43 protein-coding genes, 1 tRNA gene and 1 rRNA gene (1 of these 45 running past the window's edge) are annotated in these 51,101 nt (G+C 50.1%); 24 read left to right on the top strand and 21 right to left on the bottom strand.

Annotated features, from left to right (window positions below):
* The 4 genes from KD147_RS07235 to rph form a co-directional block, all read right to left on the bottom strand.
* Positions 1-114 (bottom strand): 16S ribosomal RNA (locus KD147_RS07235); the annotation flags it as partial.
* Positions 115-667: 553 nt separating this feature from the next.
* Positions 668-1,060, bottom strand: a complete 393-nt coding sequence (locus KD147_RS07230) for a diacylglycerol kinase (RefSeq protein ID WP_212547345.1) — start codon at positions 1,058-1,060, stop codon at positions 668-670.
* Positions 1,061-1,117: 57 nt separating this feature from the next.
* Positions 1,118-1,762: an orotate phosphoribosyltransferase gene (pyrE, locus tag KD147_RS07225; protein ID WP_105187767.1), complete on the bottom strand. Its 645-nt coding sequence runs from the start codon at positions 1,760-1,762 to the stop codon at positions 1,118-1,120.
* A gap of 26 nt (positions 1,763-1,788) precedes the next feature.
* Complete coding sequence (gene rph, locus KD147_RS07220) at positions 1,789-2,502, bottom strand: ribonuclease PH (RefSeq protein WP_105187768.1); 714 nt, start codon at positions 2,500-2,502, stop codon at positions 1,789-1,791.
* Between the two features lie 168 nt (positions 2,503-2,670).
* Here rph and KD147_RS07215 point away from each other — a divergent pair, with 168 nt between their 5' ends.
* From KD147_RS07215 to KD147_RS07195, 5 genes are all read left to right on the top strand, one after another.
* Positions 2,671-3,531 (top strand): YicC/YloC family endoribonuclease, encoded by an 861-nt coding sequence (locus KD147_RS07215; protein ID WP_212547344.1) that lies wholly within the window; start codon positions 2,671-2,673, stop codon positions 3,529-3,531.
* A 566-nt stretch (positions 3,532-4,097) separates the two neighbouring features.
* Positions 4,098-4,619: a hypothetical protein gene (locus KD147_RS07210; RefSeq protein WP_234399084.1), complete on the top strand. Its 522-nt coding sequence runs from the start codon at positions 4,098-4,100 to the stop codon at positions 4,617-4,619.
* On the top strand, positions 4,619-7,234 hold the full coding sequence (locus KD147_RS07205; protein WP_105187771.1) for a zinc metalloprotease: 2,616 nt from the start codon (positions 4,619-4,621) through the stop codon (positions 7,232-7,234). The genes KD147_RS07210 and KD147_RS07205 overlap by 1 nt, the downstream gene beginning before the upstream one ends.
* 559 nt (positions 7,235-7,793) lie before the next feature.
* A complete protein-coding gene (locus KD147_RS07200) occupies positions 7,794-8,315 on the top strand; it encodes a hypothetical protein (protein WP_233998314.1) in 522 nt (173 codons plus the stop codon).
* A complete protein-coding gene (locus KD147_RS07195; RefSeq protein WP_212547343.1) occupies positions 8,315-10,954 on the top strand; it encodes a zinc metalloprotease in 2,640 nt (879 codons plus the stop codon). Before KD147_RS07200 ends, KD147_RS07195 begins: the two co-directional genes overlap by 1 nt.
* Before the next feature lie 100 nt (positions 10,955-11,054).
* Here the strand turns inward: KD147_RS07195 and KD147_RS07190 are convergent, their stop codons facing one another.
* Positions 11,055-11,981: a cation diffusion facilitator family transporter gene (locus KD147_RS07190; RefSeq protein ID WP_502710218.1), complete on the bottom strand. Its 927-nt coding sequence runs from the start codon at positions 11,979-11,981 to the stop codon at positions 11,055-11,057.
* A gap of 227 nt (positions 11,982-12,208) precedes the next feature.
* Here KD147_RS07190 and gmk point away from each other — a divergent pair, with 227 nt between their 5' ends.
* The 6 genes from gmk (at position 12,209) to KD147_RS07160 (ending at position 18,058) form a co-directional block, all read left to right on the top strand.
* A complete protein-coding gene (gene gmk / locus KD147_RS07185; protein WP_105253833.1) occupies positions 12,209-12,829 on the top strand; it encodes a guanylate kinase in 621 nt (206 codons plus the stop codon).
* A 76-nt stretch (positions 12,830-12,905) separates the two neighbouring features.
* Positions 12,906-13,181, top strand: a complete 276-nt coding sequence (gene rpoZ, locus KD147_RS07180; RefSeq protein ID WP_105187776.1) for a DNA-directed RNA polymerase subunit omega — start codon at positions 12,906-12,908, stop codon at positions 13,179-13,181.
* 114 nt (positions 13,182-13,295) lie between these two features.
* Positions 13,296-15,401 (top strand): bifunctional GTP diphosphokinase/guanosine-3',5'-bis pyrophosphate 3'-pyrophosphohydrolase, encoded by a 2,106-nt coding sequence (spoT, locus tag KD147_RS07175; protein WP_212547341.1) that lies wholly within the window; start codon positions 13,296-13,298, stop codon positions 15,399-15,401.
* Positions 15,402-15,410: 9 nt separating this feature from the next.
* Complete coding sequence (ridA, locus tag KD147_RS07170) at positions 15,411-15,803, top strand: deaminase RidA (RefSeq protein WP_105187778.1); 393 nt, start codon at positions 15,411-15,413, stop codon at positions 15,801-15,803.
* Positions 15,804-15,932: 129 nt separating this feature from the next.
* Entirely contained in the window at positions 15,933-17,552 is a 1,620-nt protein-coding gene (locus KD147_RS07165; RefSeq protein ID WP_212547340.1) for a flagellar assembly protein A, read from the top strand.
* A gap of 68 nt (positions 17,553-17,620) precedes the next feature.
* Positions 17,621-18,058, top strand: a complete 438-nt coding sequence (locus tag KD147_RS07160; RefSeq protein ID WP_199774837.1) for a hypothetical protein — start codon at positions 17,621-17,623, stop codon at positions 18,056-18,058.
* A 53-nt stretch (positions 18,059-18,111) separates the two neighbouring features.
* Here the strand turns inward: KD147_RS07160 and asnA are convergent, their stop codons facing one another.
* Positions 18,112-19,104, bottom strand: a complete 993-nt coding sequence (gene asnA, locus KD147_RS07155; protein WP_105187781.1) for an aspartate--ammonia ligase — start codon at positions 19,102-19,104, stop codon at positions 18,112-18,114.
* Between the two features lie 158 nt (positions 19,105-19,262).
* Here asnA and asnC point away from each other — a divergent pair, with 158 nt between their 5' ends.
* The 3 genes from asnC to recG all read left to right on the top strand — a co-directional run bounded on the left by asnC (position 19,263) and on the right by recG (position 22,637).
* Positions 19,263-19,721 (top strand): transcriptional regulator AsnC, encoded by a 459-nt coding sequence (asnC, locus tag KD147_RS07150; protein ID WP_105187782.1) that lies wholly within the window; start codon positions 19,263-19,265, stop codon positions 19,719-19,721.
* Positions 19,722-19,801: 80 nt separating this feature from the next.
* Positions 19,802-20,497 (top strand): tRNA (guanosine(18)-2'-O)-methyltransferase TrmH, encoded by a 696-nt coding sequence (gene trmH, locus KD147_RS07145; protein WP_105187783.1) that lies wholly within the window; start codon positions 19,802-19,804, stop codon positions 20,495-20,497.
* A gap of 64 nt (positions 20,498-20,561) precedes the next feature.
* The gene (recG, locus tag KD147_RS07140) at positions 20,562-22,637 is read left to right on the top strand and encodes an ATP-dependent DNA helicase RecG (RefSeq protein ID WP_105187784.1); all 2,076 of its coding nucleotides are present in this window, start codon (positions 20,562-20,564) and stop codon (positions 22,635-22,637) included.
* A 50-nt stretch (positions 22,638-22,687) separates the two neighbouring features.
* Here the strand turns inward: recG and KD147_RS07135 are convergent, their stop codons facing one another.
* Together KD147_RS07135 and KD147_RS07130 are read right to left on the bottom strand one after the other, a co-directional pair.
* On the bottom strand, positions 22,688-23,617 hold the full coding sequence (locus KD147_RS07135) for a porin (protein WP_212547339.1): 930 nt from the start codon (positions 23,615-23,617) through the stop codon (positions 22,688-22,690).
* Positions 23,618-23,772: 155 nt separating this feature from the next.
* Positions 23,773-24,630, bottom strand: coding sequence for a LysR family transcriptional regulator (locus tag KD147_RS07130; RefSeq protein ID WP_105187786.1), 858 nt, complete (start codon positions 24,628-24,630; stop codon positions 23,773-23,775).
* Between the two features lie 94 nt (positions 24,631-24,724).
* Between KD147_RS07130 and maoP the strand changes: the two genes are divergently transcribed.
* Positions 24,725-25,099, top strand: coding sequence for a DUF413 domain-containing protein (maoP, locus tag KD147_RS07125; protein ID WP_105187787.1), 375 nt, complete (start codon positions 24,725-24,727; stop codon positions 25,097-25,099).
* A 98-nt stretch (positions 25,100-25,197) separates the two neighbouring features.
* On the opposite strand, the gene rarD is transcribed toward maoP, so the two are convergent.
* Positions 25,198-26,094 carry an EamA family transporter RarD gene (gene rarD / locus KD147_RS07120; RefSeq protein WP_105187788.1) on the bottom strand — a complete coding sequence of 299 codons (897 nt, stop codon included), beginning with the start codon at positions 26,092-26,094 and terminating at the stop codon, positions 25,198-25,200.
* 59 nt (positions 26,095-26,153) lie between these two features.
* On the bottom strand, positions 26,154-26,606 hold the full coding sequence (locus KD147_RS07115) for a thioesterase family protein (protein WP_105187789.1): 453 nt from the start codon (positions 26,604-26,606) through the stop codon (positions 26,154-26,156).
* Between the two features lie 130 nt (positions 26,607-26,736).
* Here KD147_RS07115 and recQ point away from each other — a divergent pair, with 130 nt between their 5' ends.
* Positions 26,737-28,554: a DNA helicase RecQ gene (gene recQ, locus KD147_RS07110; RefSeq protein WP_105187790.1), complete on the top strand. Its 1,818-nt coding sequence runs from the start codon at positions 26,737-26,739 to the stop codon at positions 28,552-28,554.
* Here recQ and KD147_RS07105 read toward each other — a convergent pair.
* The gene (locus tag KD147_RS07105) at positions 28,536-28,850 is read right to left on the bottom strand and encodes a c-type cytochrome (protein WP_158684621.1); all 315 of its coding nucleotides are present in this window, start codon (positions 28,848-28,850) and stop codon (positions 28,536-28,538) included. The two genes, recQ and KD147_RS07105, sit on opposite strands and share 19 nt — an antisense overlap.
* A 19-nt stretch (positions 28,851-28,869) precedes the next feature.
* Between KD147_RS07105 and KD147_RS07100 the strand changes: the two genes are divergently transcribed.
* The 3 genes from KD147_RS07100 (at position 28,870) to KD147_RS07090 (ending at position 31,500) form a co-directional block, all read left to right on the top strand.
* Complete coding sequence (locus KD147_RS07100) at positions 28,870-29,160, top strand: DUF3630 family protein (protein ID WP_105187792.1); 291 nt, start codon at positions 28,870-28,872, stop codon at positions 29,158-29,160.
* A 50-nt stretch (positions 29,161-29,210) separates the two neighbouring features.
* Positions 29,211-30,872 (top strand): BamA/TamA family outer membrane protein, encoded by a 1,662-nt coding sequence (locus tag KD147_RS07095; protein ID WP_105187793.1) that lies wholly within the window; start codon positions 29,211-29,213, stop codon positions 30,870-30,872.
* 73 nt (positions 30,873-30,945) lie between these two features.
* Complete coding sequence (locus KD147_RS07090; RefSeq protein WP_212547338.1) at positions 30,946-31,500, top strand: mechanosensitive ion channel domain-containing protein; 555 nt, start codon at positions 30,946-30,948, stop codon at positions 31,498-31,500.
* Positions 31,501-31,531: 31 nt separating this feature from the next.
* Here KD147_RS07090 and KD147_RS07085 read toward each other — a convergent pair whose 3' ends face one another.
* The 3 genes from KD147_RS07085 to KD147_RS07075 are packed head-to-tail and all read right to left on the bottom strand — an operon-like array spanning position 31,532 to position 33,919.
* Positions 31,532-32,590, bottom strand: a complete 1,059-nt coding sequence (locus KD147_RS07085; protein WP_212547337.1) for a succinylglutamate desuccinylase/aspartoacylase family protein — start codon at positions 32,588-32,590, stop codon at positions 31,532-31,534.
* Positions 32,577-33,482, bottom strand: a complete 906-nt coding sequence (rimK, locus tag KD147_RS07080; protein WP_212547336.1) for a 30S ribosomal protein S6--L-glutamate ligase — start codon at positions 33,480-33,482, stop codon at positions 32,577-32,579. Before rimK ends, KD147_RS07085 begins: the two co-directional genes overlap by 14 nt.
* 8 nt (positions 33,483-33,490) lie before the next feature.
* A complete protein-coding gene (locus tag KD147_RS07075; protein ID WP_105187796.1) occupies positions 33,491-33,919 on the bottom strand; it encodes an ATP-dependent zinc protease family protein in 429 nt (142 codons plus the stop codon).
* Between the two features lie 151 nt (positions 33,920-34,070).
* Between KD147_RS07075 and zntB the strand changes: the two genes are divergently transcribed.
* Positions 34,071-35,063, top strand: coding sequence for a zinc transporter ZntB (zntB, locus tag KD147_RS07070; protein ID WP_105187797.1), 993 nt, complete (start codon positions 34,071-34,073; stop codon positions 35,061-35,063).
* On the opposite strand, the gene KD147_RS07065 is transcribed toward zntB, so the two are convergent.
* The 3 genes from KD147_RS07065 to KD147_RS07055 form a co-directional block, all read right to left on the bottom strand.
* A complete protein-coding gene (locus KD147_RS07065; protein ID WP_105187798.1) occupies positions 35,041-35,253 on the bottom strand; it encodes a Rho-binding antiterminator in 213 nt (70 codons plus the stop codon). The two genes, zntB and KD147_RS07065, sit on opposite strands and share 23 nt — an antisense overlap.
* An 87-nt stretch (positions 35,254-35,340) precedes the next feature.
* Complete coding sequence (locus tag KD147_RS07060; protein WP_212547335.1) at positions 35,341-37,863, bottom strand: TonB-dependent receptor plug domain-containing protein; 2,523 nt, start codon at positions 37,861-37,863, stop codon at positions 35,341-35,343.
* 369 nt (positions 37,864-38,232) lie between these two features.
* Positions 38,233-38,307, bottom strand: a tRNA-Arg gene (locus KD147_RS07055).
* A 673-nt stretch (positions 38,308-38,980) separates the two neighbouring features.
* Between KD147_RS07055 and KD147_RS07050 the strand changes: the two genes are divergently transcribed.
* Complete coding sequence (locus tag KD147_RS07050; protein WP_105187800.1) at positions 38,981-41,416, top strand: TonB-dependent receptor; 2,436 nt, start codon at positions 38,981-38,983, stop codon at positions 41,414-41,416.
* Positions 41,417-41,437: 21 nt separating this feature from the next.
* Positions 41,438-42,994 (top strand): tetratricopeptide repeat-containing sulfotransferase family protein, encoded by a 1,557-nt coding sequence (locus KD147_RS07045; protein ID WP_212547334.1) that lies wholly within the window; start codon positions 41,438-41,440, stop codon positions 42,992-42,994.
* Here KD147_RS07045 and KD147_RS07040 read toward each other — a convergent pair.
* The 4 genes from KD147_RS07040 to KD147_RS07025 form a co-directional block, all read right to left on the bottom strand.
* Positions 42,991-43,776 (bottom strand): phosphotransferase, encoded by a 786-nt coding sequence (locus tag KD147_RS07040; RefSeq protein WP_212547333.1) that lies wholly within the window; start codon positions 43,774-43,776, stop codon positions 42,991-42,993. The genes KD147_RS07045 and KD147_RS07040 overlap by 4 nt on opposite strands.
* A complete protein-coding gene (pnuC, locus tag KD147_RS07035; RefSeq protein ID WP_212547332.1) occupies positions 43,769-44,392 on the bottom strand; it encodes a nicotinamide riboside transporter PnuC in 624 nt (207 codons plus the stop codon). The genes KD147_RS07040 and pnuC overlap by 8 nt, the downstream gene beginning before the upstream one ends.
* Before the next feature lie 16 nt (positions 44,393-44,408).
* Positions 44,409-44,663, bottom strand: coding sequence for a YkoF family thiamine/hydroxymethylpyrimidine-binding protein (locus KD147_RS07030; protein ID WP_105188085.1), 255 nt, complete (start codon positions 44,661-44,663; stop codon positions 44,409-44,411).
* Positions 44,664-44,867: 204 nt separating this feature from the next.
* On the bottom strand, positions 44,868-49,997 hold the full coding sequence (locus tag KD147_RS07025; RefSeq protein ID WP_212547331.1) for a S8 family serine peptidase: 5,130 nt from the start codon (positions 49,995-49,997) through the stop codon (positions 44,868-44,870).
* Positions 49,998-50,374: 377 nt separating this feature from the next.
* Here KD147_RS07025 and pdsR point away from each other — a divergent pair, with 377 nt between their 5' ends.
* Both pdsR and pdsS read left to right on the top strand, forming a co-directional pair.
* Positions 50,375-51,064 carry a proteobacterial dedicated sortase system response regulator gene (gene pdsR, locus KD147_RS07020; RefSeq protein WP_212547330.1) on the top strand — a complete coding sequence of 230 codons (690 nt, stop codon included), beginning with the start codon at positions 50,375-50,377 and terminating at the stop codon, positions 51,062-51,064.
* Positions 51,065-51,101, top strand: the beginning of a protein-coding gene (pdsS, locus tag KD147_RS07015) for a proteobacterial dedicated sortase system histidine kinase (RefSeq protein WP_212547329.1). 2,096 nt of this gene lie beyond the right edge of the window; only the first 37 of its 2,133 coding nucleotides appear in the window; it begins with the start codon at positions 51,065-51,067; the stop codon falls past the right edge of the window.

The raw sequence follows: 51,101 nt of genomic DNA, 5'->3' as shown, positions 1-51,101 counted from the left end.
TCACCCGTCCGCCGCTCGTCATCTTCTAGCAAGCTAGAAATGTTACCGCTCGACTTGCATGTGTTAGGCCTGCCGCCAGAGTTCAATCTGAGCCATGATCAAACTCTTCAATTAAAAGTTTTTTGAATCCGAAGATTCGGCGCTCATTGAATTCTGATTTTGATTCTTTCGAATCGAATTGACTGTGCTGAAACAAGTAAACTTGTTTCCGTTGGTCACTCAGTTCAATTGAGACTCTAAATTTCTTTGCGTCATCTAGCGAACTAGAATCTGCTGTTAGAACTCAACCTGTACGAGTGCCCACACAGATGATTGCTTCATATTTTTAAAGAACGTTGCGACCCGTTGTCGCTGCGGCTTTCACCGCGTTAGGGCTGCGCATTCTACGCTTTCCTAATTTGTTGTCAACACTTAATTTTGAGAAAGTTTAAAGTTTCTTAAAACCCAGTTTTACTTGACTCCCTGAGTCGCTAGCGCCTCGCTATGCGTTGCTGCCTGCCGTCTCAGTGGGGTCGCATTATAGGGAGATTCGATTTCGACGCAAGCCCTTTTTTGAAGAAAATTGCAAAAAATAGATCGTTTGCGCAAATTACACACAAAAGGCATTAAAAAAGGCCATTAAATATCCTTTAAATGGCCTTTTATGCTGTTTTAAGTGTTTTTGTGCTTATAAAACACCCACTACATATTGATAGATACTGACGCCCCAAACCAAAGCTGCGATTAATAAAGTCAAAGACACTGCGGCAGAACCCATGTCCTTGGCTCGCCCGGATAGTATATGCATATCTGTAGAGACTCTATCCGTTAGGGCCTCTATCGCCGAGTTGATTAACTCAACGACCAATACCAGTAATAGCACTGCAACCAGTGCCACCCAATGTAAGGGGTCGTTGGCAATAGCAAAGGATAAAGGAAATAAGATCAGAACCAGGGCCAGTTCTTGACGAAAAGCGGCTTCTTCTTTTATAGCAGCGCTTAAACCGAGATAAGTACAACGTAACGCTTTAAATAGTCGCCCTATGCCCTGACCATTAGGTTTATTGGAGTTTACTTGCATTGCATACTCTTTTCTTCAGCCAAAAAAAAGCCCCAATGAAGGGGCTCTTAATATATGTTAGGCAACACCGTACTGGTCGCGGTACGCTTTTACCGCCTGCAGGTGCTCGTCCATATCACCTTGCTGTTCCAAATAGGTAATCAGGTCGGCCAGCTTTACGATAGAGACAACCTGAGTATTAAAGTCACGTTCTACTTCTTGAATCGCCGACAATTCAGCCTTGCCCTTTTCCTGACGGTCTAAAGCAATTAGCACGCCGGACAGATCTGCACCATTAGCCGCAATGATTTCCATGGACTCACGAATCGCGGTACCCGCGGTAATCACATCGTCCACCAGCATTACTTTACCTTTAAGCTCAGAGCCGACCAAGCTACCGCCTTCACCGTGGTCTTTCTTCTCTTTGCGATTAAAGCAATAAGGCACGTCTTTATCGTAATGATCCGCCAAAGCAACCGCCGTGGTAGTCGCAATTGGAATACCTTTATAGGCAGGACCAAATAATAAGTCGTACTCGATACCCGCATCTTCCAGGGCTGCGGCATAAAAACGGCCTAATTTGGCCAGGTCTTTGCCCGTATTAAATAAGCCAGCATTAAAGAAATACGGGCTCGTGCGTCCAGACTTCAAGGTGAACTCACCAAACTTAAGGACCTGTTTGGCTAGTGCGAATTCAATAAACTGCTTTTGATATTCTTTCATTACTCTACTCGTCAAGCTGTTAGGGGTTAAGCCAAGGTTTGCTTTTGGATATCGATGATTTCACGAATAGAATGCTTCGCCAGGCTTAGCATTTGCTCAAGCTCATCGAATGAGAATGGTTCACCCTCTGCGGTGCCCTGTACTTCGATGATTTTACCGGTTTCGGTCAGAATCACGTTCATATCGGTTTCCGCCGCAGAATCTTCTAAGTATTCCAAGTCACTGATTGGCTCACCGTTATAGATACCCACGGAAATAGCCGCAATCATGTGCTTGAGCGGATTGGTGTTGATCATACCCTTGCTACGCATATAAGTTAGGGCATCAACAAGCGCAACACAGGCACCGCTAATTGACGCGGTACGCGTACCGCCATCGGCTTGAATCACGTCGCAATCTATGGTGATAGTGTTTTCACCCAAGGCTTTCAAATCAACCGCCGCACGTAACGCGCGCGCGATCAGGCGTTGAATTTCCATGGTACGTCCACCTTGTTTACCACGCGCCGCTTCACGGTTATTACGAGTATGGGTAGAACGTGGCAACATACCGTATTCTGCGGTAACCCAACCCTTACCCTGGCCCTTCATAAAGCGCGGTACACCAGCTTCAACACTCGCCGTACATAAAACCTTGGTATTACCAAACTCAACCAACACCGAACCTTCGGCATGCATGGTGTATTGGCGTGTAAAGGTCACTGGGCGAATTTGATTAGGTGTTCTTTCACTTGGACGCATTCACTATCCCCTTCAATAAAAAATTTCGTTCATTATATGTGTTCACCCGCGGCTATGCCACGGCACTTTTATGAAAATGACCATTTTTGCCTGAAAATTCTGCTAGAGCTCACATTTTGTTAAGGTATAATCATAGCGATACTGCTATTCAAAATTAGGAAATCATTCATGATCCACAGCATGACTGCGTATGCTCGCCAAGAAGTGAAAGGCGAATGGGGTACCGGAACTTGGGAAATCCGCTCCGTAAACCAACGTTACTTGGAAACTTTTATTCGCGCCCCAGAGCAATTTCGTGGTTTAGAGCCTGTGATCCGTGAACGCCTGCGAAAGAACCTGCAAAGGGGCAAGGTAGAGGTCTTCCTAAAATTTGCCGCCAACCCAGCCCATGTCGGTGAGCTCAACATCAATGAATCATTGGCCTCACAACTGGTAAAGAGTGCTCAATGGGTACAAGCGCAAAGTAAAGGCGATATTAACCCAGTGGATATTCTACGCTGGCCCGGTGTAATGGAAGCCGAAGAAATGGATATGGATGTGGTGCAAGGTGAATTAGTTGCCGGCCTAGACAGCGCCATCGAAGAATTTAAAGCCGCCCGTGGCAGCGAAGGCGGAAATCTTGAGCAGATGATCAGCACCCGCTTAGATGCCATCCTTGAGCAAGTGGCCATAGTTGAAACGCACATGCCGGAAGTGATCAAATGGCAACGCGAGAAGCTGTCGCAAAAGCTTGAAGAACTGCAGGCCGAGATCGATGAAAACCGCCTAGAGCAAGAACTTATCTACTTAGCACAAAAGCAAGACGTAGCCGAAGAGCTCGACCGCCTGAAATCACACGTAAAGGAAACCCATAAGATTCTGAAAAAAGGCGGTGCCTGTGGTCGACGTCTTGATTTTATGATGCAAGAGTTTAACCGTGAAGCGAACACCCTTGCTTCAAAGTCGATTAACACCGAAGTCACCAACGCCGCCGTTGAATTAAAGGTCTTAATTGAGCAAATGCGTGAGCAAATTCAGAATATTGAATAAGCCCTCCGCTCGAAATTAAACGTTTTAACCAGCCTCGCATCATGCGGGGTTTTTTTTTGCCTGTTTTGCTCAAGCAAACGAGTTTTTACAAGCACATGTTTTTAATGCTTATTTATCTTCATTATCTCGTTAATTCATATTAAAAACAAAAAATATAATTAAATGAAATATAAAACTTTAGAATTAAAAACAGCCTTAAAAATTAAATGAAAATAAATATCTAAAAACCAAAAAAACTGAACAAATACTCTATCATTAATTTACCCAGGTCAAAGACCAAATCGTAACCCACTGTTTAAAAAGAAAATAAAACAAAAAATAACAATCAAAAAAAACAACCAACACAATTCAACACAATTTAAACACAAAATGGTACACATAATAAATTGACCATCAACGCCGATTATTAAATAACTAAAAGCCACCGAAAATATAATAACAATCTCGGTGAATAATAAAAAATCATCAACGGAGAATGTCCAATGAGAGCCAAATCCATGCTCAAGAAGGCTTCAGTTGCGCTAACAGTTGCGGCGGGTTTATCGCTTGCTACTTCGGCTAATGCTATGAAGCTGAAAAAACAAAACCTAGAAGAACTCACTTCCGCGTCACAAAACATCATCGCCGGCGAAGTCATTAAAGTCACCGATGGCTTCGATAACAAACGCCCTTATACCGAGGTCACCATCGCGGTCAACAGTGATGCCAAAGGCAAACTAAAGGACGACTCAACCTACACTTTTCGCCAGTTTGGCTTGCTAAAGCCACGCTCAATGGGCAACGGCAAGGTGTATTTAGGCGTTACACCGGACGGTTTCGCCAAATGGAACGAAGGTGAAAACGTGATTGCCTTTATGTACAAACCGGCTTCTATTACCGGCTTCCAAACGACCGCGGGCATGGCACAAGGTAAGTTTGTTGTGCGCGATGGCAAAGTTGTAAACCAATTTGCGAACACGGGCTTATTTGAAGACATGGATACATCAAAATTTTCTGATGAAGAGCGTAATATGCTCACTAATCCTGGCGCCGTGAAAGTTGATGTCTTTATGAATTTGATCGGTAAATTAGCGGGAGGACAGCAGTAATGAAATTTTCAAAACTTGCAGCAGGTATTGCTTTAGCCACACTGTCTGCCGGAGCACTTGCCGGTGGCCCTCTATATATCCACGAAAAGACAATGCAACCATACAAGTGGAATACCGCAAACGGAACCATCCCTGTATGGACCGACGGTGGTCAACTCATTAAAGACAAAGATGGTAACGATGTTCAAGCATTCACCATTTTAGAGAAAGGCACTAAGTTCAACGTTGATATCACGCTGCCTGATGGTGAGGTCCTGCCTAAGAACATAACCCTAGATCGCGATTACACCTTCCTGACGATTGCTCAAGCTAACGCCGTAACTGCCGACGCCGTTGCCCAATGGTCAAATGTTGAAACGTCAACCTTGGATATGGCCGTTGCAGGCACCATTGAAAGCCAAACTGGCATCAGTGACGTTAATGCATCTAATGTAGACCAGATCTATGGTGCGGAAAATGGTTATGGCTTCTGGGTTAACTACGACAGTGATGGCGCAATTCTGGAAGAATATTTTGGTATCCCTCGTAACCAGGTACTGGGGATTGCCTTCCCTGAGTGGGCCGATGAAGAAACCGGTGAAATCACCGAAGCAACGGCACTGATGAATGGTTGGTACATAGATATCAACGACACCGAAGGCAAGATGGTTCAGGGTGTATTTACCCATGAATTCGGTCACGCTATGAATATGTCTCACTCGCAAGCAAATGGCCATTTAACCTATATAGCCTCCCCTTGGAGCCCTCAGTACGATGGTGTACCTGGCTGCAGCACGACTAACGAATACACACGTCGAGGCCAAGCTCCAGCCGATGGCATTGAAACCATGTTCCCATTTATCAACGTGCGCAGCGCTGAAGGTGCGGAGCAAGGTACTGTCAACGTACGTGATGACATTGTTAATATTTCCGACCTCTACCCAACTGCGGATTACAAAACCAAATACGGTACCATCAAGGGTAAACTGCTTACCAAAGATGGGGTTGAGTACTCGGGCATGAACATGATCGCCCGTAACCTGGATAACCCCATGTACGACGTGATCACTCAGCAAACGGGTAACATGACACAAGGTCGTATCGGCCCCGATGGCTCGTTCACCATCAATGGCTTAACACCTGGCGGCCGTTATGCGCTATATATGGAGCCAATTCGTGCCGGTGGCTACCCAACCACCCCATCCGCGCTTATTTCCGAGTCTGAGTATTGGAACAGCAACGAAAACTCATCACCAGCAACAGACAATGCCTGTGATATGACTGAGATCGTTGTTGCCGGCGGTGAGACTAAAGAAATTGAAATGCATTTCAACGGCTACAATGACGGTATTCAGTACACCCCTCTCGTACAAGCCTTTGTTACCGAGCACGCCAAAAATGGTAAAAAGGCGCTCGGCACCACGTATGGTGGCGTGCCTTTCGTATACGATAGCGTTCACAATACCTTTGACCTGATGTTTGCTGAAAACGGCGCGCCACTGCTGAGCTCAACAACCGCGGCAATGAACAAAACTGCCACCAAGGCAGCGGTGGTTGCAGATCTCGATGGCAATGGCATTGGCCAGGGCGCGGTGTGGGACATTCGCTCCGGCAAGTTAACTGTATTGGAAGACCTAACTAACAACACTTGTTACCTTTCAAGCCAGCAAGGTGTCAGCTCTCATTCTATCTGGGACATTGATGATGAAGGCAAGCAGATAGTTGGTGTTACACGTAAGCCCAATTCAGGTGGAGACGAGTGTGCAACAGGACAAGGCGCCAGCTCATACGCAGTCCCTACGGTATGGGATGTCAACACAGGCAAAGCGACCCTGCTGCTTAATGGTCTAGAGTTTGTAAAAGCTTCTTATGGCTCGCGCATGTACGCGCAAATCAATGGCGGTCGCACAGAAGCGTGGATCCGCGCCGATGCCATTTCGGGCAATGGTGAAGTGATCACCGGTACTGGCAACAGCCAGGGCCTAGTGGCCTGGGTTGACGGTGAACTGCATGATATCAACACCATGTATGGTGCCCGTGACACAGCCGTAATGAGTACCGATGGCGAGCAAGTTGCCTTTAATACGCTGATTGGTGAAGGCCGAAATCGTAAATATGATGGCATCAAAGTCTGGAACACCAAAACTGATGAAATTAAGAGCTTAGGCAGCTTACGCTGGTGTGACGATATTCCCTATATTCAACGCTGGACCAACTACTGCGAAGCGCCGTATAACCTAGATCATGAGTACATCTCATCGGTATTGGGTGTACCTAGCATGCTTCCGCTCGACGCCAATGAGGATCTGTCCGTGATCACTGCCCGCTACAATGGCGGCAGCGCCATCTACATGGAAGGTCTGGGCTGGATGAAAGCATCTGAGTTTTTTGCTCGTCAGGGTGTGGTAGAAGCCAAGAACCTACTAACCGACAACTGGTTTGCGATGAGCGCCAACGGCTCGGAGATGATGGCTGGCTTGGCGGGTGTGCCAATGAGTATTGAAATCGATGCAAACAAAGCCTTTGTTTGTAAAGATGGCACTAACCAGGAGCTGAGCTTCCCTAAGCAGGTGATAGCCGCAGTTAAAAGTGGCGCTGAATTCGGTCGCTGTGAGCACCTAGACGACACCTATTAATCTTTATGTTGTGACCCCAAGTAATGGCCCTTAACCGGGCCATTTTTCTATTCCACCTTAGACTTTTCGATCTTGTTTTTTTATCGTGATTAGCTGCATAAATATAAAAATACAGTTATACAAACTTACTTATTAATAACCATATGTTATTAAAAACCCTCCCCCCAAGATTTCCACTAAATAGAAACAATTAAGTTAACAAAATCTTCTACTTACCTCGTCTCGAAATAAGGTAAGGACACAGTTATAGACAGGCCTCAAAACCGGGATAGAAACAACATCAAGCAATTGATATTTATATCAATTTAAACATAAAACCGAATTACATCAGGCACAGCTAAAAAGTTTACACCTGTACAAAAGTGTACATAAATTGCGTTGAATACTCACCCACAATGTTCAATAAATGTTCACCACCGAAACATGTTATTAACAGCTCGATGATTACTACACATTCATCAATGGAGAGTGTCCAATGAAAACAAAATCATTACTTAAAAAGGCTTCGATCGCATTGACTGTCGCTGCAGGTTTATCACTTGCTACGTCAGCTAATGCAATGAAGCTTAAGAAGCAAAACTTGCAAGAGCTCACCGTGGCTTCGCAAAACATCATCGCTGGCGAGGTTATCAAAGTAACCGATGGCTTTGATAATAAGCGCCCCTACACCGAAGTCACCATTGCGGTAAACAGTGACGCCAAGGGTAAGTTGCAGGACGACTCAACCTATACCTTCCGCCAATTCGGTCTGCTTAAGCCGCGCTCTTTGGGCAATGGCAAGGTGTACCTGGGTGTGACTCCTGAAGGCTTTGCAAAATGGCATGAAGGCGAAACCGTCATTGCCTTTATGTACAAACCAGCCTCTATCACCGGCTTCCAAACCACCGCAGGCATGGCTCAAGGTAAGTTTGTGGTCACTAATGGCAAAGCCGTTAATCAGTTCGCAAACAGCGGCTTGTTTGAAGATATGGACACATCCAAATTTACCGATGAAGAGCGCAACCTTATTACCACCCCAGGGGCGCTAGACGTAGATACCTTTATGGGCCTAGTTGGTCGACTTGCAGGAGTACAGCAGTAATGAAATTCTCAAAAATTGCAGCAGGCATCGCCCTTGCTACCATCTCGATGGGCTCAATTGCAGGCGGCCCACTTTATGTTCATGAAAAAACCATGCAGCCTTATAAGTGGGATACCTCTAAAGGCACAATCCCAGTGTGGACAGATGGCGGTCAACTTATCAAAGATAAAGACGGTAACGACGTCGAAAGCTTTACCGTGCTTGAAAAGGGCTCTACCTTCAACGTAGATATCACCCTGCCCGATGGCACAGTGCTGGAAAAAAACGTCCCGCTTGACCGCGATTATACTTTTCTTACCATCGCCCAGGCCAATGCCGTAACCGCCGATGCGGTTGCTCAATGGTCCAACGTTGAAACCTCAACCCTGTCAATGGCCATCGCCGGAACAATTGAGAGTAAAACGGGTATTAGCGATGTGAATGCCAGCAATGTAGATCAGATTTACAGCGCGGAAAATGGCTACGGCTTTTGGGTTAACTATGACACCGATGGCGCTATTTTAGAGAATTACTTTGGTATTCCTCGTGACCAGGTATTGGGTATCGCCTTTCCAGAAATCGCCAACGAAGAAACCGGTGAGATTCTCGAAGCGACGGCGCTGATGAATGGCTGGTATATCGATATCAATGACACCGAGGGCAAAATGGTACAAGGCGTATTCACGCATGAGTTTGGTCATGCCATGAACATGTCACACTCTCAAGCAAACGGCCATTTTACCTACGTAGCTAAACCTTGGTTCCCGCTCCATGATGGTGTTGCCGGTTGTGCAGGTACAACGACTTACACGAATCGTGGTCAAGCACCAACCGATAGCATCGAAACCATGTACCCCTTCATTAACGTACGTGGAGTCGAAGGCCTAGAGCAAGGCACGGTCAATGTGCGTGATGATATCGTCAATATTTCCGACCTCTACCCAACGGCGGATTATAAATCTAAATACGGCACCATTAAGGGTAAGTTATACACCAAAGAAGGCGTTGAATACTCGGGTATGAACATGGTTGCGCGTAACCTGGATAACCCGCTTTACGACGTGATCACCCAGCAAAGTGGTAACATGACCCAAGGCCTAGTTGGTCCAGACGGTTCATTCACCATTAGTGGTCTAACCCCGGGCGGTCGTTATGCTCTTTATATGGATCCTATTCTTGCCGGTGGCTACCCAACCACACCAACGAGTATCATCTCCGAGAATGAATACTGGAATGAGAATGAAGGTACGTCTCCAGCGCTAGATCAGGCCTGTGACATGACTGAAATCATAGTGTCTGGCGGTGAAACCAAAGAAGTGGAAATGTACTTCAACGGTTATCACAGCGGAATTCAATACACGCCGCTTGTTTCTGCGTTTGTCGTTGATCACTCGAAGAATGGTAAAAAAGCACTGGGCACGACCCTAACAGGCATTCCTTTTATCTATGACAGCGTGCAAAACTCTTTTGAGACTGTGGTCACCCCCGAAGGCTTTGCCCCATTGAAAGCAACCAATGCGGCAATGAACAAAACGGCAACAAAAGCCGCGGTGCTGGCCGATATGGATGGCAACGGCATTGCTCAAGGTGCGATTTGGGACCTGCGCTCGAATCAGTTAACCGCATTAGAAGACCCGAGCAACAACACCTGTGCGCTAGGTGGACAAACAAGCGTAAGCTCTCATGCTATTTGGGACATGGATGACACAGGTCACATTGTCGTGGGCAACTCCCGTAAACCGAATGCCGGCGGCAATGAGTGTGCGCCTGGCGCGGCTTCTCAGTCTTACGGCGTGCCAACCATTTGGAATACCAAAACGGGTAAAGCGACCCTGTTGACCGATGGCTTAGAGTTTATCCCTAGCAGATGGGGCAATAGTTATGAGGTGCTGATCAACGGTGAGCGCACAGAAGCCTGGGTTCGCGCCGACAGAGTGTCTGGCAATGGTAAAACCATTACCGGTTCGGGTAACAACAACAACTCACAATTGGCTTGGGTCGATGGCAAATTACGCGATTTGTTTAAAGACTTTGGCGCCCTCAATGCCTCGGTTATTTCTCAAGATGGTGAGCGCATCGCCTTTGGTTCACAACGTGGCTTTGGTCGCAGAGCCTTCGGTCAGGGTGTGAAAGTATGGCACGCCGGTACCGACGAAATTACCGAACTAGGTGGCCTGCGTTGGTGTGACGATGTACCTTTTGTTAACTTCGGTATGAACATGTGTGCAGCGCCATTCAACCTAACCCATGAAGACATTGCCGCAAATTCAGGCCTGCCTCTGATGATGGTGATGGACGCAAACGACGATTTATCCCTTATCACAGGCCGTACCCTAATCGGTGGTATGCCAGCAGGTTCAACCATCTACCTAGAAGGTATCGGCTGGATGACGGGTGAAGAGTTCTTCGCTAAGCAAGGTGTAATTGAAGCTAAGAACCTGATGACCAACGGTATCTTTGGTGTCAGTGCCAATGGCTCAGAAATGATGGCCGGTCTGGTTGGGGCTTCAACGCCAATGACCATTGAGATTGACGCCAACAAAGCCTTTGTTTGCCAAGACGGCGTAAACCAAGAGCTAAGCTTCCCTAAACAAGTTGTGGAAGCGGTGAAAGGCGGTGCCGAGTTCGGCCGCTGTGAACACCTAGACGACAAATATTAATCTCTGTGTTGCGACTCCTAAGCAATGGCCCTTAACCGGGCCATTTTTCTATTTATAACCCACCAATTCGGCTCCTTGTTAGTCGCCTGACTGATCGCGGCTACTGCTGGCCTTTATGATCTCGGCATTGTTCCTTGGGGTATTCAAACTCCAAGGTGGTGTGAGCCAGATCGAAATCGGCAAGCAGGTGCGCTAACTTCAGCTTTAAGTCCATCACCTCTGCCGCATTGAGTTGCTCGTGCAAACATAAATGGGCGGTCAGTACATGATGCTCGCCATCCAAAGACCAATAATGTACATGATGGGCAGTACTGATTTCTTTGGGCTCCACCAGCAACGCCGCAAGCCTGATTTGAGTCTGCTGATCCGGCGTCCCCTGCAGGAACAATCTGATTGTTTGCACTAGATTGCGGGCCACGTTAACCAGAATAAAGAGGGTAAACAGAATGGATAAGATGGGGTCGAGTATCGGCCAGTCGACAAACGTCAGGGTAATGGCCACCAGCAGCACCGCCACCCAACCGAGCACATCTTCCAGCAGGTGCCAATTAAGCACCTTTTCATTTAAGGATTTGCCCTTACTCAGTTTGAACGCCGCATAGCCATTGACAACAATGCCAAGCACCGCCAACAGCAGCATACCCTCGGTCATGGGCATAACCGGATCAAAAAGTCGCGGTACGGCCAACACCAACACCCAGCTTGAGCCGACGATCAGTACCAGAGAATTCAGCAAGGCACCGAGCAAACTTAGACGCCGATAGCCATAGGTAAAACGGGCATTGGCATGCTTGTTACTTAGTTTATTAAGCACCCAGGCGCTGCCGATAGCTAGGCTGTCACCCAAGTCGTGTACCGCGTCGGCCATGATCGCCGTACTATTAGTGAGCCAGCCGCCAACAAACTCTATCAGGGTAAAGCCGAGGTTTAAAAAGAATGCCCAACCGATGCGCTCGGAGGCGATATCCTGGTGATGATGGTGATTGTGTGAATGCACCGGTTTCCCCCTGAGCACGGTCAATATCATCAAGTTAGTGTAAAAAGGCCATTAAAAGCAATGCACGAACGTTAAGTTTTGCCTCTCGTTGAGCTCAGCACCTGGGTTTCGCCAAGGTCGAATCGCCACTTTCTCTCATCTAGGGCTTTACTCTACTCAGTGTTAGGGCTATCAACCCTCCTTATTAACCCAAAGACAGAAATCCGTTATACTAGTGGGCTATTTTTAGTCGTCCTATTATTAGTTAGAGAGACAACATGAGCCAAGTTCGTGGTAATTTGTTTATTCTTTCTGCGCCTTCCGGTGCAGGGAAATCTAGCCTTATCAATGCCTTGCTAGAGCGCCATGCCAACATGCAGGTGTCGGTATCGCACACCACCCGCGCCCCTCGTCCAGGGGAAGAAAACGGCGTACATTACCACTTTGTTGACCAAGCCCAGTTTAAAGAGCTGATCGATAACGATGATTTCTTCGAGTGGGCTCAGGTGTTCGACAACTACTACGGCACCTCTAAGGCCGCCATCGAGCAGCAACTGGAAAATGGCATCGATGTGTTCCTAGACATCGACTGGCAAGGCGCCCGTCAGGTACGCGAGCTTGCTCCTGAAGTGACCACCATTTTTATTTTGCCGCCGTCCAAGGATGAACTACAAAGCCGTCTTACCAATCGCGGTCAAGACTCGGCAGACGTGATCGCCGCGCGCATGGAAAAAGCACAATCGGAAACCTCACATTACGACGAGTACGACTACGTGGTGGTTAATGATGACTTCGACACCGCCCGTGATGAAATAGCCACCATAGTGGCCGCCACTCGTTTGCGCCTAAGCACACAAAAGCGTAAACACGGCGCCCTGATCGACGAACTATTAAAATAAAACCCGCCCAAGTATTGGCCTGGAGTGGGTGTTGCAGTAAACTAGGCGTTTACAGAATTAATTTTTGGAGTGAAGCATGGCTCGCGTAACTGTTGAAGATGCAGTAGATAAAATTGGCAACCGTTTTGACTTGATCCTTGTCGCGGCGCGTCGTGCGCGCCAGATTGCGGTAGGCGGTAAAGACCCTATGGTAGACGCGGAAAACGATAAACCTACGGTTATCGCTTTACGTGAAATCGAAAACGGTCACATTACCCCAGATACCCTAGACGCAATCGAGCGCCAGGAGCAGCAAAACCAAGAAGCTGCCGAAATGGCTGCCGTTGCCGCTATCGTTGGTGGTAACCAATAAGCGCATATGATGCTCTGTAAACGGCTGCAATTTCCTTGCAGCCGTTGGCTTTCCCCGCTTTTCATCGTATATTCACTTCATTAACTATTTCTCCTCGCTGTTTCCGGAGCGTGAATGTATCTCTTTGAAGGCCTCAAGAAAAAAATATCAGAATACCTAGCACCCGATGATGTGGCGCTAGTGCAAAAAGCCTATGTCGTGGCGAGAGAAGCGCACGAAGGACAATTTCGCTCAAGCGGCGAACCTTATATCACCCACCCCGTTGAAGTAACGCAAATCCTCGCCAACATGAAGTTGGACCATGAAACCCTGATGGCCGCCTTAATGCACGATGTCATCGAGGACACGGATTTTTCCCAACAGGACCTGGCGGGAATCTTCGGAGAAACCGTCGCCGATCTGGTCGAAGGGGTGAGTAAGCTCGACAAGCTCGGCTTTAAAGATAAAAGAGAATTCCAAGCGGAAAACTACCGCAAAATGATCATGGCGATGACCCAGGATATTCGCGTTATCCTGATCAAGCTCGCGGACCGCACGCACAATATGCGCACCCTGGGTGCCCTGCGTCCGGATAAGCGCCGTCGTATCGCCCGTGAAACCTTGGATATCTTTGCCCCCATCGCCAACCGCTTGGGTATCCACGATATTAAAAACGAGCTTGAAGACCTGGGTTTTCAAGCCCTCTACCCGATGCGCTACCGCGCCTTAAAGTCGGAAGTAGCCAAGGCCCGCGGCAACCGTAAGGAAGTGATCACCAACATTCAAGGCGAAATAGAATCGCGCCTGAGCGAATGGGGTATTCACGCCCAGGTGTCCGGCAGGGAAAAACACCTGTACAGCATTTATCGTAAGATGCTGAACAAGGAGCTGATGTTCAACGAAGTCATGGACATCTATGCGTTTCGCATTGTGGTCGACAGTATGGACACCTGCTATCGGGTACTCGGTGTGGCTCATAACCTGTATAAGCCCATTGAAACCCGCTTTAAAGATTATATTGCGGTACCAAAAACCAATGGTTACCAATCGTTACATACCTCGCTGGTTGGCCCGCACGGCATTCCCGTAGAAATTCAAATCCGTACCCTGGACATGGATCACATGGCCGACAAAGGGGTCGCGGCCCACTGGATGTATAAAAAGGCGGGCGAAAATTCCGGTCACACCGCACAACAAAGGGCGCGTCAGTGGATGCAAAGCCTGCTGGAGCTGCAGCAAAGTGCCGGCTCATCATTCGAATTCGTGGAAAACGTAAAAACCGATCTGTTCCCGGAAGAGATTTATGTGTTCACCCCGGATGGTCGTATCGTCGAGCTGCCCATGGGTGCCACGGCGGTAGACTTTGCCTATGCGGTGCACACAGATGTGGGTAACACCTGTGTCGGCGCTCGCGTCAACCGCAAGCCGCATCCGCTCAGCAAGCCACTGGACACCGGGCAAACCGTGGAAGTGATCACCAGCTCGGGGGCGCATCCAAATGCCACCTGGTTGAACTTTATCGTGACCGCCAAGGCGCGTCTATGTGTGCGCAACTACCTTAAGAATCAGCGTCACGAAGAAGCGCTGCAACTGGGTCGCCGACTCCTGGACTCGGCCCTTGGCGAGTACTCACTGGACAACATTAGTAGCGAAACCATTAACCGGGTGCTTGAAGAATATCAGGTCAACTCGGTGCTGGAGCTGATGGTGGAAATCGGCTGTGGCAATATTATGAGCGTACTGGTCGCCAAACGCCTGTTACAGAGCGATGAAGCGGACCTGGATAAGCTCGCAACCTCGACCAAGGCGGCGATCATAGGCACCGAAGGCATGTTGGTAAACTACTCCAAATGCTGCCGTCCGGTGCCCGGTGACGATATCGTCGCCTACGTCAGCCAAGGTAAGGGACTAACCGTACACCGTCAGGAATGTAAAAATATTCGTGGCTGGCGCAACGAGTTATCAAAGTATTTCGTGGTTAAGTGGGAAGACAATTCGGAGAAAGAATACATCGCCACGCTACGGGTGGAAATTATTAACCACCAGGGTGCCCTGGCTAAGCTCACCAGCTTAGTGGCCTCTACCGGAGCGAATATTGTCGAACTGCAAACCGATGAAAAAGAAAGTAACCTCTACGTAATAGACCTCGGCGTGACGGTGAAAGACCGAATTCACGTCGCCAATATTATGCGTCGCATCCGGGTAATGCCGGATGTGCAAAAGGTTTATAGAAAAAAATAAAGGAAAATCATGAACAAAATTATCATTTCTACCGAAAATGCTCCTTCGGCTATCGGTACTTACAACCAAGCCGTTAAAGTTGGCACCGCCGTTTATCTATCGGGCCAAATTCCTCTAGTGCCAAGCACTATGGAAATGGTGTCTGACGACTTTGCCGAGCAAACTCACCAGGTATTTAAAAACCTAATTGCCGTATGTGAAGCCGCTGGTGGCGAGCTACAGGACATGGTTAAAGTAAATATCTTTTTGACCGACCTGAGCAACTTTGCCATCGTCAACGAGATCATGAGCCAATACTTTAAGACTCCGTACCCTGCTCGCGCTGCAATTGGCGTAAAAGAGCTACCTAAAGGCTCTCAGGTTGAGATTGATGGCATCATGGAATTACCGTCAACCAACTAAATCTCTTCAACCATGAAATAACCCCAGGGTTATTTCATGGTCTCCCCCTCCTACATCTTCCAATCTCCTTGTAAATTGCATACAGTAGAATCACGCCCATCTAAGTCTGGCGCTAGCAAGGAATTATTTGTGTTTGAATTAGCCGACAATGGCCAGGTAATAGTTAATATCAACGCCGACAGCGCCCCGCCGCCGTCGAAAGCCTTATTGCTTGAAGCCTTGGCAAATTCACCCTTTGGTAATTGCTATATTGCCAGCGCCGAAATTGATAAATTTTATGCCGGTGAGCACGACACCAACCACCTTTTAGTCGCCAAACAAGTAGACGCCCAACTCGAAGTGAGCATTAGTGATGATAAAATGAGTGCCATTGGCCGACTCACCACGGCACAGGGCGGCAAAATGCTCACCCTGGATGAGGGTAAGCGCGCCATCGTCTCAGCCGGTGTACGCCGTGGCTATCAACAGGTGCTATTGGAAAAGCTGTTGCAGCAACAATTGCGCCTAGGCGCCGGCACCGCGGTTAAGGGCACCCTGGCCAAAGGGCGCTTACCCACAGATGGTAAAGACAGCACCCTGATCAAAGAAACCGCCACCCTAAAAGATCGCATCAATAGACCGCAACACCGCGACGATGGCACCGTCGATATGCGTGACTTTGGTAAACTGGCCAGCGTTGAACCCGGCGCCTTACTGATGACACAACAGCCCGCGACCCCGGGTAAAGAAGGCTATACGGTCACTGGTGACATCTTGGCCCCCAAACCAGGTAAACAATCGAAACTGATCCCGGGGGAAGGTGCCAAGCTCAACCCCAATAACCCTTTAGAACTTATCGCCACCATCAGCGGCGTGCCGGTTGAAACCAATCAGGGCATGCGTGTCGATGACATTTTCACCATAGGCGAAGTCAATGTTAAAAGCGGCCATATCGGCTTTAATGGCTCTGTGCTGATCACCCAAGGAGTCGCCCCAGGCATGCGTGTCACCGCCAAGGGGGACATAACCGTACTCGGCACGGTGGAGTCGGCCATACTCAGCGCCAGTGGCGATATCTGCATTAAACAAGGGGCGTTTGGTCACCCCAACCATCAGCAGGATGAGCAACAGCTGACCTGCCAAATCAGCGCCGCTAATGGCGTTTATCTTAGCCATGCCCAGTACGCCTATATCGAAGGCAATGATATACATATCGAACGTCAGGCCAGTCATTGTCAACTAAAGGCCATGGCCAGCATTATCGTCGGCGCTCTCGATAACCCCAATGGCAAACTGTTCGGCGGCGAAGTCCTGGATGCCTGTCGCTTGGAGGCTGGGGAAATCGGCAATGAGTCGGGAGCCAAGATGCGCATTAACCTGCTTGCCCGCGGCACCGATATTACCGCCGAGCATGACACCCACGTGCAACACTTAAACGAAAACGACACCAAGCTGCGTACCTTGCAGGAGGCGCTAGAAAAAGCCGAAGCCCTCAAAGATAAAGACAAGAAAAAACAGTTAATCGAAAAAATCGGTGCCACGCAACTGGCTCTGGTGCAACAGGCCGATGAACTAGAAACCAGACTTAGCGCCCTGGATAACGCGCTTAACACGCTGGTAAATAACGCCCAGCTTATCGCCCATCATAAGCTAAACCCAGGGGTTGCCATTCAGATTTTTGATAAGGCATTGAAAACGGCGCGGCAATATCCACCCTGTGTGCTAAAGATAGCAAAGAGTAAAATAGAGATTGAGTTTAAAACCAGTTAATCCTGCCTCCATTTATACAGAAGAGCGTTCAATAACTTAGAAACTTACTTCAAAACGGAATTATAATAATGAAGAAACTTGCATTAATGGCGGTACTATCTGCCCTGGCTGGCTGCTCGGCCAGTACGCAATTTGAAGCCCTACAAAATGACGTGACCCTTAGCATAGATACGAATTCAAGCTTTGTAGTTGATGCCGATGAACAACACACTTTTAGCACCACCAGTTTCGGCCAATATGAATTTAAGGCGGAACAAAAAGGAAAAGAACCATTTTACGGTATCCTACCCCTAAAATTTAATGGCGGTTACTTAGCCGCTGATATCATTTTCTTTGCGCCAGCTATGTTCTTTAACCTCAGGGAAGTATTCCCTTATTACCAGTTTGACATTGAAAACTCGGTTCTGCGCTACAAAAAAGATGCTGAAGGGCCTTGGATTCTTTACAAACCAAAGCAATCTGAGATGCACCGTGCCAAAGAGTTTTTTGAAAACTCGGCTCCATAATGATGGTCACGCCAGCACGTAGGTCGTTGCTGGCGTGACCTGTTAGGGAGAAATTACAGCAGTGCCTCGCGTTGCTTCACCTCCTGTGGCCACACACCTACTTGTACCTGACCTATATGGCTTTTTTGTAAGAGCAACATGGCTAGTCGCGATTGGCCTATACCGCCGCCTATGGTTTGCGGCAGCTTCTTCGCCAATAACGCCTGATGCCAAGGCATGGTGCTTTTGTGGCTTTGTCCGCTGAGCTCAAGCTGAGTTAATAAAGACTCGGGACACACACGAATACCCATGGAAGAAATCTCAAAGGCGTCTTCAAGCACCTTGTTCCATACCAGGATGTCACCGTTTAACCCCGGCAATCCTTCATCAGCGCTAGTCGACCAATCATCATAATCCGGCGCCCGCACATCATGGCGTTGACCATCGGCCAGTTGACCACCGATACCAATCAAAAATACCGCCCCCAAACGCTGGCAAATAGCGCGTTCGCGCTCTTTAGCACTGAGGTCCGGGTATTCCTGGCGCAGCTTTTCGGCATGCACAAAGTGGATCTGCTGTGGTAGTTGCGGCGCGATGCCAAATTCGCGACCGACATATTCCTCGGTGGCCTTAATGGCGCCATAGATGCTTCTCACTGTCTCTTTTAGTGAGGCCAGACTTCGCTCGGTGCGCTCACAAATGACCTTTTCCCAATCCCATTGATCCACATATACGGAATGGATGGGGCTGAGACGATCTTCATCGGGGCGCAGCGCCTTCATATGAGTGTAAATACCGGTACCGACGCTAAAGCCGTAGTCCCCTAAAGTCTTGCGCTTCCACTTGGCCAGGGAGTGCACCACTTCGTAGCTTTGTTGCGGCAGGCTTTTCACTTGCACCGCGACCGCTTTTTCATGGCCGCTCAGTTCATCCTGCAGGCCATCACCGACCTCAGCCAAAATAGGCGCCTGCACCTCGACCAGGTTTAAGACGGTGGCCAGTTGTTGTGAAAAAATCTGTTTAACCGCACTAATTCTTTGTTGATGTTGAATAAATTCTTGGCTCATGGTCCTCGTTCCCATTGCTACAGTTGCTTCGTTAGTAAAAACAATACTCCAACCAAATAAACATTCAATACCATCTAAAAGAAATAGCTTTACTTAAAAATAAAAATCAATTTAACTTAAAAATATTAGATTTCATTCAAATAAAGGCGTTTTTTACCATGACAAATTATCGATTCGATAATCTCGATAGATCCATACTTGGCGCCCTAATGACCAACGCCCGTACTCCCTATGCGGAATTGGCAAAACAGTGTGGGGTGAGCGCCGGCACCATTCATGTGCGCATCGAGAAAATGCGTCAGGCCGGGGTGATCACCGGTACTCAAGTCAGCGTCGACGCCAAACGTTTGGGCTACGATGTCTGCTGTTTTATCGGCATTAATCTCAATAACGCCCGCGATTACCCGCAAACGCTGGAACGCCTGCGCGAGCTCGAAGAAGTGGTCGAGGCCTATTACACTACGGGCAACTACAGCATTTTTATAAAGGTGATGGCCCGCTCTATCGAGCACCTGCAAGACGTGCTGATCAATAAGATCCAGGCCATTGAGGCGATTCAGTCCACGGAAACCCTGATCTCCTTACAAAACCCCATTAATCGCAGCGTCGCCCCCTAGGGCCCCATTGATGCTGCTGGATTGCACTTGCCAGATTAGCGTATAATCCCGTCACTTTTTTATTGCAGTCGAATTGGGCCATGACCAACAAGCGTTACCACCGAGTAAAACAGGTATTAGACAGACGACAAACCGATCTCACCGTGTGTTTAGACGAGGTGCATAAGCACCATAATCTTTCTGCCATTGTGCGCACCGCAGATGCCGTGGGTTGTCATCATGTTCACGCGGTCTGGCCAAGAGAGCAGCGTCGTCTTACCAACAATACCTCCGGCGGAAGTAAAAACTGGGTGGAAACGCATATGCACGATGATATCGACACCGCGGTGGCGAACATTCGCGCGCAAATCCCTGGAGTACAGTTGCTGGCGACCAACTTAAGTGATGACGCCGTCGACTACCGCGATATCGATTACACCTTGCCCACCGCTTTTATTGTCGGTCAGGAGCGCGATGGCATCTCGGATAAAGCCCTGGCCCATGCCGATAAGCACATAGTGATCCCCATGCGCGGCATGGTGCAATCCCTGAATGTATCAGTGGCCGCGGCGTTGATCCTGTATGAAGCGCAGCGTCAACGCGAAGCCAAAAATTGCTACGAGCGCGATATGCTCGACCCCAGCATTAAACACCGCTTGTTGTTTGAAGGCTGCCACCCCATCATAGCCCAGCAATGTAAGGAAAAGGGTCTCGCCTACCCCATGCTGGACGACGAGGGCGAAATCATCGCCGATGACACCTTTTGGAATACTTTACGTTACAAGCGAAAAGGGTAACTACTTGAAAGGCAGCCCCTTGGATCAGTACACTTAGGTCATTACCGATTCAAGGACGTGCCCATTGTCGAGCCTCAATACCTACCCGATCACCGAGCTTAAGGGCGTGGGCCCGAAAATGGCCGAGCGCCTCAATAAGCTCGGCATCAAAACCGTGCAGGATTTGCTGCTGCACCTGCCACTGCGCTATGAAGACAGAACCCGTGTGGTTCCTATCAATGAGCTCTTGCCTCACACTCATGTATGTATTGTGGCCACGATAGAAAACGCCAGTATCACCTTCGGCCGACGACGCATGTTAATCTGTCAGCTAAACGATGGCACCGGTCGCATCACCCTGCGCTTTTTCAATTTTTCGGCGGCACAAAAGAATGCCATGCAAAGCGGTAAGATCATGCGCTGCTTTGGCGAGGTGCGTCGTGGCAAGGCGGGGCTGGAAATGGCTCACCCGGAATACAGCATTAGCGACAGTGCCCACTCTTTACCCACACAAAGCCACCTCAGCGCCGTTTATCCAACCACAGAGGGGCTTAAACAGTTATCCTTACGCAACCTGGTCGAGCAGGCGTTGCAGGTCTTGGCCCGCGCGCCCATAGAAGAACTACTGCCGGAAAATTACCGCCCCGCTGGCTGGGCCCTGAATGATGCGGTGCGTTATCTCCATGAGCCTCCCATAGACGCGGATATTCAGGCACTGGATCTCGGTTCGCATCCGGCGCAGCAGCGCCTCGCCTTTGAAGAGCTGCTCGCCCATAACCTGAGCTTGCTGGCGTTAAGGCAAAAAGCACAAGCGCACAAGGCCGTCACCCTGGCGCCCTGCCATGCGCTGGAGCAAGCCTTTTTGGCCTCCCTGGGTTTTACTCCTACGGGTGCCCAACAACGGGTGGTCGCCGAGATAAAAACCGATTTGCAGCAGCCCTACCCCATGATGCGCCTGGTCCAAGGCGATGTAGGCTCGGGTAAAACCCTGGTAGCGGCACTCTCCGCCTTATGCGCCATCGCCGCCGGATATCAGGTGGCACTGATGGCCCCGACCGAGATCCTGGCCGAGCAGCATGCCCTCAACTTTGGTCGCTGGTTTAACGAGCTTGGCCTGACGGTTACCCTGCTCGGCGGCAAAACCAAGGGTAAGGCGCGGGAGCAAATTCTCGCGGATATCGCAAGTGGTCAAGCGCAAATGATTATCGGCACCCATGCCCTGTTTCAGGAGCAAGTGCAATTTAACAATCTCGCGCTGATTATTATCGATGAGCAGCACAGGTTTGGTGTGCATCAGCGCCTGGCGCTGCGAGAAAAAGGCAAATTTGGCGACTGTTACCCGCACCAGCTGGTCATGACCGCCACCCCCATCCCGCGTACCCTGGCGATGACCGCCTATGCCGATCTGGAAACCTCCATTATCGACGAATTACCGCCGGGTCGAACACCTGTGACCACGGTAGCTGTGCCCGACAGCCGCCGTGACGATGTTATCGAGCGCGTGCGCCACGCGGTGCAAGAGCATGGCCGCCAGGTGTATTGGGTCTGTACCCTGATTGAAGAGTCCGACGCTTTGCAATGCCAAGCGGCGCAACTCAGTGCCGAAGAGCTGAGCGAGCGCCTGCCGCAATTGCGCATCGGCCTGGTACATGGCCGTTTAAAGGCGGATGAAAAGCAGAATATTATGGCGCGTTTTAAAAATGGCGAGCTGGATGTATTGGTTGCGACCACGGTAATAGAGGTGGGTGTCGATGTGCCCAACGCCAGCCTGATCATTATTGAAAACCCGGAACGCTTAGGCTTGGCCCAGTTACATCAGCTACGAGGTCGGGTCGGCCGAGGTGCCGCCGCATCTCACTGCTTGCTGCTGTATCATGCGCCCCTGTCACACACGGCACAACAGCGCCTAGGGGTGCTGCGTGACAGCAATGACGGTTTTGTGATTGCCGAGCGCGATCTAGAAATCCGCGGTCCCGGCGAGGTGTTGGGCACCAAGCAAACCGGCATGACCGACTTTAAAATTGCCGATTTAGAGCGCGATAAAGCCCTCATTGGGCAATTGCGCCCCTTGGCCAAGCGACTACTGCACGAACACCCGCAAGCCGCCATGGCATTAAGCCAACGTTGGCTAGCCGGCCGTTCCAGCTACGCCCAGGCATAAAAAAGCCCCGGCAACCAAGGTTGTCGGGGCTTATCAATTTTAAGTTCGGCTTAGAACTTGTATTCGATACCTAGGCCTAGGTAATCTTCATCGTTTTCCGACGCATCGTCTTCAAACTTGGTGTAGAAACCGAATAGCTTAGTGTTTTTGTTGAACTTGTAGTCCACACCCGCAGTGATACCATTGCGATCTAGACCATCGAAGTCCATGGTTTGGTACTGAGCTTTAAGCACAGTTTTATCGATTGCGTAAGCCGCGCTTACTAGGAAACCATCTGCGTCTTCACCGCCTTCGGCAGGCTCTTGAGTTTGGTACATGGCACCTAGTTTAAAACCAGCTAGCTTAGTTTGTACCGTAGCACGAACAATGTCATAACCTTTAACGTCACTATCGGCTGCAACAGAGGCAAACAACTTAGTTTCTTTAAGACCTTGGTCGCCGTAAGTAAGCGCTACAGAGTAACCGTCCTCAGCATCCAGGTCATCTTCAGCGATGTAGCTGGCGATTAGCTTAACGCCACCGTAACTGTTTGAAGTATAAGTAACCGAGTTACCTAGACGATTTTCACCTTTAAAGATGTTTTTGATATCGGCTTCAAGGTCGCTGAACAGGTCAACTTTACCCTGAGATTGCTTTAGCGCCGTGTCGTTACGACCAACGACTACCTGACCGAAGTTGCCTTTCAAACCAACATATTGGTTACGAGCAGTAATGTTGTCATCGTCGCCTTTTGAGTCGGCATCAGAAACATCTACCTGAAATTCAAACTTATAAACTACATCCAGGCCATCGCTTAGGTTCTCAGTACCTTTGAAGCCTAGGCGTGACGCATTACTTTTGATTTCAGTGAATGAACCTTCACCTTCGTCAGATGACTGCATGGTTACATTGGCTTTACCATAGATATTTACATCGGCAAGCGCGTTGAATGATAGACCTGATAGTACCGCTACTACTAAAGCAGAAGGAGCAAATCGCATAGTTGTTTCCTCAATTAAAAATCGCAACATGTGTTTCAATGCGTGCAGTCTGCCAGCGGTAAATTACAAAAATATGACAGCTGAAACTTAATGTTCAATAAATCATCACGAGGATGAAACTAAAGCGTCATGCTTTTGTCTTAAATTGCTCTTTTTTAAGTGACTTCTTCGCCCAATAGTTGCAGTTGCAGCTGCAATTTTTCAATGAGATCTTTTTGTTCATTATCTTTATGAAAGGCAATAAAAATATCCCGAGATGTCTGGGGGACACCTTCAACTAAAAACAGTTCACCGGACTCCAAATACTGCTGCGCCTGCACCCTGGGCACAAAGGCACTGCCACCACAGCGAAGGATCAGCTCCAGGGCGATACGCCCGGTACTGGTACGAAAATAGGGGGGCGCCGAGTTGGCAAAGTTACGTGCATGCCACAGTGAGAAGGCCGTGCCCCAATCCACAAACACATATTGGTTATTAAAAAACGTCTCTGCGGTGGCATCCGGGTAACTCGACAGTGGAATAATATCCAAGGTACAAATGGGCTCCACGCAGAGCTCGTCCACCTTAGGCAGGTCGAACAACACCGCCAAATCCAGGGTGCGCTCGAGTAGCAATCGCGTGCTTTCTTGTTGGTTTTTCACCTCAGCCACCAGAGAGATCCCCGGCATGGCCGAGACCACATGGGCAATACCAAATTGCAAAAACGCATCCCAAATATTGGCGGTACCGCTGAGCGCTAGCTGGCGGCGCATATTGTCGGCCAAAGCCACATCCAGCTTAGCCCGCTGCACCCCGGTGACGATCAGTTTGGCGTGTGGCAATAGGCGCTCTCCCGGCGGCGTCAGTTGAATATTATTACGCTGGCGCAAGAACAGGTTAACCCCTAGGCTTTGCTCCAATTGGCGGATGCGAAAGCTCACCGCAGACTGGGTAATATAGAGGTTTTCCGCGGCCCGGCCAAAATGGCGGGTGCGCGCTACTTCGATAAAGGTTTTAAGTAAATCGATATCCACTCGTTTTTATCCTCACGATAAAAATTTTTTGTTTAATAAAACCAAGCTTCTGTACCATACTCCAGCCGAAATCTCTTGTAAAAAGGAGTCTGCTATGACGGCCAATCAACTTGTCGAGTTACGCAAAGCGTTCCCTTGTGATCATAAATTTTATAACGACGAAAAGTTTCCTCGTGGCTTTAGTCGCAGTGGTAACTTCACCTTGCTCGAGTCAGAAATCCTCGAACAGCATGGTCGTTTATTAAAAGCGTTGCAAGAAAAAACCATCGAACCTAGCAACGATACCCAAGCGCATTTCGTCGCGGCGACGACCGGGCTATCCACCCCGATCAACCCGATTGAAAAAGCCTGGATTAAATACCTTAAGCTCACCACCAGCAAAGCAAGATTCTTTACCTTGTTTGGTCGCAAGCGCAGCTATGATGCGCCTGAGGTGGAAGTTGAGACCGATGCGGATGACCTGGATTAATTCCAGGTTTTTTTTGCTCGAAACTCACGGTTAAGGAACACAGCCTCGCGATGTGTGCCAGGGCGCTGATTGCATGCCCTGGCCGTTGCGCCGGGGTCTTATACGGCTAAACGACGGCGGCTAAAACGCCATGAATCATAGCTGAAAATCGCCAGTGCAACCCAGATGCAGGCAAAGGTAACGATGCGTTCCATATCAAACACTTCACCATAGAATAGCACCGCTAACATAAACATCAGGCTCGGGCCTATATATTGAAAAAAGCCTATGGTGGTGTATTGCAGACGCTTGGCGGCGGCGGTAAAGCACAACAGCGGCAGGGTAGTAACCACGCCGGCACTGATCAGCAGTAGATTCAGCGACCAGTCGTTACTGGTCATATCCGAGCTCGCAGTCGGGGTCATTAAATACCAATAGATCAGTGCCGCCGGTAATAAGATCAGCGCCTCCAACAGCAAACCGGGCAAGGATTCCACCGGCATCTTTTTACGGATCAAGCCATAGATGGCAAACGAACCCGCCAACGCAAAAGCCACCACGGGGAAGGAACCGAAGCTCAGCACCTGGATCAACACACCGGAAACCGCCAGTGCTACGGCGACCAATTGCCAACGGCGTAAACGCTCGCCTAAAAACGTCACCCCAAGCAGCACATTGAGTAAGGGGTTAATATAGTAGCCCAGGCTGGCATCGAGCATATGGTCATTGTTGACCGCCCAGATAAACAGCCACCAGTTGAATCCCAATAGCGAGGCGCTGAGCAGCAGCATGCCCAGGTATTTAGGCCGAGCTATGATTGCCTGCACCTTGTGCCACTTCTTTACCAGTGCGACGATCACCATCAAAAACAGCACAGACCAAATGATGCGATGCGCTAATATTTCCAGCGCCGGCACCTCTAACAACTGTTTAAAATAGACCGGGGCAAAACCCCACATAACAAAGGCTAATGCGGCAAAGAGCATGCCCTTTTTTTGTTCGGGATCGGATGACATAGGGGGACCATACTGACTAAAAAGGGTATTTTACGCCCCCACTTGGCGCAGAGCTAGCACTATCCGACTAAATAAGTACCGGTACCATAAGCAATTTGTACCCCCGCTTCATTGTGCAATTCCATCCGACAGACGCACACCTTGTTGCCGGAGCGGATCAACACGGCGCTGGCGCTAAAGTGCTCGCCCTTGCCCGGGCGTAAATAGTCGCTGCGCAGATCTATGGTACCCAAGGTGGCCAATCGGTTTTTCAAACTAGCTATTGGCTCACCATCAAGCTTATCCACCACGGATGCAGCCGCCAGCAACCCGCCGACCGTGTCTAACAAGCTGGAGATCACGCCGCCGTGTAAGATACGCTGATGGGGATTACCAATAAGTTCATCTCGCCATGGCATATGGATGCGTGCCGACTCGCTATCAAGGTGAGTGATCTCTATGCCCAGTAACTGGTTAAATGGCATTTGCGAAAAAAGCAGGGCTAATTGTTTATAGGCAAAGGATTTATCCATGACATTCTCTAAGTAGACCATACTGGTAAGATGAGCTCATCCTAGCGCGAGATTAGTTTTTAAGCAAAGTTATCGGCTTTCATACGGCGGCTACAGACAAGGTCAATAAAACGCTCTAAAATAGCTCGCCATGAGCACTGTATCCGCATTATTCAACGAGCCAACACCCGAGCAAATTCTGCAGCAGGTCTTTGGTTATAGCCAATTCCGTGATGGTCAGCAGCAGGTGATAAACGCCGTGCTGGCGGCCCAGGACGCGTTAGTTCTGATGCCCACTGGCGGTGGCAAATCCCTCTGTTATCAAGTACCGGCCATGTTATTGCCGGGGCTCACCCTGGTGATCTCGCCCTTGATTTCACTGATGCAGGATCAGGTGACTCAGCTCAACACCCAGGGCGTTAAGGCCGCGTATATTAATAACTCCCTAAGCCGTGAAGAGCAGCAGTTGGTTTACCAACAACTCCATGATGGCGAGCTAAAGCTTTTGTATGTGGCACCGGAAAAGGCGCTGCAATACGAGTTTCTCGAGCGCTTGAGTTATTTGCAATTAAGCTTAATCGCCGTCGATGAGGCCCACTGTGTCTCCCATTGGGGTCATGATTTTCGCCCTCACTATTTCCGCTTAAGCGAGCTGAAGCAGCGCTTCGCCCAGGTGCCCATGATGGCGCTGACGGCCACCGCCGACAGCGCTACCCGGGTTGATATCGTTAATCAGTTGGGGCTGGCCTCTCCCTATATCCATATCGGCAGTTTCGACAGACCCAACATTCGCTACACCCTGGAAGAAAAGTTTAAGCCTTTTGCCCAGTTATTGCGTTATCTTCGCACCCAAAGCGGGCAAAGTGGCATTATTTATTGCACCAGCCGCAAACGGGTCGATGACCTGGCACAAAAGCTGAGCGAGTCGGGCCTTAACGTTGCCGCCTACCATGCCGGCATGAGTAACGAATCCCGCCATTTTGTGCATAACGCCTTTGCTAAGGACGATATTCAAATCGTGGTCGCCACGGTCGCCTTCGGCATGGGCATCAATAAACTCAATGTGCGCTTTGTGGTGCATTACGATATCCCTAAGAATATCGAGTCCTACTACCAGGAAACCGGTCGTGCCGGCCGTGACGGTTTAGCCGCCGAAGCCATTATGTACTTCGACCCCGCCGATGTCCCAAGGGTACGACGCTTTTTCGAGGATATCGAAGACGAACAAAGACGCCGGGTCGAAGAGCAGCGCTTTAATGCCATGGCCAGCTTTGCTCAGGCGCAAACCTGTCGCCGACAAATTCTGCTTAATTACTTTAGCGAGTATCAACGCGAAGCCTGTGGCAACTGCGATATTTGCCTCAATCCGCCACAACGCTTCGACGGCACCTTAGTCGCACAGCAGGCGCTGTCCTGCGTCTATCGGGCCGGTCAGAAATTTGGCTTAGGCTATATTGTCGAATTACTGCGCGGCGCCAATACCCAGCGCATTCGCGATTTAAATCATCACACCTTGAGCACCTATGGCATTGGTAAGGAACACAGTAGCGAATACTGGCTCAGTATCTTGCGTCAGTTGGTGCACCAAGGCTTATTGCATCAGGATATTAGTCAGGGCTCGGTGCTCTGCCTGACCGAGGCAGCGCGGCCGGTACTCAAAGGCGAGTATCAGTTGCAGCTGGCAGAGCCGCGTTTACAGGCTAAACACGTGTACCAGGATAAGTTGGCGCAGTTTAACTATGACAAGAAGCTGTTCGCCAAATTGCGCGCCTTACGTAAACAGCTCGCCGATGAAGACGATGTGCCGCCCTATGTGGTTTTTAACGATAAAACGCTGGCGGAAATGGCCCAGTTGATGCCCACCAATGACACCGAGTTTTTAAAGGTTTCCGGAGTTGGTTTTAGCAAGTTAACTAAATATGGTGGTGCCTTTATGACCTTAATTCGCAACTATTTATCGGCTGAATAGTCCGCTTGTTGCGCGCCCTGAGTATGAGGCTGGCCGTAAAACTTGGCCAGCTTATCTATTTGCTGCTCGGTTAACGATGCGGCCATGGCCGACATCAGTGCGTGACGGCGCTTGCGCGCTCGATAATCCAGTAACTGCTGGCGTAAATAAGCAATATTCTGACCCTTCAAGTGCGGCGTTGAGGCATTACGGGCGATACCGTCGAGGCCATGACAACCTTGGCAACGGGCCGCTAAAGACTCGGCATTGACCTCAAAGGCCAGCAATAAAATAATGATGAAGTAATTATATTTCATATACATAGAGAGTAAGAAAGTGACCACTCTAAGTCTAGACCGAGATCACCTGGTGATCATCATTAATCCCGACGTAATGCCTGAAGCCGATGAATTCGATTTTTGGGGACGTATTTTCCTGCATCAGGACGAGATTAGCATAGGTGAATTTTCTCAGGGTGCGGACCGTCATATGCTGCGTTTTCATTATTGCAATTGCCCTTTTGAACTGCACTTTGAGCATTATGGCGATAGTCTGTGGATCGCCGCCAGCGGCGCCGAGTCTGAGCTGCTCCTTGAAAAATTAACACATTATTTAAGCGCAAGTTGACACATTGTGCAGTAGACTAAAATGACGGGAAATAAAAAATAGTGTGTTAAATGAAGCGGCTGGTAGTGACTTTAGGGATCTTGTTGGCGGCGCAAGGGCAGGCTCTGGCGCAGTGCAACAGCGAGCATCTAGAGAATGATCCAGACCAGTTGCTATCGCGACAACTCGCCGATAAGCAGCCACTCCCCAAAGCCGACGGCACACGCCAGATAGGCCATATTCGCTTTATCCAAAACAATATTTTCAACACCGATCTGCCCAGCGAAGACAACTGGCTGTTTCGCCTTGCCAATACCATGCACATCATGACCGAGCCTCAGGTAATGAAAAACATTCTGCTGTTTAGCGAAGGCGACCCATATGACCCAGAGTTACTAAAGGAGTCAGAGCGCCTGCTGCGCCAGCAAGGCTATTTGTACGATGCCCAAATCAGTGCGAGCGAGCGCTGTGAAGACTATATCGATGTGGTGATCACCACCCGCGAACTTTGGACCTTACTGCCGGAGATCAGCTTTAGCCGCAGTGGCGGTGAAAACCGCTCCACCTTCGGCTTTCGCGACGGCAACTTTTTAGGCTGGGGTAAACACCTATCCTTGGTTCGCACCAATGATGATGACCGCAGCGGCTACGAGTTTACCTATGCCGATCCCAATGTCTTCGGCAGCCGTTATCGGGGTCGTCTCGAATACGCTGACAACAGCGATGGCGAGCGCCATTGGCTGGCCCTGAGTTACCCTTTCTACTCTCTCGACACGCCCTATAGCTACGGCTTTGCTAACGGCGGTAATCGCCGCGATGAAAAGCTCTATAACAAGGGGGAAACGATCAGCGAGTTTTCTCAGGATACCAGTATCAGTGAGGTATTTTTCGGTATCGCCCGGCGCCCGGCGGAGCATTGGACCCAGCGCATCCGCCTGGGCTACCGTTACCAAAACGAGCGCTTTTACGAGCTTCCACAAACCAATTTACCCATTGCCAAAGAGCGCACCCTGTCTTACCCCTATATCGACATCACCTGGCTGGAGGACGATTTTGTGAAAGTCCATAATATCGACACCATTAGCCGCACCGAAGACCTTAATCTGGGCTGGCAGATCCATGCTCAATTCGGCTACTCGCCGAGTACCTTAAGCGACGATGCCAGTCGTTATATACTTAAGCTCAATGTCCACCGTAGCCACTATATCAGCCAACGAAGCTTATGGCGTTGGTCGCTAGGCATAGATGGCACTATCCACGAGCAAGATTTTGAGGCGGAAAATCTCTTCTTCGGCGCTCACGCCGAATACCTGTATAACAGTGACGATGCCCAGTCCTGGTATGTGAAGGGACAGGTAGACGCCGCCGAAGGGTTGACCGCAGATCAGCAGCTTCCCCTTGGCGGCGACACCGGCCTGCGCGGCTATCCGCATCATTACCAACTCGGCGACAGGCGCGCGCTGTTTAGTGTCGAAAAACGCTATTACTGGCAATATAACCTTTGGCAATTATTTAGCGTCGGTGGCGCCTTGTTTTATGATGCCGGTCAGGCCTGGTTCCATGACAACCAGGAAAATGCCCATTTTCATCATAACATTGGCTTTGGCTTACGCCTGGCCCCTAGTCGCGCCAATGCCGGCGCTGTGATCCACCTGGATGTGGCCCGCCCTATCAACCGCAGCGATGATGTTGACCCGTTACAGTGGCTGGTCAGCGTAAAAAAATCTTTCTAACATCCTTTGTTGTGCCGATATTCCATGCTATATAGCTGCTTTTATTGCTTCCTTTATTTTGTAGGAAAAAACGGTGTCGCTACTGGAATTAGTCAGCCAAAACTATAAATGGATCATCACCCTGGGAGTGCTGCTGCTCTTCCCCCTCTTGGTACGTTTACAGCAAAAAATATTCGAAAAAACCATCCATGGGCGCGTCGATCCGCATCGCAAACAGCGGGCGCAATTGCTGCTTAAAGTCTTGCTGGCCATAGTGTTGAGCTGTGTGCTACTGGTCTTTTGGAGCATAGAATTACGCGGCCTGCTGGTATTGGGTTCCAGCCTATTTGCCATGCTTGGCGTTGCCTTGTTTGCCGGTTGGTCTCTGCTGTCTAACCTAACCTCATTCTTATTAATGTTTGCGCAAAACGACTGCCGCGTAGGCTACTGGGTCAAGGTGATCGACGGCGCCAATTTTGTCGAAGGCCGCATTATCGAAATGGGGTTCATGAATGTGGTGCTTGAGCATGTCGACGGCCATAAGGTGCTCTACCCTAATAACCTTTTTGTTACCCGTCCGGTCATGGTGCTGAACAAGCCGCCACAAAAAGCCAAGCCGATACGTAAAATACTTGGACCAAAAAAATAAGCGCCCATAGGCGCTTATTTTTATGCGGTTATTAGTTATTGAGCTCCGCGGTTTTAAGCTCGTCGTCCATGTAGCTTATCTCATCGATAAACGTTTCCAGTTGCTGCTCAACGATGGAGTTAGCATGGGCAAAATAGGCCAAATGAAACACCGCATCCCCTTCGTTCACCAGTGGCAGGGTTTGCTGGCCAATAACGATACCGCTGCGCGGAGCCACTACGGCACACTCGGTATCGCCGAGCGGGCTATTGATATAGGCCAATACCTGACCCTGACGCACACGCTCACCCAAAGAGACCTGGGCACGAATAATGCCATCGGTTTCCGCACGGATCCAACTAGTGGCCGAAGCAATAACCGGCTCGGCCTGTTTGCGCACCCGCTTGCCACGCATCATACGCAGTTTACGCATCACGTTTTCCACCCCTTGCACGCCGGCGGCAATGGCAATGGGGTCAAAGCGCAGCGCCTCGCCGGCTTCATAGGTGATCACCGGAATCCCGCGTGCCGCCGCTTCGGAGCGCAGCGAACCATTTCGCAAAGAGGCATTAATCACCGCCGGCGTACCAAAGGCGTTGGCTATCTTCGCGGTTTCATCATTGCTCAAGTCGGCACGAATTTGCGGCAAATTGGTACGGTGAATGGCACCGGTATGCAGATCGATAATATGACTGCAGTGCACTGCCACCTCGTTAAAAAAGGTGTTGGCCATGCGCCCGGCTACCGAGCCTCGTATCGAGCCGGGAAAGCTGCGATTTAAATCACGCCTGTCCGGCAAATAACGGGACTTATGAATAAAGCCAAACACATTAACCACGGGCACAGCGATCAGGGTGCCACGCAACTTAGCGGCATCCACCTTGGCCAGGGTTTGCCGCACGATTTCCACCCCATTGAGCTCATCGCCGTGAATGGCAGCACAAACCAACAGCGTGGACCCAGGTTCAACGCCGTTGACCACCTCAAGACTAATGGTCAGGGGCGAATGGGTGTACAACTTGGCCGCCTCTAGTTCAAAGACGCGGCGCTCTCCGGGAGCAACCTGCTCCCCTAACATGGTAAATGGCGTATTTTTCTTAGCCCTTGCCACGGGTTCTGGTCCTTTTCTCTTTCGCGTTCTTTTCAATAAATTGAATGATCATACTGGCAATGTCCTTGCCGGTCGCAACTTCGATGCCTTCTAAACCCGGAGAAGAGTTTACTTCCATCACCAAGGGGCCGCGCTCCGAGCGCAGCAGGTCAACACCGGCGACGTTCAAGCCCATGGCCTTGGCCGCCGCCACCGCGGTTTTACGCTCTTCCGGGGTAATGCGAACCAGGCTGGCACTGCCGCCACGATGCAGGTTAGAGCGGAATTCGCCTTCTTGCGCCTGACGCTTCATGGCCGCAATAACTCTATCGCCAATCACGAAACAACGAATATCGGCGCCACCGGCTTCCTTAATGTATTCCTGTACCATGATGTTGGCTTTTAAGCCCATAAAGGCCTCGATCACGCTCTCCGCCGCCTTACGGGTTTCCGCAAGCACCACGCCAATGCCCTGGGTGCCCTCAAGCAACTTGATCACCACGGGAGCACCGCCAACCATTTCCAACAGGTCTTTTACATCATCGGGCTTTGACGCAAACCCGGTGACCGGCATGCCGATGCCTTTACGTGACAGTAGTTGCAATGACCGCAACTTATCGCGCGAACGGGTGATAGCAACCGACTCATTGACCGGATACACGCCCATCATTTCAAACTGACGTAACACCGAGCAACCATAAAAGGTCACCGAGGCGCCAATTCGCGGGATAATGGCGTTAAAGCCCTCAAGCTTTTCGCCCTTATAATGAATTTCTGGCTCCTGCGAGTTAATGTTCATATAACAACGCAGCGCATCCAACACCTGCACCTCATGACCACGCTTCTCTGCCGCTTCGATTAGACGGCGAGTGGAGTACAGGTTTTTGTTGCGCGATAAAATACCAATTTTCATAGTTATCCTTATAACTTTGTTTGGTGTGAGAGCTCAGGGTCAACCACAATGCGGCCCACCATAGCGGTGCGCCCTAGTAGCATGCGAAACTTCATGGTATCGCGGTTGGTCAATGTTGCCTCCATCGGCCATTGTTGGCCATCGATACTCAACAAGGTTTCAATCACATAACGCATTTCGCTATGACCACCAGAATCGGTGACGGTACGCTCATCTTTTACTTTAGCTTGGCATTGAATTTCGGTTTCGACATCATCTTGATTCGGGTGCACCCAAAAACGCACCCATTTTTCGCCATCCTGCATATAAGGTTCAACCTTAAACGCGTGAATACAAGATGTGCGGGCTCCGGTATCTACCTTGGCTTTGATCTGCTTGATCCCTAACTCAGGCAACGCAACCCACTCGCGCCAACCGACTAAAATTCTGTTTTCCATAATGGCTACCAGCTCAGTGCTCCGACGGGAGCAAGTTGTTAAAGATCCGCTTTATACGGCAATTCACCTTAAAGAACAGTGAATTAATTTACTCGCGTCGATTAATATAATTAATTGATCTTCACGATGTTGTAGTCAAGGATAGAAGAAAATGGCGACAACAAAAAGCGAATTCTCAATGAGTGCATTAATCCATGCCCTAGTGCTCGACGGCCAAGGCGGTGTCAGTAAGGAATTGACAAATAAAGAACAAATTAGCGCTTGGCAAAAAACCGACGGCTTACTGTGGCTGCACCTCGACTATTGCTTTGATGAAGCCCGCGATTATCTTGAGCGCGTTAATTTAAGCGAGTTTGCCTACCAATCCTTGCTGGCCGAGGAGACTCGTCCACGCCTGGTGACCGACGGCCAAGGCACGCTGATGTTTTTACGTGGGGTGAATCTGAACCCGGCACAAACGCCGGACGACATGGTGTCGATTCGCCTTTATGTTAGCGACCAACTGATCGTTTCCACCCGTCACCGCCGCCTGCTTTCGGTGGGCGCCTTAGCCGACTCACTGCGCGCTGGCGATGGACCCAAGGATGCGTCATCACTTATTTGCCAACTCAGCGAAAACCTCACATCGCGGATGCAGGACGTCATCGACGAGCTTGAAGACAAGCTCGACCAGTTTGAGGAGCAGGTCGATAGCAGCCAGCCTTATGACCATAATGCCTTGTCTCAGGTGCGCAGGCAGACAATAGGTCTAAAGCGTTATATTCGCCCACAAAAAGACGCTCTGCGCGGCCTGTTAACACAACCGCCAAGCTGGTTAGAAGATGAGGATCGCTCGCGCATTAGCGAGACCATCAACCACCTGGTGCGTTATTTAGAAGAGCTGGATATGAATATTGAGCGGGCGCAGATCATTCAACAAGAGGTCGCCAGTCAGGTTTCCGACCAGCTCAATAAACGCATGTATGTAATGTCCGTGGTGGCCGCGCTGTTCTTGCCTTTGGGCTTTTTAACCGGCCTGTTAGGGGTCAATATCGGCGGTATCCCGGGTACCGAGTCCGATGCCGCTTTTGCCATTTTCGTCATCGCCCTGGTGGCTCTGACCGCCTTGATAGCCGTATATTTTAAGCTAAAGAAATGGCTTTGATCTGATCCAGGCGCACACTGGCGTGGTTGCTAAAATGCAGCCACTCCCCTTGGCCACTGACGATACCCACATCTTCGGCTCGAGCACAAAACTGCTCACCGCTGTGCAAGGTCACCGACACTTCATTATGGCGCATGCAATAAATCTCAATTTGATCATGCTGCTCACAGGAAATTGGCATATAGGCCATCGGCTTCTCCTTCTTTCACACCAGCGAACTCTTTTCTTATAGCACAGCGGCTAATAAAAGGGGCTCATTGAGCCCCTTAATAATGCACTAAAAACTGTAGGTGATATTACCGTAGATAAAGCGCCCATCCAGGCTGTATGGTGCAAACGGCGTGTACGGGAAAATCTGGTTAAAATCAGACTGGCCCACATTGTCCACCGTCGCCTGCGGGTATTGATCGAACAGGTTATTGGCGCCTAAAGCCAGCTTCCAACTGGCATCGGGATGATACGCCACTTCCAGGTCGGTCAGCCATTTAGCATCCAGGTATTCGTCACGCTCTGGTTGTGAGGAAATATCCGCCACCTCGCCGTAACGGGTCACTCGCACAGTGGTTTGCCACTTGCCCAGGTTCCAAATCGCCGTCAGGTTTAGCTTGCTATCCGGTGTACCCTGTTCAAAACGACCGATTTCACGACGAGCAAACAACTGATAGCTCTCGCCCAATGAATCCAACTCCGCCGGGTTATCTTTAACGGCGGTGATCTCGGTGTCGTTAAGGTTGCCGGCGGCGCTTAAGCGCATATCGCCCCAGGTGGCTAAATCAAGCTGGTAGGTGGCAACAATATCCACGCCCTGAGTGCGCGAATCGATGGCATTGGTGAAATAACGTACGCTCTCGACATGGGCCTCTCCGGCCGCCGCGAGAATCGCCGCCACTTCGTCGCCCTCTAAGTTTTCCGAGAGCACGATGCGGTCGTCGATATCGATGCGGTAGGCATCCAGGGTCAGGCTGAAAGCACCACTATTATAGATAAAGCCGGCGGTGATATTGACTGACTCTTCGGCCTCCAGTGGCTCAGCTCCCAAAGCCTGTGCCGCGGCGGTATCGGCAGGGAATAGACCGACCTCAAATGGCTGATTGTTTTCCAACACGGTAGAGATCTGGCGGTACGAGCTTTGTGCCAAAGATGGCGCACGGAAACCGCTGCTGATGGCACCGCGCAGGCTCAGATTTTCACTGACGCTGTAACGGCTTGCCAGTTTCGCCGTAAAGGTGCTGCCGAAATCACTGTAGTCTTCCAGACGCCCGGCCAAAACCAGGTTCCAATCCTCGTTGAGATAGGTATCGAATTCCGCAAACAGCGCCATATTGTAGCGACTTTCATCGGTGACACTGGCAGGGCTAAAACCAGGCAATACCTGGGCACCACCGGCTCCTAACGGAGCGCCATTACTATCGACGGCGGTAATATAGGAGGCCTCTTCACCAGGCTCGATTTGATAGCCCTCACGACGGTACTCGGCACCGATAGTGAAAAACACATCATCGTTTAAACCCAGGTCAAGCACGGTGCTGGCATCGGCGTTGACCAACCATTGGTCATATACCAGGGCGCCATTATCGAACTCGCGCGGGCTATTAACACCTAGCGAGGTATTTAGGCTGTTACTGACACCGAAGGCAAAATCATTGCGGCCATAGTTGGTGCTGATATCCCAGTTCCAGTCGCCGCTTTCCCCTTCCACCCCAAGGGCTAAGGCATAGTCCTCTACCTGGGTATCAATTTGCGGCAAGAAACCATCGGGATAAAGCGCGATCACATTACGGCTGTCTTTGGCTCGGCGATAAAAACCGCCGGAGTTACCTTCACGCTCGGAGTAGCTGCCGAAGGCATACAAGCGATAACCCTGACCCAACTCATAACCGCTATTGATAAACAGGGCGACATCTTCCAGCGCTGCCTTACCGAAGCGGTGGTTATAACGGTCAATGGTAAATTCGCGCGGATCCAGGCTGCCATCGTCAAGGCGGGCATATTGTTCGCGGGGATCAAAGCCGGAGCGCAGGGTTGGCTCATGGTCACGGTACTCCAGGGCGATGTTAACAAAGCCCTCATCGCCCAAGGCTAAACCCGTATTGGCACTGAAGGTACGGTTGGCGCCGTCGTTGATACGACGGTCATCACCGGTTTCAAAGGCCAGGTCGCCATTGTTGTCGGCATAAGCACGCTTCAGCTGAGGTGCACCGGCCATTTGCGTATCGTACTCGCCGTAAGTGGCGCTGATGCTACCGCCTTCATCGGCGTCCTTTAGCACTATATTGATCACCCCGGCTATGGCGTCTGAGCCGTATTGGGCGGCGGCACCATCACGCAGCACTTCCACGCGCTTAATAGCGGCAACGGGGATCATATTCAAATCCACCGCGGTCGAGCCACGACCCACTACGCCACCTAGACTTAAAAGCGCACCGGCATGACGGCGCTTACCATTTACCAATACCAGGGTGTGATCCGGTGCCAAACCGCGCAATACAGCAGGGCGGGCATGATCTGTGCCATCGGCTAGGGTAGCGCTGGGGTAATTAAAACTCGGCACTTGGGCGGCCAACACCTGGCTGATCTCTAACTGACCGGTGCTGGTCATATCAGCACTGGTGATCACATCGACGGGCACCGTGCTCTCTCCCAGGCTACGTAGGCTGCGGCGAGTACCGGTCACGGCAATCACTTCCATATCTTGCTCCGCCGCGCTGTCGTTTTGCGCCGTAGCAGCAAGACTTGGCGCACTGCCCAATGCCGATGCGATAGCCAGGCTTAAAGCCAGGTAATTGGTTGTAATTGTCATGAAGACCCCCTGAATACTGGAACTAGGTGATAAAAAAGGGGGCAATCATACGTAGCCATTTTAGTAACAGCAAATAGCAAAATAAACTAACTTATTCACCGAAATGAGTACTCAATAACAGACTGTTTCAGACGTAAACAAGGTGCTAACCCGGCGCTAAAATCGTGCAAGGAAACACATCTTACTGCCTGTTTTATAGACACATTCAGGGCGAGGATAGGAAAATATTTTTAAGGGATTAACGACAACACAGCCCACTAGGCGTTAACGTCTAGCCGGAGGGAGGCAATGTATAGACGGCAAAAATAGCCAGATAAAGAGTAGAGCGAGATAAAGGAATAAAAGTATAACTTACTGATTGGCCAGTAATGGCGCTCTCGCTAGGGATCGAACCTAGAACTTGGCCTCCGGAGGGCCACGTGATATCCATTTCACCACGAGAGCAGCTGAGTCAGCAGCATGGGATAGCGCCAACTGCGCCTATAGTAATGGCATCCCTTGGGAAATACCAGCCCCCGCTAATCGGATGGCGATAATTTATTCAGTGACAAAGAGTCGACTCGTCCAGTTTATCGGCGGAAATTTCAGACTTATACAAGGGGAGCCCCCCGCCTTGCTTTTTGCGCGCTGTCCTGTTGTTCAAAACCCGGGATAAAAAGCGTAGACAAAAAGCATTATTGCCACAAAAACAACAAGTTATTCATGCTGCAGCAACGCACTTCCAGCATTTTTATGCACCAGACCAGAGCAGCTACAAAAAAACAACAAAATAACCACAATATATTGACTACAAAAACCTATAAATTGAATTTAAATTCCCTATAATTGCATTTAAATTCAATTTATCTTTATTTTCGAGTCAAAAAGCCCGGCTGGATGGAAAATGTAGAAATTCCTCTGGTACATGGTAAGCCCGCATTTAGAGCAATATCACGCAAAAAAATAGCGAATATTTTTGCACAAAAATGCACGCAACTTGGCAAATAGAGAATAAAAAAGCGCAATGACTGAATATTAATTTCCGTCCCTCTTTTAGGGGGTTGTTTAATTATTGTTAACGTGCTTTTTATTGAATGGCAGATTGCATTGCTATATCAAATTCACAGGGTAATACAACATGGGTAAATTTAAGCCAACATTACTGGCTACGGCCATTGCCGGCTGCTTATGTGGCTACGCCAACGCCGAGCAAGCCAACAGCGAAATCAAGCAAGAAAAGGCATTGGAAGTCATTCAAATTACCGCGACTCGTCGCAGCGGTTCGGCGCAAGAAGCGCCGCTCAACATCACCGCCATGGATGCCGACGTGATGAAAGATCAAAATATTGCTCAGCTCGAAGACGTCGCGCGCTGGGTACCGGGCCTGACCATTACCGATCAGGGCGGACGTGAAGGCTCGCCGATTATCGTGCGCGGTTTGAACACCAACTCGTCGGAGCGTGCATCCGACAGCGGCACCGTGGCCACTTATTTGGGTGAGATCCCCCTTAATATCAATTTACGCCTCACCGACGTTGAGCGCGTCGAGGTGCTGATCGGCCCACAAGGCACCCTGTACGGTGCCGGTACGCTAGGCGGCGCCATTCGATATATGCTTAAGGCGCCGGTACTGGATATCACTGAAGGGCAAATCAGCGGCGACCTGTTCACTCTGTCACAAAGCGATGGCACCGGCGGCGAAGCGGGTTTTGTATTTAATACCCCTATCATCGAGGACGAACTGGCGGTCCGTGCCAGCGTAAACTATTACCACAACCCGGGTTATATGGATTACAACTTTGTCGTGCGTGAGCCGGGCGTATCCCTGCCCGACCCGGACTGGAACAATGCCGACGAGGTGAAGGCCAACCTTAAGCAGGTCAAAGATGCCAATGATGAAGACATTACCACGGCGCGCCTGTCACTGCGCTGGGCACCCAATGATGTCTTTGAGGGCACCCTCAACTACTTCTATCAAAAGCAGGAACACGGCGGCAATTCGATCACCCAGTACGGCAGCATCAGCCCGGATAACCCCATTCACGACTTGGTCGGCAAATACGACTCAGCCTACCGTGTTGAAGAGCCCAATGAGCAAGAAGATGAATTGCTTAGCCTGGAGCTAAAAGCCGATTTAGGCTTTGCCGAGCTGGTTTCGGCCTCGGGCTGGTCGAGCTATGAACAAGAAGGTCAGCGCGATCAAACCGATCTGCTTTACGATATCTGGACCGGCTACGCCAACTTCCCGGCCTTTGTCGATTACACCAAGGACACCAGTGAGCAAGACAGCTTTACCCAGGAGCTGCGCCTGGTTTCCAGCCATGATGGACCCTGGAACTGGATTGTTGGCGCTTACTACAACAAGTTTGAAAGCAAATCGGACGACAGGGAATATGCCCCGGGCTTCGATAACTTCGACTATGGCAGCGACATTCCCAATATCGAACCGGACCTAGAGTACATTGCTATCACCGAGTCAGATACCACGGAAAAAGCCTTGTTTGGTGAGGTGGGCTATGCCTTTACCGATCAGTTTAACATCACCCTGGGCGCACGTTTTTACGAGTATGAAATCGACTCCAAATCCGGTTCGGCCACGCCCTTATTCGATGCCTGGGATGATGTATTCTATGCCTCGCGAGCGGATGTCGACCTGGAACCAAGCAGTGCCGAAGATGACGGCAGCCTGTTTAAGTTCAACGCCAACTACACCTTTGACAATGGTTTGGTCACCTATTTCACCATCAGCGAAGGTTTTCGTATCGGCGGCAGTAATGGCCTGGAGTCTTGCCCGGAGCAATTGCCAGATCAGCAAATCATCTGTGCCCTGCCCAATGAAATGGCCTATAAGCCGGACACCACCACCAACTATGAGCTAGGTATTAAATCAACCTGGTTACGTAACAAGCTGCACTTCAATGCCGCGCTCTTTAGTGTTGATTGGGACGATGCACAAATTCAGTCGACCACGGTCAATGGTCAGGAGATCATCACTGCCAACGCTGGCTCCGCCCGCTCTCAAGGCGTCGAGTTATCGACTCGCGCTCTTTTAGGCGACAACTGGACGGTCTATGCCACCTACGCCTATGCCAAGGCCGAACTGACCGAAGATGCCCCTATGCTGTTTGATGTGTATGAGCCGGACCAGGCTTATTACGACGGGGCTGACGGCGACCGCTTGCCCGGTTCGCCTGAGCACCAGGCATCACTGGGGGTCAGCTACGAAAACGAAGTGTTTGGCGACAAGTTGTTGAACATTAACTATGGCCTGACCGCACAAAGCGATGTCTATACCAAGGTAGGTCTTAAGGCCGACGGCGAAGTGCTGCCGGGCTATGCGCTTAGCAATCTGTCCGCCAAGATCTCCGGAGATATGTGGTCGGCCACCCTGTATGTCGACAACCTGTTCGACAAGTACGCCTTCACCTCGACTCGTCGTGATAAATCCTGGGCGGGGATGGGGCGCTATGCCGACCAAAACCATGAGCTGCCTGAATTGCAACGGGTGTATGGTCACTACATCACCACTCCACGGACCATTGGCATGAAGTTTACCTATAACTTCGAGCTGTAATACACTAAGGGGCAACCAAGGTTGCCCCCTTTTTTTATTGATATGACCGACTCCACATTGCGCCACCACATTCAGCACCTGTTACGCCAGCAACAGCTCACCCAGGCTCATCAGGACCTGCTCACTCGGTTGCAGCAAAATCCTGAAGATCACCTTGCCTGGTCGCTGATGGCCGAGGTCAACGCCCAGGCCGGCGACCTGACCAAGGCGGTTAAACTCCTGGACAAGGCACTGACAATTTCGGCGCAGCCGGAGTATGTCCTTAACCGCGGCAAGTTTTTATACCTGCTTGGGCGCAGCGAAGAGTGCCACCAGACGCTGCAAACCCTAGATAAGGAATCACTCACGGACGCCGGGCAACTGGACACCCTGGCGAACCTCTATAGTCGTCTCGGCGACTATCACAACGCTCATGGCTATCATCTGCGCGCCGCTCAATACTCCCCGGATAACGCCGATATTCTGGTTAACGCCGCCATCAGCCATAACATTATGGCCGCTAACAGCAAAGCCAAAGAACTGTTGCAACGGGCGCTTCAGCTCACCCCCAATCACTATCGCGCCCATTATGCCCTGGCCGAGCAAAGCTCCATGGCCGAAGCGCAGGCGCATATAGAGCAGCTCACCGCCCTATTGGCACAAGAGCAAAATGCCATCGCCCGCCAACACCTGTTCCATGCCCTGGCTTTAGAGCATGAACTACTGGGGGACTATGCCGAGGCCTTTAACGCCTTTGCAAACAGCAAGGAAGCGGTGGCCAAACGTATTCACTTTGATGCCGCCAAGCACAGGGCCTTTTGCCAGCAGTTGATCTCGACACCGCCTCAGCTTATATCGCAACAGGATAATGATGCTGAAGCCGTCTTTGTGGCGGGCATGCCTCGCTCAGGCACCACCTTAGTAGCCCAGTTACTGTGCCAAAGCCCACACTTGGCGTCTTTAGGTGAGTTGCAGGACTTCCCTCAGGGGGTCAAGCGCTTAAGTGGGCAAAGCGGTGCCGCCATTCTGACGCCCGAGGTCATCACTAGTGCAGGCCAGGGAGATGTGGCTACCTTGGCAAAGGAGTACCTCGGTCGTTACAGGGGATTAAAGGGAGACGCCGAGCGCGGCTGCGATAAACTGCCGTTTAACTTTTACTACATCGACTTTATCGTCCATGCCCTGCCCCAAGCGAAAATCGTGCTTATGCTGCGCGCCAAAGAAGACACCTGCATCGCCAACTTTCGCCAGGCCTATCAGGTGCACAGCCCTTTCCATCATTATGCCTTTACGCTTTGGGATATCGCCGCGTTTTATGATGATTATGAGCGCTTAGCGCGGCACTTTGCCGCTAAATATCCGGAGAATGTGATTTTGCAAAGCTATGAAGACCTGGTCAGCGAAGGTGAGCCGGCACTGCGCCGATTATATGCGTTTTGTCAGCTGCCTTGGCAGGACGACTGCTTGCAGTTTTATACCAAGCCCAGCGCCTGTGCTACCGCCAGTAAACTGCAAATTCGCCGTCCGCTGAACAAGGGATCCGTTGGTTATTGGCGCCATTATCAGCGCCAATATGAGGCCTTGGTAGATAAGAGTTAGGCCATGAGCGCATCGAGGCTGAGCTTAGCCTCATCGATACGATGCTGCACCTGATGGCGCACATACCAAAAGTAATTTAGGGCCGCCACCAGCTTTTGCATGGCCTTAAATTTCTGCCAGTTGCCCTGCTGCTTCATCGTGCGAAAGTAATTGCTAAACAAACTCTGCTGTTGACCCGCGGAGAGCTTAAAGCTCAGGGTTAACATGGCCAAATCGAAGTAGCGGTCGCCATGCTGGGCATATTCGAAGTCGATGCACTGCCACTGCCCACGGTGGCTGATAATATTTTCTTTGATCAGATCGTTATGACAAAAGCAGTAATCCTCGCGTGCAGCCTGTGTCAAGGCTACCACCTCTTGCAACGCCTGTGCATAGGGACGATAGCAGGGATCATTGGCGTAACCGGCAAGCTCGGCATGCAAGTCTAACGCCGTGCCACCGCTTGGCAGACCATGAATTTGCACCAGCCGTAACAGGGCCTGCTCGGCATCGAAGGTAACAGGCATCTGCCCCGGTGCATAAGCGAAAATGGCGCAGCGATGGCCGTTGTCCACATGCACGGGGGCCGGACAGACGCCCTGTTGCGCTAAGGTGCGCTGGGCATCGATGGCGGCAGCGGGGACCGGCTTACCATAAAGCTTCACCAGCAAAGTACCCTGCTCGGTATCGACGCGATAGTTTTCGTTGCTTACCCCTTGTGGCAAAAAGGTAATTTGGTCAATCACCGCATCGGCTTTAAATGCCGTAACCAAGGCATGGATGCGACCCACCGACTCAGGCATAGGCCGGCACTCCCTGTTCCTTCTGCTGATATTGCTGGCGCCAGCGTAGGTAGCCAGTAATCGCCATAAAGGTATAAAACACAAATAGCACCACGGTCGGATAATAGCCCTTGGCCAGATACAAATAGATGGAAGCGGCATCGATAACCACCCAATAGAGCCAGTTTTCCAACACTTTTTTAGCCACAAAGTAAGTGGTTAACACCGCAAAGCAGGTGGTTAAACTGTCCAGGTAGGCATAGTCGGCACGAGTGTAATTATCCATCACATAGCCTATGCATACAGCGATAAGCGCGGTCGCAGCAATTAGCCAGGCATGCGTCCTCAGGCGATAGCTGACGATGCCCTGACTTTGACTACGCTCTTTGCCGTAGCGCCATGCCCACCAGCCGTAAATGGCCATACCCATATAATAAAAATGCAGCAGGGATTCCATCAGCAAGGCGCCCTGCCAATACATCAGGGTGTAGATCAGGGTGCTGAAAAAGGCTGCGGGCCAGCACCACAGGCTTTCGCGCATGGCCAACAACAAATAGGCCACGGAGAGTGCCACTGCCGCATATTCCCAGCCGGACATGGCGGCAAAGCCAGATAAGGTGCTATTTAAGGCGTCCATAAGGCGTTCCTAAGTGCTAGTCTTGAGGCGACAGGTCGCCGTGCAAAAACTTACAAACAAAGATGGCCTTACCGAATTGCTCATAGGAGCGTTTGATCTCGGCGCTAAGCACCGCCATCACGGTATCATAGTCACCAAAAACCTGGGTTGAGAGCGTATTGGTGATCACCTTGAGCTCTTTGTGTTCATTAAGACGGTCGATAAAGTCTTTAATAAAGGGAATATAGTCTTGATGAAGCGGGTACTTACTGATTTCAACGGTCAGTTTCATGGGCATGTCACTAATAATAAAGAATGTCGTTATTGTAACCTGAACCCGAGCGTTGCCAAAATTTCGCCGTGACTTTTATCCTCTTTCACTGTTCGCCCGTCATTGCATAAACTGGATTCACACATTCCAGGCAATAAAAAAGCCCCTAATTAGGGGCTTTTTTCCTTGCTGCGCTTGGGCAGCTAATTAGCAGAGAAACCTTGTTTAGCCGCGAACTCGACGTACGCCGAACAGGGCCAGCAGTGACATCAACATAAAGATGCCGGTGCTACCGCCAGAAGATTTCTTAACCTCTGGCTCTGGAGTCACAGTTACAGGGTACTCACAGCTGCCGTCGTCGGTATCTGCGCTACCATCGTAGTTGCTTGCTGTCGCATCGGTACAGCCATAGACTGGCTCAGGCTCTGGCTCTGGCTCTGGCTCTGGCTCAGGATATTGACAGCTGCCATCATCGGTATTGGCATTTGCATCGTAGTTGGTTGCTGTCGCATCAGTACAACCATATTCGATGCCATCAGATGCAACGCTCAGCAGGAATGTCTGCGATACGCTGTCACTGGTGTTGGCCTTATCACGTACGGTTACCGTTACTTCTGTATTACCGTGGAAGTTCGCGTTCGGGACAAGATTGAACGACATACCATCTATTTCAGCGCTGATGTTATCGCCGCTCACCAAAAGTTCGTTTGGTGATTGGTCAGCATCAAGTACCACTACTTCGATGCCATCGATACGGCTGTTTTCTGCTACAGCCATATCGTCAAGAGCCGACATTTTCAGGTTACCTTTAACCGCAATGGTATGAGTTAAGGTTTTCGCTTCGCCACCGAGCTCATAGGCTAAGGTGATCTCTTTATCGGTTCCCGCCGACTCTGGATTAATGGTCGCTTTGAAAGAGAATTCAACTTCACTTTGCTCAGGACCCACGTAGTCGAAACAGATAACCAGATCGTCTTTAAGCACCTTACCCAGGTCGTTGTAACCAATAACATTGTACAGGGCACCATCTTTAAAGCCGGCAGTAGGCGAGTAAACACTGTCACCACCTTCGATCATGATCACACCCTCATCAACATTGGCACCCAGGTTGTCATAGGCATAGATAACTTCAAACTTATCCTTGTGGTCATCGATACCGCTGCGCAGGATCACCTCGTAGTCATAGGTGTCACCTGTGTTCTTGTCGGTTACATTATCGAACTCCATAAACAACAGGTCACCTAGGTCAGGACGCTCTTCGGCATACTGTGATGCTATGGTTAAACCGGTAGGGTCGTAAGGGTCACGTTTGTTAGCGATTTCGAACGAACCACGCCAGAATGGTGCTAATGCTTCCGTCAAGAAACCCGGACCACGGTGCGCATCCATCATCCACCATTGTGGAGTAAACTGCATAGCACCGGTTGGGTGTAAACGCACTTCGTTGTTGTTTGCCTGGTTGTAAACTTCGAACTTGGCGCCTTCTTTATAGAATAACCAGTCAATTGGTACATCAAAGTACACTCTGTGGCCACCTTCATACCAAGGTGTCACAGGCTGTAGACGGAACTCACCTTGAAGGTCGATATAACCACCGGTAGAGAACTCGTCGATCATCGGCGTCTTACAGCTGGCATCGGTAATGTTATTGGTCACTATGTAGTCACGCTTAACATTGCGGGTCGCCTGCTGAGTACCTGCGATAGTCAGCTTATTACCTTCAACCTTGATCATCTCGGCAACTTGCTCGTTGTTCGAGGTCATGGTTTCAGACCACAGCTGCATACCCTCAGGAAGAGTCAACTCAAAGTTGTAGTCACGCTCTTGAGACTCGTAGTTCGCCTTCAACTTCACGTTCACATCAAGCACATCCATGGCACGAGCAGCATCTTGGCTCACGTTTAGGGTCAGTGCTTCACTGTCGTGATTAAAGTTCAAAGAGGTAAAGCCCAGTGTGCCTTCGGCACCCGGTGCGTTGCCTAGAGCAAAGCCACCGTAGTAAACATCACCCATTTGCGATTCAGGCAGATCCCAGTTAATGGCGATTTCATAGTTGCCGTTGCCACTGTGTTGCTCTGGCGCAGACACATCAAAGCCACCATTGTATTCATTGCCGATTACCGCATAGTGCGTTTTGGTGCGATATTCATAATCACGCGGCGCAGCTAAAGCAGCAGTAGCAAACCAGTACTGGCCTGGCTCAGGGTCAATAATGTTACAGTAGTTGTCTTCAACGCTGCTTGATGAATAACAGATCATTTCCGCATTAAGCGCCTTGATCAGGGCTTGTGGATCTTCTGCAATCTCTTCATCGCTGACCATGAAAGAACCACTGTTGTTGGCATCAAAACCAACGATAAGGTGGGCTTTCTTGGTCTGCCAGCGTGGCTCAACAACATCACCTAGGTTTGATGTTTGCTCCGTAGAGGCTACCTTCACCATTAGACGTTTAGTGCCTTCAGGAACGGTAATTGACTGAACGTCCCACGCGCGCTCAACGCGGTCCTTAGTAACATAAGGGCCTACACCAATAACATCCGCCTCAATGGTGGTCGGCTTAACCAAACCATAATAGGTAGGCGTTAACTCACTGTAACTATCGGTGTTAACAACTATAGACTCAGAGGCCTTATTGCGCGCCATATCGATATCCACGGCTAGCGGCAACTCATCCAAGGTGTTTTTCGCTACCAGGGTAAAATGTGCATCCGGCGATTGGCCATCAAGATTGTTAAACACGACCTTGCCGTTAAACCAGGTGTCTTTATTTAGGGTGTTTTCCCAGGGTGCATCAGGTTCCGCTGGATCTACCTTGTGATCGATAATGTTTGGTAGCTTCATGGTTACCATGACATCTTGGGTTTCACCGGCTTTCAGTGTGAAGTTGCTTGGCGATACTTCCACCTCAACCCCGGCGCTTTGGTCTTCACCTTGCACGCCCCAGCCATAGCCGCTTACTTGCCATGAGCCATCTTTGGTGGCTTTGACGGTACGCATCCATGAACATTCAAGTTCACAATCTTGATTAACCAAAGAAGGCAGATTTAACCACTCCACCAAACCACCATTGCGCGGGTTAGCATCTTGGTAGTTTTCAATGGTCTCGTCCATTACCAGACCAGCATTGGCCGCCTGTGCCACGTCAATGGCACCGCCACCGGCCATGAAGTTGTAGTAAGGGTCGATAGTTGCGTAACCATTAAAGATTTTCACCTTGTTGGCCGTCATCATCAATGCCGACTGGATCTCTGCTGGTGTCCATGTTGGGTGCATCTGCATCAACAAGGTCATCGCACCGGTTACATGCGGAGTAGCCATCGAGGTACCGCTCATAAAGGTCCAATCAGATGGTGCTGGATTCGCTGTAAACGGTTGGTCATCGGCATTGGCCGCATAAATACCAACGCCCGGGGCGGTTACATCCGGTACCAGGTTGTTGATATAACGACTTGGACCCATAGAACTGAACACAGCCAGCTCATTGCCTTTCTCAGGGTCAAACTCATAGGTATTCACCGGCTCACCTATGGTGGCGATCGCTTCACCTACCGGGTTGGCGTTCACCCAGTTACGAATGGCCCAGCGCGCTTGTGCAGACAGGTGGATACCCGGGATCACATAGTTATCGGCAACCACATTATCACTGTAATTGGTATTTTGCAGGATAAAACCACCGGCACCGCCGGCCGCCACGTTTTCGGCTTTCGCTACACGGGCAATGTCACCGCGCTCACAGACAACGATTTGATCTGAGGTGAAGGTTCCCGCAGGGAAAGGTACATTACAGCTGGCCGCCGTATAGGCATCGTTCGGATTCGGATCGTCAAAATTTTCCGCTAATACCACGGGACCTGTGATACCACCCGCGTAGCTTTTACCCGCATACTCGCCATTAAACGGCGCGCGAGCACCCTGGAAGTTGTTGATCACCTTGTCACCCAGTGACATGACACGGTCATGCGTTGACGCACCTACCGTGGTTACCCAAGGTGAAGTATGGTCCGCAGACATGTAATAAGGGCCCGAGTTACCGGCAGCTGCGGCAACAGATATGCCCGCCTTACGAGCGCTTAAGAAGGCCAGTTCCATAGGATCTTCCCATGGGAAGGATTCACCGCCACCGATTGAAAAGTTAATGGCATCAACACCATCGGCAATGGCATCTTCAAATGCTGATAGAATCGCGGACTCTGGACAACCGGCGTAAGGATCGCCAGCGCGGCCAGCCCAACATACTTGGTAAGAAATCACGTGAGCGCGCGGCGCAACACCACTGGTTTTCTCAAAGTTGAATGGTAAATCAACCCCGTCACTGGTTACTTCACCTGTGGTTGTTTGCAACGGCGTGTTCATCAGCGTATTACCCGCTGTAGTACTCGCAGTGTGTGAACCGTGACCGTTATAATCTTCACCATTTTCAGGGCGAAGGTTACGATAGCCAAACTGATAATCACGGTTTGCAGCAGTAATTTCAGGGTAAGAGCGAACACCGATTAGCTTGTCATTACACAACTCAGGTTCTTCAACACAATCACCGACAAAATTGCCTGCACCGAATGGGTTGGTTTTGGCATATTCTTCGTCGCTGGCGAAGGCAATATGGTCGGTATTGATACCAGTATCAATAATACCCACAACCATGCCCTCACCCTTCACACTCAGTGAAGAAGCTGGTACTTCGCCATTCCAAAGTGAATCGGCACCGATAAATTCTGGGCCGCGATCGGTGCGTAGCTCGAAAATACGGTTTTCGGTAATACGCTTAACGCCGCTTTGTTTTGCCAGTACCATGGCGTCTTCTTGCGTCATGGTGACGATCATGGCGTTGTTAGCCAGCGTCAAGCGCTGCTTCATTTCGATATTGGCGCCATTCGATTGCGCGCGGCTAAGCACCTTGTTTTGCTGCTCTTGCAAATAGCGGCGGTAGCTTTTCACCTCGGGCGAGCGCACATTCAAAGTTGAGCGACCGACCATGGTACGAGTGGTCGTCAAGGCCGTGGCCTCAAGACCCTGGATATCGCCTTGATAGTTAACCACGGCGTCATTTTGTAATTGGACAATATAGGTACGCTTGCCAGTCACCCCTTCTTTAGGTGTAAATACATTTTTAGGTGAATTATCCTGATAATGTCTATTTAGCTGACCCACTGAACCAAATAAGGTTTGCGCTTCTTTTGACTCTTTGTAATTCGCTAGGTCTTCAGCGGTGAATACCGGGGTGTAAAAAGAGCCCGCAGGCGCTTTTTCAAAGCCCGGTTGTGCGGACGCAGCTCCCCCAGCCACGTACATAGCGGTTAGCATCGCAATGGTACTTTTGCGACCCAACCCCTTTAGATTTCTATTCTTGTTGGACATGTTGTATTCCTTGATGAAAATTTTTCGCGCATGTTGCGCTAGCGCAGTAGGGTACGTTGCGTCGGCCAAAGAAAACAATATGTAAACAGAGCACCAAAACACCTAAGAACAAGTTATGAGCAACCTACCGCTCCACGCCCCTTGTTACATAAGGCTCGAATGAATATGTACCAAAGTGTACATTAAGGTACCATTTTGTACTCATGCCGTTTATCGCAACAATAAATAAACTTTTGTAAGCATTTTGCAATCTTTTTGGGTACGGGGTTATGGGAATTATGATCAATTATGGCAATTGCCGCTTCATTCATCACAAGGCTAGCAAATCACGGTATAGTAATAACAAAATCACCTTGTTAGTCCTAATTAGCCTTTAGATGAAACGAATAGCCATTATTGAAGACGAAGCCGCCATCCGTGACAACTATGTAGAGATGCTGCAAGGACAGGGCTATGAAGTCCAAGGCTTCGCCGATCGTCCCAGTGCCGAGCTGGCGCTAAGTGAGCGCTTGCCGGACCTAGCCATCGTCGATATAGGTTTGGGTAATGAAATTGATGGCGGCTTTATGCTTTGCCAGAGCCTGCGCGCGCGCTCTCAAACCCTGCCAATTATTTTTCTCACCGCCCGTGACAGCGAAATCGATACCGTTTGTGGACTGCGCATGGGTGCGGATGATTATCTCACCAAAGACATAAGCATGGCCCATTTAGCCGCACGCATCGCCGCGCTTTTTCGCCGCGTCGAAGCACAAGGCTCACCGAGCGAGCAGGACGAGACCCTGGTACAGGACAAACTGGAGCTGAACCTTAAACGTTTGCGCGCCAACTGGCTGGGTCAGGCGGTGGACCTAACGGTGACCGAATTTTGGATGGTACACTCTTTAGCCAAGCGCCCAGGTCATGTAAAGAGCCGGGATGAGCTAATGAGCGACGCCAAAATTTACGTAGACGACAGCACCATCACCTCCCATGTAAAACGCATTCGTCGCAAGTTTCAGGCACTCGATGCCCATTTCGATTGCATCGACACCGTCTACGGCATGGGCTATCGCTGGGAAAGCAAATAGATGGCACGTTTGGGTTTGGGACTGCGCAGCAAGGTTA

This window comes from Pseudoalteromonas sp. BDTF-M6 (assembly GCF_018334135.1).
Taxonomy (GTDB): domain Bacteria; phylum Pseudomonadota; class Gammaproteobacteria; order Enterobacterales; family Alteromonadaceae; genus Pseudoalteromonas.
Note: the sequence above shows the minus strand (reverse complement) of the source record. Positions and strands in the feature narration are given on the sequence as shown.

Coding starts and splice junctions, on each gene's coding strand:
- KD147_RS07230 (WP_212547345.1), bottom strand. CDS start 1,060: ATGCAAGTAAACTCCAATAAACCTAATGGTCAGGGCATAGGGCGACTA.
- pyrE (WP_105187767.1), bottom strand. CDS start 1,762: ATGAAAGAATATCAAAAGCAGTTTATTGAATTCGCACTAGCCAAACAG.
- rph (WP_105187768.1), bottom strand. CDS start 2,502: ATGCGTCCAAGTGAAAGAACACCTAATCAAATTCGCCCAGTGACCTTT.
- KD147_RS07215 (WP_212547344.1), top strand. CDS start 2,671: ATGATCCACAGCATGACTGCGTATGCTCGCCAAGAAGTGAAAGGCGAA.
- KD147_RS07210 (WP_234399084.1), top strand. CDS start 4,098: ATGAAGCTGAAAAAACAAAACCTAGAAGAACTCACTTCCGCGTCACAA.
- KD147_RS07205 (WP_105187771.1), top strand. CDS start 4,619: ATGAAATTTTCAAAACTTGCAGCAGGTATTGCTTTAGCCACACTGTCT.
- KD147_RS07200 (WP_233998314.1), top strand. CDS start 7,794: ATGAAGCTTAAGAAGCAAAACTTGCAAGAGCTCACCGTGGCTTCGCAA.
- KD147_RS07195 (WP_212547343.1), top strand. CDS start 8,315: ATGAAATTCTCAAAAATTGCAGCAGGCATCGCCCTTGCTACCATCTCG.
- KD147_RS07190 (WP_502710218.1), bottom strand. CDS start 11,981: ATGATATTGACCGTGCTCAGGGGGAAACCGGTGCATTCACACAATCAC.
- gmk (WP_105253833.1), top strand. CDS start 12,209: ATGAGCCAAGTTCGTGGTAATTTGTTTATTCTTTCTGCGCCTTCCGGT.
- rpoZ (WP_105187776.1), top strand. CDS start 12,906: ATGGCTCGCGTAACTGTTGAAGATGCAGTAGATAAAATTGGCAACCGT.
- spoT (WP_212547341.1), top strand. CDS start 13,296: ATGTATCTCTTTGAAGGCCTCAAGAAAAAAATATCAGAATACCTAGCA.
- ridA (WP_105187778.1), top strand. CDS start 15,411: ATGAACAAAATTATCATTTCTACCGAAAATGCTCCTTCGGCTATCGGT.
- KD147_RS07160 (WP_199774837.1), top strand. CDS start 17,621: ATGAAGAAACTTGCATTAATGGCGGTACTATCTGCCCTGGCTGGCTGC.
- asnA (WP_105187781.1), bottom strand. CDS start 19,104: ATGAGCCAAGAATTTATTCAACATCAACAAAGAATTAGTGCGGTTAAA.
- asnC (WP_105187782.1), top strand. CDS start 19,263: ATGACAAATTATCGATTCGATAATCTCGATAGATCCATACTTGGCGCC.
- trmH (WP_105187783.1), top strand. CDS start 19,802: ATGACCAACAAGCGTTACCACCGAGTAAAACAGGTATTAGACAGACGA.
- KD147_RS07135 (WP_212547339.1), bottom strand. CDS start 23,617: ATGCGATTTGCTCCTTCTGCTTTAGTAGTAGCGGTACTATCAGGTCTA.
- maoP (WP_105187787.1), top strand. CDS start 24,725: ATGACGGCCAATCAACTTGTCGAGTTACGCAAAGCGTTCCCTTGTGAT.
- rarD (WP_105187788.1), bottom strand. CDS start 26,094: ATGTCATCCGATCCCGAACAAAAAAAGGGCATGCTCTTTGCCGCATTA.
- KD147_RS07115 (WP_105187789.1), bottom strand. CDS start 26,606: ATGGATAAATCCTTTGCCTATAAACAATTAGCCCTGCTTTTTTCGCAA.
- recQ (WP_105187790.1), top strand. CDS start 26,737: ATGAGCACTGTATCCGCATTATTCAACGAGCCAACACCCGAGCAAATT.
- KD147_RS07105 (WP_158684621.1), bottom strand. CDS start 28,850: ATGAAATATAATTACTTCATCATTATTTTATTGCTGGCCTTTGAGGTC.
- KD147_RS07095 (WP_105187793.1), top strand. CDS start 29,211: ATGAAGCGGCTGGTAGTGACTTTAGGGATCTTGTTGGCGGCGCAAGGG.
- rimK (WP_212547336.1), bottom strand. CDS start 33,482: ATGAAAATTGGTATTTTATCGCGCAACAAAAACCTGTACTCCACTCGC.
- KD147_RS07075 (WP_105187796.1), bottom strand. CDS start 33,919: ATGGAAAACAGAATTTTAGTCGGTTGGCGCGAGTGGGTTGCGTTGCCT.
- zntB (WP_105187797.1), top strand. CDS start 34,071: ATGGCGACAACAAAAAGCGAATTCTCAATGAGTGCATTAATCCATGCC.
- KD147_RS07065 (WP_105187798.1), bottom strand. CDS start 35,253: ATGGCCTATATGCCAATTTCCTGTGAGCAGCATGATCAAATTGAGATT.
- KD147_RS07060 (WP_212547335.1), bottom strand. CDS start 37,863: ATGACAATTACAACCAATTACCTGGCTTTAAGCCTGGCTATCGCATCG.
- KD147_RS07050 (WP_105187800.1), top strand. CDS start 38,981: ATGGGTAAATTTAAGCCAACATTACTGGCTACGGCCATTGCCGGCTGC.
- KD147_RS07040 (WP_212547333.1), bottom strand. CDS start 43,776: ATGCCTGAGTCGGTGGGTCGCATCCATGCCTTGGTTACGGCATTTAAA.
- pnuC (WP_212547332.1), bottom strand. CDS start 44,392: ATGGACGCCTTAAATAGCACCTTATCTGGCTTTGCCGCCATGTCCGGC.
- KD147_RS07030 (WP_105188085.1), bottom strand. CDS start 44,663: ATGAAACTGACCGTTGAAATCAGTAAGTACCCGCTTCATCAAGACTAT.
- KD147_RS07025 (WP_212547331.1), bottom strand. CDS start 49,997: ATGTCCAACAAGAATAGAAATCTAAAGGGGTTGGGTCGCAAAAGTACC.
- pdsR (WP_212547330.1), top strand. CDS start 50,375: ATGAAACGAATAGCCATTATTGAAGACGAAGCCGCCATCCGTGACAAC.